Consider the following 54,719-nt stretch of genomic DNA (forward strand, 5'->3'; position numbering starts at 1 on the left):
AGCCCAGGTCCAGATAGACCTTCCGGTCCGCAGGACAGTAGAAGGGACCCACCGCGGAGCTGGCGGCCCCGCACGCGGTGTTCACCCGGTTCTCGAAGAACACGGTCGTCGCCGGGCTGTACTGGCCGCCGCGCCTGGCGAACTCCTGCTTCCAGAAGGCCTGGGTGCTCCGGGTGACCGCCAGCAGCCGGCAGTCCTCCCGCGTGTTCGCGTCCCGCCCCGACTTGCAGGCCTGCTGCACCTCGGTGAGCGACGAGGAGACCGGCGCCGGTTCCTGCTCCCCGGAGGAGAGCCCCAGCTGCTCCGGCCCCACCCCGAACAGCAGCCCGATGACCAGCGCGATGAGACCGACGATGCCGCCGCCGACGGTGGTCTTCCCGCCCGGGATCCGGCCGCCGCCGCCGCGCCTGTCCTCGACTTCGGAGCTGTCGAGTCTGGCGTCGTCGTCGAACTGCATCCCGCACCGCCCTCCACGTGTCGAACAGGTGCGGTCGCGTCTCCGCCCATGCGGCGAGTATCAACCCAATCATCCTGATCTGCGCCTCGGCCGCTCCGTGGGGCCACTGAGCCGGACGGGGGACACGGGGGAGCGGATCCCGCAGGTCGGACGGCCCGGCCCGCGCCCGGAAACCAGTTGCACAACCCCGGTAGAATGTCTCTCATGGCAAATCTCCTCGCGGATTAGCGGCGTCGAAGCTTCGCGTCCTGCCCCCCTTCCGCCGTCCCGACCCGCCCTGGAGTATTTCCGTGATCACCGCCACCGGTATCGAGCTGCGCGCCGGCGCCCGCGTCCTTATCGAGTCCGCCTCCTTCCGCGTCGCCAAGGGCGACCGCATCGGCCTGGTCGGCCGCAACGGAGCGGGCAAGACCACCCTCACCAAGTGCCTCGCGGGCGAGGGCCAGCCCGCCGCCGGCTCCATCGCCCGCTCGGGCGAGGTCGGCTACCTCCCGCAGGACCCGCGCACCGGCGACCTCGACGTACTGGCCCGCGACCGGATCCTGTCCGCGCGCGGCCTCGACGTGCTGATCAAGAAGATGCGCGCCAACGAGGAGCGCATCGCCACCGGCACCGGCGGCACCCGCGACAAGGCGATGAAGCAGTACGAGCGCCAGGAGACGGAGTTCCTGACCAAGGGCGGGTACGCCGCCGAGGCGGAAGCCGCGACCATCTCGGCCGCCCTGGGCCTGCCCGACCGGGTGCTCGGCCAGCCGCTGCACACCCTCTCCGGTGGCCAGCGCCGCCGCGTCGAGCTGGCCCGGATCCTCTTCTCGGACGCCGACACCCTGCTCCTCGACGAGCCCACCAACCACCTGGACGCCGACTCCATCGTCTGGCTGCGCGACTACCTGAAGACCTACCGCGGTGGCTTCATCGTCATCTCCCACGACGTCGACCTCGTCGAGACCGTCGTCAACAAGGTCTTCTACCTGGACGCCAACCGCTCCCAGATCGACGTCTACAACATGGGCTGGAAGCTCTACCAGCAGCAGCGCGAGGCCGACGAGAAGCGCCGCAAGCGCGAGCGCCAGAACGCCGAGAAGAAGGCCGCGGCCCTGAACTCGCAGGCCGACAAGATGCGCGCCAAGGCCACCAAGACCGTCGCCGCGCAGAACATGGCCAAGCGCGCCGACCGGCTGCTCGCCGGCCTGGAGGCCGTCCGCGTCAACGACAAGGTCGCCAAGCTGCGCTTCCCGGACCCGGCTCCCTGCGGCAAGACCCCGCTGACCGCCGAGGGCCTCTCGAAGTCGTACGGCTCCCTGGAGATCTTCACCGACGTCGACCTGGCCATCGACAAGGGCTCCCGCGTGGTCATCCTCGGCCTCAACGGCGCCGGCAAGACCACCCTGCTGCGCCTGCTCTCGGGCACCGAGAAGCCGGACACCGGCACGGTCGTGCCCGGCCACGGCCTCAAGCTCGGCTACTACGCCCAGGAGCACGAGACCCTGGACCCGGAGCGCACGGTCCTGGAGAACATGCGCTCCTCGGCCCCCGACCTGGACCTGGTCGCGGTGCGCAAGACCCTCGGCTCCTTCCTCTTCTCCGGGGACGACGTGGACAAGCCCGCCGGGGTGCTCTCCGGTGGCGAGAAGACCCGGCTGGCCCTGGCCACGCTGGTCGTCTCCTCGGCGAACGTGCTGCTCCTCGACGAGCCCACGAACAACCTCGACCCGGCCAGCCGCGAGGAGATCCTGGGCGCGCTGCGCACGTACAAGGGCGCGGTCATCCTCGTCACGCACGACGAGGGCGCCGTCGAGGCGCTGGAGCCGGAGCGGATCATTCTGCTCCCGGACGGGGTCGAGGACCTGTGGGGACCGGACTACCGGGACCTGGTGGCCCTCGCCTGATCGGGTTCCGGTTCCGGTTCCGCTTCTGATCCAGTTCCTTATGGATCATTCGGCTCACGGGTGATCCATCATCTGAGTGAGACGGTCTCGTACCGTTGCGCGTCGTGTCACGGCCCCGGTCGCACCCCTCAAGGTGCGCGACCGGGGCTGTTCGTTTTCCGCTTCCGCGCCCCTGACCTGGCGATTCCCGGCGGGGGCAGCGGAGTGTGACGGAAGTCATGCAGCGGAAGGGGAGATTCCGTTCTGCTCGTGCGTCCACCGGTCGGGAAATGCCGTCGTACCGACCTTGCTGAATGGGTGGCCAGGAAGCGTGGGAGGGGTGATCATGAGAAGTCCAGAGCGCACTTCCCACGAGGAGGCACGGGTGGCCGAGACTCTGAAGAAGGGCAGCCGGGTAACCGGCGCCGCGCGCGACAAGCTCGCGGCAGACCTGAAGAAGAAGTACGACTCCGGTGCGAGTATCCGGGCGCTGGCCGAAGAGACCGGCCGGTCCTACGGATTCGTCCATCGGATGCTCAGTGAGTCCGGGGTGTCGCTGCGTGGTCGCGGAGGCGCGACGCGCGGCAAGAAGGCCGCTACGGCCTGACCCCGGTCCCATCGGTTCCAACGTTCCAACGGCTTCAAGGTCCATCATGATCCGACGGTTCCTTCGGTGACCCCCGGTCGGCTTTCCGGTCGGCCGGGTGGTTACTGTGCAGTCACTTAGGCCGAGCTTGCGGCCGACTGCACACCGGAGGCACGAGAGATGGCTCTGCTCGACAAGGACGGCGTACGACTTACCGTCGACGACACGGTCGCCACGGTGACACTGACCAATCCGGCCAAGCGAAATGCCCAATCCCCCGCGCTCTGGCGGGCTTTGGCCGAGGCCGGGAGGCTGTTGCCGGGCACCGTCCGGGTCGTCGTGCTGCGCGGTGAGGGCAAGTCCTTCTCCGCAGGGCTCGACCGGCAGGCGTTCACCCCCGAAGGTTTCGAGGGCGAGCCGTCCTTCCTCGATCTGGCACGCGGTTCGGACGAACTGCTCGACTCCACGATCGCCGAGTACCAGGAGGCGTTCACCTGGTGGAGGCGTAACGACATCATCTCCGTTGCCGCCGTGCAGGGGCACGCGATCGGGGCCGGCTTCCAGCTCGCTCTCGCGTGCGACCTGCGCGTGGTCGCGGACGACGTGCAGTTCGCCATGCGCGAGACCAGCCTGGGCCTGGTCCCCGACCTGGCCGGCACCCAGCCCCTGACCTCCCTGGTCGGATACGCCCGCGCGCTGGAGATCTGCGCGACGGGCCGCTTCGTGCACGCCGAGGAGGCGGAGCGGGTCGGCCTCGCCAACCTCGTCGTCCCCGCGGACGAGCTCGACGCCGCCGTCCAGGACCTCACCACGGCCCTGCTGGCCCCGCCGCGGGACGCCGTGATCGAGACGAAGACGCTGCTGCGCTCCGCCCAGGCCCGCCCCTACGACGAGCAGCGCGCCGCCGAGCGTGCGGCCCAGGCCCGCCGCCTGCGCGACCTGGCCGGTCTCTCCGACTGAGGGCCGCCGCGACACCGGAGCCCCGGGGAAAGCCGGCCAGCCGACCGGCGTACTCCCGGGGCGCCCGCGCGTCCGGGCGCCTAACGTGGTGCGGAGTGAGTCCGTCACGCACGCGAAGGGACACGCGATGACCGAATCCGCATCAGTGACCTCCGGCAAGGGCAAGGAACCCGGGGACCGGGGACGAACGAGCATCGCCGACGGGGTGGTCGAGAAGATCGCCGGGCTGGCCGCCCGCGAAGTGGTCGGCGTGCACGCCATGGGCAGCGGCAGCGGCCTCTCCCGCACCTTCGGCGCCGTCCGCGACCGGGTGCCCGGTGGCGGCAAGGCCGGGGTCAGCCGAGGGGTCAAGGCAGAGGTCGGCGAGACCCAGACGGCCCTCGACCTGGAGATCGTCGTGGACTACGGCGTCTCGATCCGCGACGTGGCACGGGCGGTCCGGGAGAACGTCATCTCGGCGGTCGAGCGGATGACCGGCCTGGAGGTCGTCGAGGTCAACATCGCGGTGAGCGACGTCAAGCTGCCCGATGAGCCCGACGAGGAGCCGGAATCCCGTCTCCAGTAGCCGAGAGGAGTCCGCATGAGCATGGCGATCGCCGGACTGTTCGCCGGCATGGCCCTGGCGTTCGCCGGCTATTTCGGCGGTTTCGGGGCCTTCCTGCTGGTGGCCGCCCTCGGCGCCATCGGTTTCGTCGCCGGCCGGTTCCTCGACGGGGACCTGGAACCGGGTGACCTGTTCCGCCGCCGTGACGACCGGCGCGGGTGAGGCGCCGATGAGCAGCCCGCCGCGTTCCGCCCCGCCCCGGGTGGCCGCCGCCGAGCGCGGTGCCACCCGCATCGCCGATCGGGTCGTCGCGAAGATCGCGGCCCAGGCCGCCCGGGAGGCGCTCGCCACGAGCCCCGGCAAGCCCCCGCACGCCACCGTCACCGTGCACCACGACATCGCCCGGGTCCGGGTCAGCCTGGAGCTGGACTACCCGTCCGACCTGGCCGCCCAGTGCGCGGCCGTACGCCGTCAGGTGGCCCTCCGGGTCGAGGAGTGCGCGTCGATGTCGGTGCCCGAGGTGGACATCGACATCGAGCACCTGCACTCCGGCCACTCCCGGACCGCCCCCGGGCGGGCCCGGCGGCTGCGGTGACGGCCCGCGGCTCCGGCCGGGCCCGCCGGTTCCGCTCCGCCCGGCGGGTGCCCGCCGCGCTCACCGCCCTGGTCGTGCTCGGGGCGGCGGTCCTGTTCCTGTACGACCTGGCCGCCGTACGGGCCGACCGGCCCGGGATGAGCTGGCGCCGCGACCTCGCCGACCAGCTGGCGACGCACACCCCCGCGGACCCGTGGGTGCAGCTGATCGCAGGAGCCATGGTCCTGGTCGGGCTGGTGCTCCTGCTGCTGGCCCTGGCCCCCGGGTTGCGCGGGATCCTGCCGATGAGCACCCCGGACCAGCGGCCGGGCGTGAGGGCCGGGCTCGGCCGCAAGGCCGCCGCGCAGATCCTGCGGGACCGGGCCATGGAGGTGTCCGGAGTGCGGTCCGTCCGGGTCAAGGTGCGCCGGTCGCGCGTCGGGGTGCGGGCCACCTCGCACTTCCGCGAACTGGACGACGTACGGGCCGACCTCGACGCGGTGCTCGCCGTCGGCATCGAGGAACTGGGCCTCGCGCGCCCGCCGCAGCCGCGCGTACGGGTGAGGAGGTGACGCCATGCTCGCAACGGTGAACCGGATCCTGCTGGGGGTGGTCGGAGCGGTCCTGGTGGCGGCCGGCACCGTGGTGCTGACGGGCTGGTGGCCGCTGCACGGCCGGCACGCGCCACTGCTGAGCGCGCAGACCAGGAACCGGTACTGGCACGCCGACGGCTGGTGGTGGTGGGCGGTGCTCGCCGCCCTCGCGGTGGGCGTCCTGCTCGCGCTGTGGTGGCTGTTGTCCCAGCTCAGGCGCCCGCGACTCCAGGCGCTGGTGGTGGACACCGGGGACGGGGCCTTCGCGATGCTGCGCGGGCGCGCGCTGGAGGAGGCGGTGGCCGCGGAGGCCGGCGCCCTGGAAGGGGTCGCCGGCTGCCGGGTCGCCCTGCGCGGGCGGCGCGGGTCGCCCGCGCTGCGGGTCGCGCTGGAACTGGAACCCCACGCGGTGCCCGCCGACGCCCTGGCCGCCGTGGCCGGTCCGGTCCTGACCCATGCCCGGACCTCGGCGGGCCTCCCGGAACTCCCCGCGGAAGCCCGCCTCAAGGTCACGTCCCACCGGGCCCAGCGCGTGACCTAGCGGACGTCCTGCCGATCACGCGGGGCTCCCGGTGGGTCAGAAGCCGTGTCGGGAGCCGCCGTCGACCGGGAGCATGACACCCGTCAGGTACGACGCCGCCGGGGAGAGGAGGAAGGCCGCCGTGCGGCCGAACTCCTCCGGGGCGCCGTACCGGCGCAGCGGGATGCGGGACTCGTGCCCCGCCCGCGCGGCCTCCGCGTCACCGGACAGCGCGTCGAGCTCGCGCACGCGGTCGGTGTCGATGCGGGCCGGAAGCAGGCCGACCACCCGGATCCCGCGCGGGCCGAGCTCCAGCGAGAGGGACTTCGCGAAGCCGGCGAGGCCGGGGCGCAGGCCGTTGGAGATGGCCAGGCCGGGGATCGGCTCGTGGACCGAGCCCGACAGGACGAAGCCGATGACCCCGCCCTCGCCCAGCTCGGCGGCGGCCGCCCGGGCGAGGCGGACCGCGCCCAGGAAGACCGAATCGAAGGCCGCCTCCCACTGCGCGTCGGTGTTGTCCGCCGCGAAGCCCGGCGCCGGGCCGCCCACGCTGATGAGGATGCCGTCGAGGCGGCCGAAGCGCTCCCGCGCGGTCGCGACGAGCCGCGCGGCCGCCTCCGGGTCGGAGTTGTCGGCCGCCACGCCGGCCGCGTTCGGGCCGAGCTCGGCGGCGGCGTCGGCCGCCCGCTTCTCGTCCCGGCCGGTCAGGAGCACCTTCGCACCGTCGGCGACCAGTTCCCGGGCCGAGGCGAGGCCGAGGCCGCGCGTGGCCCCGGTGACGATGTAGACGCGGTCTTTCAGTCCAAGATCCATGCCGACACGCTACGCCGTCGCCGGCTCCTGCAGGGAGGCTTCCGCCCGGGCGGCCTCTTCCTCGCGCTCGCGCTTCTCCCGCCGAACGAGGACCACCCAGCCCACCGGAACCGCGCCGGCGAACAACCACCACTGGACGGCGTACGCCATGTGGGGGCCGATCGAGTCGTGGTCGGGGTCGGGGATGGTCTCCGGGGCGCCGTCCGCCGGAGCCGGATCCGTGAGCTCCAGGTACCCGCCGAGGACCGTCCGGCCCAGGTACTCCGCCTGCTGAGCACTGTTGATCAGCATCACCTGGCGGTCGGGCAGGCCCTTGCGGTCCTTGATGCCGCTCCCGCCGCTGGTCTCGTCGGCCTTCAGCCGGCCGGTGACCGTGACCTCGCCCGTGGGCGCGGCCGGCACCGGCGGGTACGCGCGGGGGTCGTCGCCGCCCGGCACCCAGCCCCGGTTGACCAGGACCACCCGGCCGTCGGAGAGGACCAGCGGGGTCAGGACGTGGAAGCCGACCTTGTCGTCGCTGTCGGTGCGCATCCGGACGACGACCTCGTGCGCGGAGTCGTACGTACCGGTCGCGGTGACCGTGCGCCAGAAGTCCGCGCGGGGGACCCGGTGTCCGGGGGAGGTGACTTCGGTCACGGGGACCGGCTTCGCCCGCAGGTTCGCTTCGATCAGCTGGTTCTGCGTGACCCGGTGCTCATGGCGGTGGTACTGCCAGAACCCCAGCTTGATCATCGCGGGGATGAGGGCGAGGGCCATCAGGGTGAGGAACACCCACTGCCGGGTCAGCACAAAGCGGTACACGCCCACGACGGTACCCGCAGCGCGGAGGACCCCGGCGGCCGGGTGGCCGTCCGGGGTCATGGCGTACGGGAAGGGGAGTCAGACGCGGTCGACGATGCCCACCTTCCCCTCCGCCCGGGCGCAGTGCGCCCCGCAGAACCACTGGCCCGCGACCTCGACGCCCTGGCCGATGATCGAGACCCGGCAGTGCTCACAGACGGGCGCCATGCGGTGGATGGCGCAGGAGAAGCAGTCGAAGACGTGCACGGCGCCCTGCGCGTGCACCTCGAAGGACATGCCGTAATCGTTTCCGCAGACCTCACAACGTGCCATGGGCCGAATGCTGCGCACGGGGAAGGAGCCGAACAAGATCCAGCGGGGTGAGTCGCCGCGCCTGCACCCGCCCGGCGCAACGGCCGGCCCTCCGGTTCAGGACTCGGCCGGGGCCACGTCCCGCAGCAACTGGGTGAAGGCGGCCTCGTCGACGACCGGCGTGCCGAAGCTCTTCGCCTTGACCGTCTTGGAGGTCGCCGAATCGGGGTCGTTGGTCACCAGGAGGCTGGTGAGCCGCGACACGCTCGTCGCGATGTGCAGGCCCGCCTCGACCGCACGGTCCTCCAACAGTTCCCGCTCCACCGAGGTGTCACCGGAGAAGGCGATCCGCATGCCCTGCTTCAGCGGCTTGCCGTCCTCGAAGCGCCCCGGATTGGGGTGCGGGCACGGCGGCCGCTTGCGCGAGGGCCGCCAGCTGCCGCCCCGGTAGGAGGCCTGGTACCCGACCCGAGGGGTGACGGCGGAGTCCGACCACTCCGTCAGCGGCCGGCATTCCAGCAGGGGCAGCCGTACGCCGCCCTGCGCGGCCGCGTGCAGCGACGGGCGGAACGCCTCCGCGAGCACCCGGGCGTCGTCGAGCGCGTGGTGGGCGCGCTGCTGGACCACGCCGAAGTGCGCGGCGAGCGACTCCAACTTGTGGTTGGGCAGCGGCAGGTCCAGTTCCTTCGACAGGGCGATGGTGCACAGCCGCTGACGGACCGGTGCGGTCACGGCGGCCCGCGCGTACTCCCGGGCGATCATCTGCCAGTCGAAGATCGCGTTGTGCGCGACCAGTACCCGGTCCGCGAGCCGGTCGGCGAACTCCTCGGCGATGTCCTCGAAGAGCGGGGCGTCGGCGAGCATCGCGCTCGTCAGCCCGTGGATCCACACCGGTCCCGGGTCCCGCCGCGGATTGACCAGCGTGTACCAGTGGTCCTCCACGTTGCCCTGGGCGTCGAGCCGGTAGACGGCGGCGGAGACTATCCGGTCGTCGCGCGCGAGCCCGGTGGTCTCCACGTCGACGACCGCGTACCCCTGTGGGTACGCGGTCGGCCACATCGTGTCTGCGGTCGTACGGTCGTCGAGCATGGTCACAGAGGATATCGGCCCCGACTGACACCCGTGGCCGCGCCGGCGCTTCCCGGCCGTCAACCCAGGGCGGCGACCAGGTCGCCCGCGGCGAGCTGTTCGAGGCCGCAGCCGTCAACCGGCCCCGGCAGCAGCCGGTATACGGAGCCGCTGGCGCCGGCGGGCGCGACCTCGCCGTCCACCAGTGCGAGGAACACCGACCGGCCCGAAGCGGCGGTGCCCGCGAGGGCGTCGACCTCCGTGGACGCCAGCACGTCGTCCGGATCGCGCAGGCCGACCACCCGGCCGGCGAAGGCCGCGGTGTCCTCGCCGGAACCCCGGCGGTAGGTCCACAGTTCGTCGGGGTCGCTAGGCCGGGGCGTACGGCGCAGCACGGCCACCTCGCGGCAGCGCGCGGCCGCGTGCCAGGCGGCCAGCTCCCACAGGGTGGTGCGGCCGGTCGAGAAGTACTGGAACAGGTCGCGGCCGATCCGGGCCAGGTCCTCCTGGTGCGCCCACACGCTGTGGTAGCCCTCGTCGTCGGGCAGGTGGACGTCGGTCCACAGGAAGCCGCGCCGCTCCAGGTCGACGAGGAGCGGCACGTGGATCCGGGAGTTGCCGACCAGGTCGTAGCGCTGGCGCACGGTCCGCGGGTCGTAGCGGGCGGTGCGGCCGGAGCGGGTGGGCAGGGCCATGAACCCGGCGAAGGCATCGGGCAGCAGCTCGAAGGGGATGTTGTTGTAGCTGAAGACGACCGGCATGGCGAAGCGCACACCGGAGTCGGCCAGGGCGTCCAGGTCGATGTCCACGTACTCGCTCGCCCCGTGCGGCGCCGGCGCCGAGACGAGGTCGCCGGAGTGGACGACGGCCCGCGCGCCGTACACGAGGTTCGTGAAGTCGCACAGGCCCGCGTAGTTCCAGTCGGCGTCGAACAGCACCACCGACAGGTCCAGGTCCACGCGCTTGCGCGCCGGCTCCATCCAGTGCAGGAACATGCGCAGCACCTCGCCGTCCGGCAGCGCCTGGAAGCTGCCCTTGGGTACGGTGACCAGGGCCTTGGCCGCCGCCCGCTCGGCGGAGGGGACGTGGAGGTGGGCGAGGCGGGAGTCGAGGACCGCCACGTCGCACGGATCGGCCGCGGCCAGCCGGCGCAGCACCTCGCCCTCGAACAGCTCGCACACCGAACGGGTCACCGCCTCGGTCAGCGGGGCCCGGTCGTCCGACACGGTGAAGGAGTGCGCGACCTGTCCGCGCGGGAAGAACACCCGTCGGGTTCCGGGGAGGTGGCGGATCCGCAGCCGTCCGAGCGCGGACAGCACCGGCCCGGGCCCGGCCTTCGGCAGCCGTCGCGCCAGTACCTCGGCGACCTGTGGCGGCAGGGCGTCGGCCGCGTACAGCCGCAGCAGGTGGTCCAGGCGGCGGACGAGCTCACCGGGCCGTTCGGCCAGTACGGCCAGGGCCCGGTCCGGATCCCCGCCGCGCAGGGCCTCCTCGGCGCGCCCCAGCCAGGTGGCCGCCCGGACGCGCGAGCCGTCGACCCGCACCGCGTGCGGGTGCGCGGCCGCGGTGGCGAGCAGTGCGGCGCCGAGGACGGTGCCGGTGGTGTCGGTGCCCCGGAGCACGGCGAAGGCGAGAGCGGCGCGCGGGTGGCGGGCGTACTGCTCGAAGGGGTGCAGGATCTCGGCGGCCCGCTTCCACAGGTCCGCGTGGCGCAGGACGTCCTCGACGAGCAGGGCGGGATCGAGGCCGTCCAGGACGGCCAGCAGGTCGCGCCGCAGCGGGCGCGGCAGGGAGCGCAGGCGCGGGGGCTCCAGGAGGTCGGCCTCGCCGCCGGACCACACGGCGAGCAGCCGCAGCACGTCGGTGGCGGTGGTGAGCCGCTCGGGCAGCAGGGTCCGTACGGCCTCCCGCGTACGGCGCTCGCGCAGCAGGGTGCCCAGCACCAGGGCCTTGGTCTCCCGCACCGGTACGGCGTCCGGGAGCCAGTCGAGGCCGGCCGGCACGTGGGCGAGGAGCACCCGGGCCTCTTCCCGGTCCTGCGGGGAGAGCGGGGTGCGGCGGGCGAGGAGCTTGCCGAGGGCGGTGACGGAGTCGGCCGCTCGGTCGGTGGCGAAGGCCAGCAGCCGCAGCGGGCCGCCTCCGGAGGGAACCTCCCCCGGGGGCGGGGACGGCCGGATGAAGGGATCGGCGGTGTCGACCCGGCGGTGGCAGATCGGGCAGCCGGTGTGGTCGGCGCCGTCCCAGCAGGTCCGGCAGACCAGGTGGGCGCAGGGGGCGACGGGGTGGACGCTGCCGACGGTCCCGCACAGCACGCACGGCTGGTCCGGCCACTGCAGGAGCAGGGTCATGACGCGGTCGATCCACAGCGCGTGGGTGTCGTCGGGCACCGAGGCCGGGAACGAGCGGAACAGCGGCATGTGGGTGCGGTCCGCCCCCAGCAGGATGTCGATGTCCCGGATCAGCTGCGCGCCGGCGGTGGCGAGTCCGGTGGGTCCGAGCCAGGCGAGCGCCGAACGCAGCGGGACCGTCAGGGCGTAGCCCCGGTCGAGCAGTTCGGCCTCCAGGGCCGTCAGGCCCTCGGTCGTCGACGGATCGCCCGGGCGCGGCCCGGCCTGGTCGACGTAGACGGTGTGCAGACGGCGCAACAGGACGGTCGACAGTTCGGGCAAAGGGGGGAGTCCTCCGGAACCGGAAAGGGGGAGTGGGCGGTGGCGGAGAGGGGACGCGCTACGGGTTTCTGAGGAAGTGAGAAGGAAGCACGTCGCGGAGCCGCCCCCGCGGCGCAGATACAACCACGGGCCCGGGAGCGCGCCAAGCGATTTATCGCGGCGGGGCCGCGCCGGCCGCCGGGTCCGGTGCGAGCAGGGCGTGCACCAGGGCCCGTACGGACAGCAGGAACAGCCGGTCCGGGTCCGCCGGGCGGGCCAGGGCGCGGGCGAGGGCCGGGTCGTGGGGAGCCGCGGCGGGGTCCCAGAGCTCGCTCTCGGCCGGGGACTGCGCGGGGGAACGTTCGCGGTTGCGCTCGACGAGCAGGTACCCGACGACCTGGAACTGCACGGCCCGGACCGCGTCCGCCGCCCGGGAGCCGCGCAGCCCGGCGGCGTGCACCTCGTGGACGAGTGCCTGCTGGGCGGGCAGGAACATCCGCTCGGTGAGCCCGCGTTCGTGGACCATCGCGATCAGGTGCGGACGGGTCCGCAGTTCGCGGCGCAGGATCCGGGCCACCGCCAGGATCCGGTCGGCGGGGGTGCGGCCGGTGGGCCGGATCGCCCCCACCTCCTCCACGGTCCGCTCGACGAGGGCGTCGAGCAGCGATTCGCGGTTGCCGACGTGCCAGTAGATGGACGTCACGGCGGTGCCCAGCTCGGCGGCGAGCCCCCGCATGGTGAGCGCGGCCGGACCGTGCTGCATGACCAGGGACGCGGCGGCGTCCAGCACCTCGTCACGGGTGAGCGTGGTTCTGGCCACGGCGTCCACCACCAATCTGTCGGATCGTCAATTCTCGTCCGTGCAGGGGTCTTTACCCTTCATCGGTGGCGGTGTAACTGTGTTACAGAACCGACTCCCCCCGAGCCGAGGGATGGTGCGAGACATGGCACGCGTACGGTACGGAGCGCGGACCGAGGCCGAGATCGCGGCGTCGCGCGAGAAGAGTTCCAAGCTCCCCGACATCTGGTCCACCGGCGTCGTGGCCGTCTGGGAGAGCGACCCCGACGTGGTCGCGGCGGTCCTGCCGCCGCCGCTCAAACCGGCCGACCGACCCCTGCTACGGGCCAACATCAGCAAGGTCGACCTGCCCGGCTACCCGCTCGGCGCCGGCTCGGTGGCCGTCGCCGCCCAGCACGGCGGGGTCGAGGGCTGGTACCCCCTGGTCATGCCGATGACCCTGGAGCGCGCCCTGACCGGCGGCCGCGAGGTCTTCGGCGAGCCGAAGAAGCTCGGCGAGGTCACCGTGGAGCGCGACGGCCTCGTCGTACGGGCCGCTCTCGCCCGGCACGGGATCGCCTTCGTCGAGGTGCGCGGGGCGGTGGACCGCCCGCTGCCGCTGCCCGAGCCCACCCAGAAGACCGACTTCTACTTCAAGTTCCTGCCCGCCGTCGACGGTTCGGGCTTCGACGTGGACCCGGTGCTCGTGCACTGCACGCGCAACGAGAAGGTCCGCAAGCTGGAGCACGTCACCGGGGACGTCGTGCTGCGCGAGTCGATGTTCGATCCGGTCGCCGACCTTCCCGTCCGCCGGATCGTGGAGATCACCATCGGCGAGAAGACCACCGACCAGAAGGGCCGGGTCGTCGAACGGGTCAGCGCCCAGGCCCTGCTCCCGTACGTCCACCAGCGCTACGACGACCCCATGCAGATCCTCGACGCACCCCCGGAGGGATCGTCAGGGGGGAGGGGCTGACATGCGACTCGAACCAGGACAGGTGGCCGTGGTCACCGGAGCCGCCAGCGGCATCGGCCTCGCCATGGCCCGCCGCTTCGCCGCCGAGGGACTGAAGGTGGTCCTCGCCGACGTCGAGGAGGGCGCCCTGCGCAAGGCCGCCGACGAACTCGTCGCGGACGGGGCCCGGGTGCTCGCCAGAGTGGTCGACGTCAGCGACCGCGAGTCCGTGATCGCGCTGGCCGACGCCGCCTACGAGGCCTTCGGCGCCGTGCACGTGGTCTGCAACAACGCGGGCGTCGGCTCCGGCGCCGAGGGCCGGATGTGGGAGCACGAGCCCAACGACTGGAAGTGGGCCTTCTCCGTGAACGTGTGGGGGGTCTTCCACGGCATCCAGGCCTTCGTCCCCCGCATGATCGCCGCCGGCGGCCCCGGCCACGTCGTCAACACCTCCTCCGGCGACGGCGGCATCGCCCCGCTGCCCACCGCGTCCGTGTACGCCGTCACCAAGGCGGCCGTGGTCACCATGACCGAGTCGCTCTACGCCCACCTCAAGGCGGAGGGCGCCCCCGTCGGGGCCTCCGTCCTCTTCCCCGGACCGCACATGCTGCGCACCGGGCTGTGGGAGTCGCACCGCAACCGGCCCGAGCGGTACGCGAAGGAACGCCCGCGCAAGGCTCCGTACCGCAGCCTCGACCAGTACGAGGCGGCGATGCGGAAGGCCGGCCACGAGGTGCGGTTCACCCCGGTCGAGGAGGTCGCCGAGCACGTCGTCGACGGCATCCGCGCCGACCGCTTCTGGATGCTTCCGGCCGGCGAGCACAGCGACCGGCAGATCCGCGCCCGGTCGCAGTCGATGCTCGACCGGACCAACCCCGGCTACCTGGAAAGCTTCATCCTCGACTGAGGGGCGTCTGTGGTGAGTGCGAACGAAGACCGGCCCGGGAACCCGACCGAGGACCGGACCGAAGACCCGTACCTGATCATCTCCTCCGACTGCCACGCGGGCCTGCCCACCGAGCAGTACCGGCCCTACCTGGACTCCCGCTTCCACCCCCAGTTCGACGAGTTCCTCGGCGAACGCGACGCCCGCCGGGCGGAGGCCACCCGCCTCGGCGTCCGCAACGAGGCCTTCGCCGAGAAGTGGTTCCACGACCACGCGGAAGGCCTCAAGGGCGGCTGGGACACCGGGCAGCGGCTGAAGGAACTCGACGGCGACGGCGTGGCCGCCGAGGTCGTCTTCCCCGACGCGGACGCCGTCGACAGCCAGACCGCCGCCCCCTTCGGCGTCGGCCTCGGCCTCTCCGGCGACCAGGACCCCGAGCTCGGCATGGCGGGCGCGCAGGCGCACAACCGCTGGCTCGCGGAGTTCGTCGGGCAGAACCCGGAGCGGCACTGCGGAGTCGCCCTGCTCCCCATCACGGGCGAGCCGGAGAAGGTCGTCGCCGAGATCCACCGGGCCAAGGCGTCCGGGCTGGGCGCGCTGATGATCCCCGCGATGTGGGTGGACAAGGCGCCCTACCACGACCGCCGCTACGACCCCGTATGGGCGGCCGCCGCCGAAGCGCAGATGCCGATCGTCACCCACTCCGGGTCCTCGCCGCGCCACGAGTACGGCGACCACCTGGGCATCTTCGTCTCCGAGGTCACCTGGTGGCCGGCCCGCCCGCTGTGGTTCCTGCTCTGGTCGGGGGTCTTCGAACGCCACCCCGGCCTGAAGTTCGGCGTCGCAGAGGCGGGCTGCTGGTGGCTGCCGAACCAGCTGTGGTTCATGGACCGGCTCTACCTCGGCGCGCACGGCGGCAAGAAGCTCTCGCCGTTCGAGGAGCTGAAGCGGCCGCCCAGCGAGTACCTGGACCGCCAGGTGTTCATCTGCGCGACGAACACCAAGCGCCGGGAGCTCGCGCAGCGGTACGAGATCGGCGTCGACAACATCCTGTGGGGCTCGGACTTCCCGCACCCCGAGGGCACCTGGCCGAACACCCGGGCCTGGCTGAAGAACACCTTCCACGACATCCCGGTCGCCGAGACCCGCCGGATGCTCGGGCTCGCGGCGGCCGACGTCTTCGGCTTCGATACCGCGAAGCTGGCCCCGATCGCCCGCCGGATCGGCCCCACCCCGGCGGAACTGGGCCAGTCCCCGGACCAGGCGGCGGTGGAGGCCTCCTGGGCCCGCTCCCGCGAGGTGGGCCGCCACTGGCTCACCGACCACGACTTCCCGGTCCTGGGGGTGAACCCGTGACGTCCGAGGACCGCTACACGGTGATCTCGGCGGACTGCCACGCGGGCGCCGACCTGCTCGACTACAAGCCGTACCTGGCCAAGCGCCACCACGAGGACTTCGACGCCTGGGCCGCCACGTACGCGAACCCGTACGAGGACCTCCTCGCGGACACCGCCGACCGCAACTGGAACTCGGCGCGCCGCCTCGCCGAACTCGAAGCGGACGGCATCGTCGCGGAAGTCCTCTTCCCGAACACCATCCCGCCGTTCTTCCCCAAGGCCTCCCTGATGGCCCAGCCCCCGACGGCCGCCGAGTACGAGCTGCGCTGGGCGGGGCTGCAGGCCCACAACCGCTGGCTGGCGGACTTCTGCGCGGACGCGCCGGGGCGGCGGGCGGGGGTGGCGCAGATCCTGCTGAACGACGTCGACGCGGCGGTGCAGGAGATCCGCCGCACGAAGGCGGCCGGCCTGACGGGCGGCATCCTGCTGCCGGGCGTCCCGCCCGGCTCCACCGTCCCCGAGCTGTACTCCGCCGCCTACGACCCCATCTGGGCGGTGTGCGACGAGCTGCACGTCCCCGTCAACCACCACGGCGGCTCGGCCTCACCGCCGCTCGGCGACGAACCGGCGGCCCGGGCCGTCTTCATGGTGGAGACGACCTGGTTCTCGCACCGCGCGCTGTGGCACCTCGTCTTCGGCGGGGCCTTCCGCCGCCACCCGGGCCTCAAGCTGGTCCTGACGGAGCAGGGCTCCGGGTGGATCCCCGGCGTGCTGGAGATGCTGGACTACTACCACGGCCGCCTGGTCGCGGCTTCGGCCACGGCCGAGTCCAAGTTCGGGGCGGGCCTCGCGGAGTCGATGGGCCGGGGCCCGAGCGAGGTCTGGCGGGACAACTGTTTCGTGGGAGCGAGCTTCATGCGCCCCCACGAGGTCCCGCTGCGGGAGCGGATCGGCCTCGACAAGATCATGTGGGGCAGCGACTACCCCCACGACGAGGGCACCACCCCCTTCTCCCGCGAAGGCCTCCGCATCGCCTACGCGAGCCTCCCGCGCGAGGAGGTCGCCGCGATGGTCGGCGGCAACGCGGCCCGCGTGTACGGCTTCGACCTCGCCCTGCTGGACGCGGTCGCCGCCAAGCACGGCCCCCTGGTCTCGGAGATCGCGCAGCCCCTGACGGAGATCCCGCCGGGGGCCACCAGCCCGGCGTTCGCCCGGGGCGCCTCGGTCCGCGTCTGGTGACATCCCCGTGCCGGGGCGGCTCAACACGTAGGTGAGCCGCTCCGGTGAGATCCACTCGATGCCGGTGACCAGCGTCCTCCCGAATACGTCGAGAGATGCATATGGCTGGCATCGTCGTTGAACTCGGCCAGCGGGTGACTTCACCTCGCCGAAGTATCTGCGGCGGCCGGAGAAGAAGCTGAAGAAGCGGCAGCGGGAGCTGTCGCGCAAGGCGAAAGGATCGAAGAACCGGGACAAGGCCCGTGTACGGGTCGCCCGGGCACACGCGAAGGTCGCGGACAGTCGTCGTAACTTCCACCACCAGTGGTCCCATAAGCTGACGAGCGAGAACCAAGCCGTCTTCACGGAGACCCTCAACGTGCGTGGACTGGCCCGGACCCGGCTGGCCAAAAGTGTCCACGACGCCGGCTGGGCACAGTTCGTGATGTTCTGCGAGTACAAGGCGATCCGGCGCGGGCGGTCATTCGCGAAGGTGGACCGGGCGTTTCCCAGCTCGCAGGTATGTTCCGCCTGCGGGCGCAGGGACGGGCCCAAGCCGCTCCACGTCCGTACCTGGACCTGCCCGAACTGTGACACCCGGCACGACCGGGACTGGAACGCCGGACGCAACGTCCGCGATGAGGGCCGTCGCATTCTCGCGATGTCAGAACCACCCACCCCCGGACCGGGGGCCTCACGCCGGTAACGGCGCGAGTAAACACCTGCGGAGCGCATGTAAGACCCGGCGGAAGCCAGGCAGCGCGCACAACCCCGACACCCGTCGGGAGGAACCAGGAAACACCGTGGTCCCCGGCTGCTCACGCGAGCCGAGGAGGAACGGAGAATCCCAGTGTGCAGCACTGGGAGGCGAGGTCAACCGTAAGAGAACCGTCTCCAAGCCCCTCATGCCCCGCCCTCCCCTTGGTTCGGACATCCTCTCGTGAACCGCCGGTAACACCGATGGATACCGATCGGTAACAACCCCTAGCGGCACCCCCGAGAGCGCCTCTATCGTGCGGGACATGCCGAACCTGCCCGATGTCGTGCTGTGGTCCATACCTGCCTTCGTGCTGCTCACCGTCATCGAGGTGGTGAGCTACCGGCTCCATCCCGACGAGGACGCCGCCGGCTACGACACCAAGGACGCCGCCACGAGCATCACCATGGGGCTCGGCAGCATCGGCTTCGACCTGCTCTGGAAGATCCCGGTCGTCGCCGTCTTCACCGCGGTCTACGAACTGACCCCGCTGCGCGTGCCGTTCCTGTGGTGGACCGCCCTGCTGATGCTGCTCGCCCAGGACTTCCTCTACTACTGGCAGCACCGCCTCCACCACGTCATCCGCATCCTGTGGGCCTGCCACGTGGTCCACCACAGCAGCCGGCGGTTCAACCTCACCACCGCCCTGCGCCAGCCCTGGACCAGCGCGACCACCTGGTGGTTCTACCTGCCGATGGTGGCCCTCGGGGTGCACCCGGCGGCGATCCCCTTCTGCTACGGGATCAACCTGCTCTACCAGTTCTGGGTCCACACCGAGCGCATCGGAAAGCTGCCGCGGCCCTACGAGTACGTCTTCAACACCCCCTCCCACCACCGGGTCCACCACGCCTCGCAGGGCGGCTACCTGGACCGCAACTTCGGCGGCATCCTGATCGTCTGGGACCGGATGTTCGGGTCCTGGGTGGGGGAGACGGACAAGCCCGTCTACGGGCTCACCAAGAACATCGGCACCTACAACCCCCTGCGCGTGGCCACCCACGAGTACGCGGCCATCGCCCGGGACGTGCGCGCCGCCGGGAGTTGGCGCCAGCGGGCCGGACACGTCTTCCGCGGCCCCGGCTGGCAGCCCGCACCCGCACCCGCGCCTGCGTCTGCGTCAGCACCCGCTCCGGCCACCGGTACCGCCGCCGACCAGGCCACCCCCGCCGCCCCGGCCGTACAGGAGACCACCGCGTGAGCACCGCCGCGTCCCCGGGCCGACCCGCCCCCGCCTGGGCGGCGGACCGGGCGCCCGCCGGCCCCGGGCCGCGCATCGGCCGCATCGCCCTCCTGGCCTTCGCCGTGGCCGCCGCCGTCGACCTCGGCTCGCTGCTCGCCGGTTGGCACCTCGGGCACGTCATCGCCAAGCCGCTGCTGATGCCGCTGCTCGTGACCCACATGGCCACCCGCGGCGCACCCCGGCTACTGCTCGCCGCCCTGCTGTTCGGCTGGGGCGGCGACCTGGCCCTGCTCTTCGACGCCGAGCCCGCCTTCCTCGTCGGCATGGGCTCCTTCGCCGTCGGGCACGTCTGCTACCTCGTCCTCTTCGGCAAGCGACCCGCGAACGCGCTGCTCGGGGGCGCGTACGCGCTCGCCCTCCTCGGCACCGTCGCCCTGCTGTGGTCCGATCTGCCGCCCGACCTGCGGATCCCCGTGGCCGGCTACAGCCTGCTGCTCACCGCCATGGCCTTCCGCTCCAGCACCCTCGGCCTGCGGGCCGGGATCGGCGGCGGGCTGTTCCTGCTCTCCGACACCCTCATCGCCACCGGCGTCGCCGCATGGCCCCAGCTGCCCCGCCCGGACTTCTGGATCATGGCCACGTACCTGGCCGCCCAGTACCTGCTGGCCACTGGCACGACCTCCCGGGAAGCAGGCGTACGGTAGGACGGTTCCACAGTCGTACAAGACTGAACGATTTCGAACCGGAGGACTGCACCACCATGCGCGCCACCGTCATCCACGCCCCGCACGACATACGCGTGGAGGAGGTGCCCGACGCTGCGATCCAGCGACCCGAGGACGCCGTCGTCCGCGTCCTGCGTGCCTGTATCTGCGGCAGCGACCTGTGGGCCTACCGCGGCGAGGCCGCGCGTCAGCCCGGCCAGCGCATCGGCCACGAGTTCCTGGGCATCGTCGAGGAGACCGGCTCCGCCGTGTCCGGCCTGCGGGCCGGCGACCTCGTCGTCGCGCCCTTCATGTGGTCGGACGGCACCTGTGAGTACTGCTCCGAGGGCCTCTACACCTCGTGCGAGCACGGCGGTTTCTGGGGCTCGGTCGGCCACGACGGAGGCCAGGGCGAGGCCGTCCGCGTCCCGCACGCCGACGGCACCCTGGTGAAGCTGCCCGCCGAGGCCGTTTCCGACGACCACCTGCTGACCGGGCTGCTCGCGCTGTCCGACGTCATGGGCACCGGCCACCACGCCGCGCTGGGCGCGGGCGTGCGCGAGGGCTCCACGGTCGCCGTCGTCGGCGACGGCGCGGTCGGCCTGTGCGGCGTCCTCGCCGCCAAGCGCCTGGGCGCCGAGCGGATCATCGCCCTGGGCCGCCACACCGTACGTACGGACATCGCCAAGCTCTTCGGGGCCACCGACGTCGTCGCCGAGCGCGGCGAGGCCGCCGAGGCGGCCGTGCGCGAGCTCCTCGGCGGCCGGGGCGCGCACGCGGTCATCGAGGCCGTCGGCACCGAGCAGTCGATGCGCACCGCCGTGAACATCACCCGCGACGGCGGGGCCATCGGCTACGTCGGCGTCCCGCACGGCAGCGGCACCGGCCTCGACCTCGGTGTCATGTTCGACCGCAACATCACCCTGCGCGGCGGTGTGGCCCCGGTCCGCGCGTACATCCCGGAGCTGCTGGAGGACGTGCTCAGCGGTGCGATCGACCCGGCGCCCGTCTTCGACCGGGCCGTGTCCCTGGACGAGGTCCCGGACGGCTACCGGGCGATGGACGACCGCAGCGCGCTCAAGGTGATGATCAAGTCCTGACCTGCCGGACGGACGGACGGACGGGAGGACGGGCCGGGCGGGTGATCCCCGCCCGGCCCGTCCGCCCCGCCCCGACGGGTGTTACTTCACGGCCTTGAGCGCGTCGATCACGCCGTAGCCGTAGTAGCCCGTCTGGCCCCACTTGCTCGTGCAGGTGGTGGCGTCGATCAGGGTGCCCGCGGCGTCGTATATCTGCGTCGGGCAGGCCGCCTTCGTGGACTGGGCCTTCAGCATCGCCTGGAGCTGCGAGGGCGTGGCCGACGGGTGGGCGCTCTTGAGGAGCGCCGCGACGCCCGCGACGTGCGGTGCGGCCATCGAGGTGCCCTGCTTGTAGCCGTAGCCCCCGCCCGGGACGGTCGACAGCACGCGTCCGTTGGCGTCCGGGGTGTCCGGGACCTGCCACTTGTCGCCGCCGGGGGCGGCGACGTCCACGACCCCGAGGCCGTAGCTGGAGTAGTACGAACGCAGGCCCTTGTCGCCGGTCGCGGAGACGGTGACCACGCCCGGCAGCTGCGTGGGCAGGTCCAGGCAGACCTTCGGGTCGATGGTGCGCGGCACCGGGGTGGTGTCGTTCGGGCTGGTCGTGTCCTCCAGGGAGGGCGCGGCCAGGTCCTGGTTGGAGTTGCCGGCCGAGGCGATGTGGAGCGTGCCCTTGCGCTCGGCGTACTTGGTGGCCCGTCCGATGGCCTCCACCAGCGCCTTCTGGTCGTCGTCGGACTTGCAGTTGAAGAGCCACGGGTCGACGTAGTAGCTGTTGTTGGTCACCTCGATCCCCTTCTCGGCGGCGAACATGAAGCCGCAGACGACCGCCTCGGTGTAGAAGAGGCTGGTCCCGGGCTCGCTCACCTTGATCGCGGCGATCTTCACGCCCGGCGCGACACCGCTGATGCCGATGCCGTTGCGCGCGGCTCCGATGGTGCCGGCCACGTGCGTGCCGTGGTCGCTGCCGTCGGGGTACGGGCGCCAGGCGCCCTCGGTGGTGTCGGCGACGCCGCCCACGCAGTTGGCCGACTGGCCCTTGGAGAAGTTCGGGGCGAGATCGGGGTGGGTGTCGTCGACTCCCGTGTCGATGATGCCCACGGTGACGTTCCGGCTGCCATCGTTGATCTTGTGAGCCTTGTCGGCCTTGATCGTCCGCAGGTCCCACTGGTTGGGCTCCAGCGGCTCCTGACCCTCCTGGGCCGCTGCCGCCGCCTTGGCGGCGTCCGCCGCGCCCAACTGCTGGGTCGCTCCCTCCTCGGTGGTCCGCGCCGCCGACATCGGGGCCGTCCGGGTGGCGCCGACCGACACGAACAGGCCGCGCTGGGCGCGCAACTGCTTGGCGAAGTCCGGGTTCTGGGAGTGTGCGACCACGACCCCGATCTGCTCGTAGGCCGTCACCACCGTTCCGCCGGCCCGCTCGACGGCCTTCTTCGCCGCCTTCACCGTGGCGTACGCGTTCAGGTTGGCCACGTACGACAGCTTGGGGCCGGAGGCATCGGCCTTCGAGGCCGTCGCCGTGTCGGCCGTATTGCCCAGCGGGGCGGCCGAGGCCGAGATCGCGGGCAGGAAGGCGAGCGAGGCGGTGAGCGCCAGGCCGACGGGTACGGCGAGAGCACGGCTGCGCTTCTTGGGCGCACGCGACCCCAGCTGATCCATGGGTTCTCCAGGTCATCTTCGAAAAAGCCGCCCGGACGCGGTCGCGTCGGACGGGTTCATGACAAGCGAACCTAGCGTCGCCGTTCCCCTCTCCGCCATCAGTTCGAGAAATCAGTTCCCCAAGAATCAACCGGTGTTGAACCGTCCCGACGCGCCGTCCGTGCCGTTGACAGGGGGGCTCGGCACCACCGTCCCCCCACACGGAGGTTGTTTTGTCCGTCGTCCCCACCGCACCCGCGTCACAAGGAGATCCCCCCGTGACCACCGAAGCAGCGCCGCCGCCCGGCAGCGCGGGAACGCCCACGGCGGCCCCCACGGCAGCTGATTACGCGAGCGTCCAGCAGAGCGCGGAGTTCGCCGAACTGCGCAGCTCCTACCGCTCCTTCGCCTTCCCGCTCACCGTGGCCTTCATCGCCTGGTACCTGCTCTACGTCCTGCTGTCCAACTACGCGGGCGGCTTCATGGGGACCAAGCTCTTCGGCAACATCAACGTCGCCCTCGTGCTCGGCCTCGCCCAGTTCGCGACGACCTTCCTGATCGCGTGGCTCTACGCACGGCACGCCGCCGCGAAGCTCGACCCCAAGGCCGAGGCCATCAAGGCGCGGATGGAGGCCGCCGAATGAGCGGCTCGCACCACCTGACGACGCTCGCCGCGGGAGCCTCCGAGCACCGCCCGCTGATCATCACCTTGTTCGGGCTGTTCGTCGTCGCCACCCTGATCATCACCGTCTGGGCCGGCCGCCAGACCCGGGGCGCCGCCGACTTCTACGCGGGCGGCCGCCAGTTCACCGGTTTCCAGAACGGCCTCGCCATCTCCGGCGACTACATGTCCGCCGCGTCCTTCCTCGGCATCGCCGGAGCCATCGCCCTCTTCGGCTACGACGGCTTCCTCTACTCGATCGGCTTCCTCGTCGCCTGGCTGGTCGCCCTGCTGCTCGTCGCCGAGCCGCTGCGCAACTCCGGCCGCTACACGATGGGCGACGTCCTCGCGTACCGGATGCGCCAGCGGCCCGTCCGCACCGCCGCCGGCACCTCCACCATCGTGGTTTCGATCTTCTACCTGCTCGCCCAGATGGCCGGCGCCGGCGTGCTCGTCTCGCTGCTCCTGGGCATCACCAGCGACGGCGGCAAGGTGGCCGTCGTCGCGCTGGTCGGCGTACTGATGATCGTCTACGTGACCATCGGCGGAATGAAGGGCACCACCTGGGTCCAGATGATCAAGGCGGTGCTGCTGATCGCGGGCGCCCTGCTGATCACCTTCCTGGTGCTGCTGAAGTTCAACTTCAACATCTCCGACCTGCTGGGCAAGGCCGCCGAGAACAGCGGACAGGGGGTGAAGTTCCTCGAACCCGGTCTCAAGTACGGCAAGGACTCGACCTCGAAGCTGGACTTCCTCTCGCTGGGCCTCGCCCTCGTCCTCGGCACCGCAGGGCTTCCGCACATCCTGATCCGCTTCTACACCGTCCCCACCGCCAAGGCCGCCCGCAAGTCCGTGAACTGGGCCATCGGCATCATCGGCGCGTTCTACCTGATGACCATCGCCCTCGGCTTCGGGGCCGCGGCCCTGCTGAAGAGGGCCGACATCCTGGCCTCTAACAAGGCCGGCAACACCGCCGCACCCCTGCTCGCCCAGGCCGTCGGCGGCGGCCCCGACTCCACCGGTGGCGCCATCCTGCTCGCCGTGATCTCCGCGGTCGCCTTCGCCACCATCCTGGCCGTCGTCGCGGGCCTCACCCTCGCCTCCTCCTCGTCCTTCGCGCACGACCTGTACGTGAACGTGATCCGCAAGGGCAAGGCCACCGAGAAGGAGGAGATGCGCGCGGCCCGCTGGTCCACCGTCGTCATCGGAGCCGTCGCCATCGGCCTCGGCGCACTGGCCCGCGACCTGAACGTGGCCGGCCTGGTCGCGCTCGCCTTCGCGGTCGCCGCCTCCGCGAACCTGCCGACGATCCTCTACAGCCTCTTCTGGAAGCGCTTCACCACCCAGGGCGCCCTCTGGTCCATCTACGGCGGACTGATCTCGGCGGTCGGCCTGGTGCTGTTCTCCCCGGTGGTGTCCGGAAAGCCCACCTCCATGTTCAAGGACGCGGACTTCTTCTGGTTCCCGCTGGAGAACCCGGGGATCATCTCGATCCCCCTCGGCTTCCTGCTGGGCTGGCTGGGAACCGTCCTCTCCAAGGAGAAGGCAGACCCCCAGAAGTTCGCCGAGCTGGAGGTGCGCTCCCTCACCGGAACAGGGGCGCACTGACATCGTCCGAACACCCAGCGTGGCCGCGTCGTAGATCCCTACGACGCGGCCACGTCACGTCTCGTTCATTCGGGCACCACTGGATGACACGGGCGTCACGTAGTCTCGAAATAGAACGCGTGAAGTAGATCCGATGTCCGCGCGTACCTCTACTTCCGGACAGGGGAGGGGGCCCACAGTGCTTCTCGATACCTACGGCCGCGTGGCCACTGACCTGCGCGTCTCGCTGACGGACCGGTGCAATCTGCGCTGCACCTACTGCATGCCCGAAGAGGGGCTGCAGTGGCTCGGCAAGTCGGACCTGCTCAGTGACGACGAGATCGTCCGGTTGATCCGCATCGCGGTCACACAGCTGGGGATCACCGAGGTCCGGTTCACCGGCGGCGAGCCGCTGCTGCGGCCCGGCCTGGTCGGCATCGTCGAGCAGTGCGCCGGCCTGGAGCCCCGCCCCAAGATGTCCCTGACCACCAACGGTATCGGCCTGAAGCGCACCGCGCAGGCCCTGAAGGCCGCAGGCCTGGACCGGGTGAACGTTTCGCTGGACACCCTGCGGCCCGACGTCTTCAAGACCCTCACCCGCCGCGACCGGCACAAGGACGTCATCGAGGGCATGGCCGCGGCCCGCGAGGCCGGCCTCACCCCCGTCAAGGTCAACGCCGTACTCATGCCCGGCCTCAATGACGACGAGGCCCCCGACCTGCTGGCCTGGGCCGTGGAGAACGCGTACGAGCTCCGCTTCATCGAGCAGATGCCGCTGGACGCCCAGCACGGCTGGAAGCGCGACGGCATGATCACCGCCGGGGACATCCTGGAGTCCCTGCGCACCCGCTTCACGCTCACCGAGGAAGGCGCCGCCGAGCGCGGCTCCGCCCCGGCCGAGCGCTGGGTGGTCGACGGGGGCCCGGCCACCGTCGGTGTCATCGCCTCGGTCACCCGCCCGTTCTGCGGCGCCTGCGACCGTACGCGGCTCACGGCCGACGGCCAGGTGCGTACGTGTCTGTTCGCGACCGAGGAGTCCGACCTGCGGGCGGCCCTGCGCTCGGGCGCCCCGGACGAGGAGATCGCTCGGCTGTGGAAGGTCGCGATGTGGGGCAAGAAGGCCGGTTCCGGTCTCGACGACCCGTCCTTCCTGCAGCCCGACCGCCCGATGTCCGCGATCGGCGGCTGACCCGGGTCCCCGGACCGGGGTCCCGGACCAGGGCAGGTCGGTCAGGTGAGGTCGGGCCGGGTCAGCGCGGGCGTTCCGAGGCCTCCGGCTGAACCCACTCGTCCAGCTTCACGACGTCCTTGAGGAAACCGCGGACCCCCAGGAACTGGGAGAGGTGTTCGCGGTGCTCCTCGCACGCCAGCCAGGTCTTGCGCCGTTCCGGCGTGTGCAGCGTCGGATTGTTCCACGCCAGGACCCACACGGCCGCGTCGCGACAGCCCTTGGCGGAGCAGGTGGGGTTCTCGTCGGAGCCGGAGGCGTTGGAGGAAGTCACAGGCCCACATTAGAACGGAATGGCGACGCCGAGCAGCCACGGGGGGAGCTGCCCGGCGTCGGTCCGTCGCTCCGACGGGGGATGCGGAGCGCGTGAGCAGTATGTCACGCAGGACCCGCTGGAGTGCACTGGAACTTCACGATTGATCTGAGCTTTTCTTGAGGTTTCCCGCGTCCAGCGCCGGTCGCACGGGGGCCGGAACGAAGTGCGAGGGCAGCGAGGGCGTCGATTCGCGCCCGGCGTTGGCGATGACCACGGCCACGTACGGGAGCAGGGCTCCGGCCACGAGCGTCACGATGGCCACCGGGCGCTGCACGTTCCACAACAGCACGGTCGCGATGACCGACAGGGTCCTGATCGCCATGGAGATCACGTATCGCCGCTGGCGACCCCGCACGTCCTCGGCGAGACCCATCCGCGCGCCCGTGATCCGGAAGACCTCGGCCCCGTTCCGCTTCTGCCGCTTCGTCCGCTCCACGCTCCACCACCCGATCGCCCTCCGGGCACTCGCTCGCGGCCCGGTCCCTCCCACGGTACGCCCGCCCCCGGGCCGGGAGGTGAGCGGGCCCCCGTACGACACCGTCCGAAATGCGCCGTACGCCGGATGGGCCGACACTGGGCGCACGTGCGCACAACGCGCCGGGAGGAGGCTCGACATGGGTTGGTTGTGGGCGATCATCGTCGGTTTCGTGCTGGGGCTGATAGCCAAGGCCATCCTGCCGGGCAAGCAGCACCAGCCCCTGTGGCTGACCACCCTCTTCGGCATCGTCGGTGCCGTCCTCGGCAATGCGGTGGCCACGTGGATCGGTGTGGGCGAGACCGCGGGCATCGACTGGACCCGGCACCTGCTGCAGATCGCCGGAGCGGTCCTCGTGGTCGCGCTCGGCGAGATGATGTACGGAGCGATCAAGGGCAAGCGGCAGACGACGTGACCCGTCGCGGGTCATGACGAAGGGGCCGGCCGGACCAAGTGGTCCGAACCGGCCCCTCCGCGGTGCTCTGCCGTGCTCACCGCTCACTCGCGCCCTGCGGCGCGCCGGACGCGTCAGGCGCCGGTGACCTCCACCGCGGCCAGGTTCTTCTTGCCGCGGCGCAGCACCAGCCAGCGCCCGTGGAGCAGGTCCTCCTTGGCGGGGACCGCGTCCTCGGCGGTGACCTTCGCGTTGTTCACGTAGGCGCCGCCCTCCTTCACGGTCCGGCGGCCAGCCGACTTGCTCGCGACCAGGCCGGTCTCCGCGAGCAGGTCCACCACGAGGCCGGGCTCCGCCACCTGGGCGTGCGGTAGCTCGGACAGGGCCGCGGCCAGCGTGGCCTCGTCCAGCTCCGCCAGATCGCCCTGACCGAACAGTGCCTTCGACGCGGCGATCACGGCGGCGCACTGCTCGGCCCCGTGCACGAGCGTGGTCAGCTCCTCGGCCAGCGCCCGCTGGGCGGCGCGCGCCTGCGGCCGCTCGGCGGTCTGCGCCTCCAGCTCCTCCAGTTCCTCGCGGGACTTGAAGGACAGGATCCGCATGTAGGTGGAGATGTCCCGGTCGTCCACGTTCAGCCAGAACTGGTAGAACGCGTACGGCGTGGTCATCTCCGGGTCGAGCCACACGGCGCCGCTCTCGGACTTGCCGAACTTGGTGCCGTCCGCCTTGACCATCAGCGGGGTCGCCAGCGCGTGCACGACCGCGCCCGGCTCGACCCGGTGGATCAGGTCGAGTCCGGCCGTCAGGTTGCCCCACTGGTCGGAGCCGCCCTGCTGGAGCACGCAGCCGTAGCGCCGGTACAGCTCCAGGAAGTCCATGCCCTGGAGCAGCTGGTAGCTGAACTCGGTGTAGCTGATGCCCTGGTCGGAGTCCAGCCGCTTGGCGACCGAGTCCTTCGTCAGCATCTTGTTGACGCGGAAGTGCTTGCCGATGTCCCGCAGGAACTCGATGGCGGACATGCCCGCCGTCCAGTCCAGGTTGTTCACCATGAGCGCCGCGTTCTCGCCCTCGAAGGACAGGAACGGTTCGATCTGGGTGCGCAGCCGGGTCACCCAGTTCGCCACGGTCTCCGGGTCGTTCAGGGTCCGCTCGGCCGTCGGTCGCGGGTCGCCGATCTGCCCCGTGGCCCCGCCGACCAGCGCCAGCGGCCGGTTGCCGGCCTGCTGGAGCCGGCGCACGGTGAGCACCTGGACCAGGTGCCCCACGTGCAGCGAGGCCGCGGTCGGGTCGAAGCCGCAATAGAAGGTGACCGGACCGTCCGCGAAGGCCTTGCGCAGCGCTTCTTCGTCGGTGGACTGGGCGAAGAGCCCGCGCCACTTCAGTTCGTCGACGATGTCAGTCACGGTCGTGACTCTCCTTGAGAGATGGAGTGAGTAGGGGCGTGGATGAGGGGTCTACCCGCACATTCTAGGTGGTCAGACGCCCTTGCTCACCGAACTCATGTTGAAGTCCGGGATGCGCAGCGCCGGCATCGCGGCACGGGTGAACCAGTCGCTCCACTCGCGCGGCAGGGTCTTCTCGGTCCGGCCGGCCTCCGAGGCCCGCGACAGCAGGTCCACGGGTGACTCGTTGAACCGGAAGTTGTTGACCTCGCCGACCACCTGTCCGTTCTCCACCAGGTAGACGCCGTCCCGGGTCAGGCCCGTGAGCAGCAGCGTCGCCGGGTCCACCTCGCGGATGTACCAGAGGCAGGTCAGCAGCAGACCCCGTTCGGTGGCCGCGACCATCTCCTCCAGCGACTTCTCGCCGCCCGCGTCCATGATCAGGTTCCCGAAGCCGGGGGAGAGCTGCATCCCGGTCAGGCCCGCCGTGTGCCGGGTGGTGCTCAGCCGGTTCAGGTGACCGTCCGCGATCCACTCGGTCGCCGGGACCGGCAGGCCGTTGTCGAACACCGAGGCGTCGTCGCCGGAGCTGTGCGCGATCACGAACGGTGCGGACTCCAGGCCGGGCGCGTTCGGGTCGCTGCGCAGGGAGAGCGGCAGCCCGGACAGCTTCTCGCCGAGCCGGGTGCCGCCACCGGGCTTGGAGAAGACCGTACGGCCCTCCACCGCGTCCCGGGCCGCCGCCGACCACATCTGGTAGATCATCAGGTCGGCCACGGCGGTCGGCGGCAGCAGCGTCTCGTACCGGCCCGCGGGCAGGTCGATCTTCCGCTCCGCCCAGCCGAGGCGCACGGCGAGCTCCGCGTCCAGCACGGTCGGGTCCACGTCCTTGAAGTCCCGGGTGGAGCGGCCCGCCCAGGCGGAGCGCTGCCGGTCCGGGGACTTCGCGTTGAGCTCCAGGGTGCCGTTCGGCTGGTCGTGGCGCAGCCGCAGGCCCGTCGAGGTGCCGACGTACGTGGAGACCAGCTCGTGGTGCGCGAAGCCGTATAGTTCCCGACCGCCCTCGCGGGCCCGGGCGAAGGCCTCGCCGAGGGCCGGGGCGAAGTCCGCGAAGACCGCCGAGCTCGTCTCGGCCGGGGCGTCGGTGAAGTCCGGCGAGGCCGGGATCCCGGTGACCAGCTGCTGGGCGTCCTCGGCCGGGCCCGCCCCGCGGGCGGCCGCCTCGGCGGCCCGGACCAGCGGTTCCAGGTCGTCCGCGGTCACGGCGGAGCGCGAGACGACCCCCGAGGCCGTGCCCTCCTTGCCGTCGACCGTGGCGATGACCGTCAGGGTCCGGCCGCGGGTCACGCCGTTCGTCGTCAGGGCGTTGCCCGCCCAGCGCAGATTGGCGCTCGACCCCTCGTCCGCGATGACGACGCAGCCGTCGGCGGTGGACAGCTCCAGGGCCCGCTCGACGACCTCGTGGGGCTTGGTGATGCGAATCGACGAGCTCATCGCCCGGCCTCCTGCGTGGTGTTCAAGATGTTCACGTCGCGGAACAGCGCGGACGGGCAGCCGTGCGAGACCGCCGCCACCTGGCCCGGCTGGGCCTTGCCGCAGTTGAAGGCGCCGCCCAGGACGTAGGTCTGCGGGCCGCCGACCTTCTCCATCGAGCCCCAGAAATCGGTGGTGGTGGCCTGGTACGCGACGTCGCGCAGCTGCCCCGCCAGCTTGCCGTTCTCGATCCGGAAGAACCGCTGCCCGGTGAACTGGAAGTTGTAGCGCTGCATGTCGATCGACCACGAGCGGTCGCCGACCACGTAGATCCCGCGCTCCACCCCGCCGATCAGGTCCTCGGTCGAGAGACCGCCCGGATCCGGCTGGAGGGAGACGTTCGCCATCCGCTGGACGGGCACGTGCCCGGGGGAGTCGGCGAAGGCGCAGCCGTTGGAGCGCCCGAGCCCGGTCAGCTTCGCGATCCGCCGGTCCAGCTGGTAGCCGACCAGGGTGCCGTCCTTGACCAGGTCCCAGCTCTGCGCCTGGACGCCCTCGTCGTCGAAGCCGACGGTGGCCAGACCGTGCTCGGCGGTGCGGTCACCCGTCACGTTCATGATCGGGGAGCCGTACTTGAGCTTGCCGAGCTGGTCGAAGGTGGCGAAGGAGGTCCCCGCGTACGCCGCCTCGTAGCCCAGCGCCCGGTCCAGCTCGGTGGCGTGCCCGATGGACTCGTGGATGGTGAGCCACAGGTTGGACGGGTCGACCACCAGGTCGTACCGGCCGGCCTCGACGCTCGGCGCCCGCATCTTCTCGGCGAGCAGGCCGGGGATCTGCTCCAGCTCGGAGTTCCAGTCCCAGCCGGTGCCGGTGAGGTACTCCCAGCCGCGGCCGGCGGGCGGGGCGATGGTGCGCATCGAGTCGAACTCGCCGGTCGCGGCGTTCACGGCGACCGCGGTGAGCTGCGGGTGGATCCGGACCCGCTGCTGCGTGGTCGAGGTGCCCGCGGTGTCGGCGTAGAACTTGTTCTCGTGGACGGCGAGCAGCGAGGCGTCCACGTGGGCCACCCCGTCGGCCGCCAGCAGGCGCGAGCTCCAGTCGGCCAGCAGCGCGGCCTTCTCGGCGTCCGGCACCTCGAAGGGGTTCACGTCGTACGCGGAGATCCACGTCCGGTCGGCGTGCACCGGCTCGTCGGCGAGCTCCACCCGTTCGTCCGAACCTGCGGCCTTGATCACCTGGGCGGACAGCTTCGCCATGGCCACGGCCTGCGAGGCCACCTTGGCGGCGGCGTCCATGGTCAGGTCCACACCGGAGGCGAATCCCCAGCTGCCCCCGTGCACGACCCGGACCGCGTACCCGAGATCGGTGGTGTCGGAGCCGCCGGAGGGCTTGGCGTCCCGCAGGCGCCAGGAGGCGCTGCGGATCCGCTCCAGCCGGAAGTCGGCATGCTCGGCGCCCAGCGCGCGGGCCCGGGCGAGCGCCGCGTCGGCGAGCGCCCGCAGGGGCAGCGCGGTGAAGGCCGCGTCGATGGAATGGGGCACGGAAGTCCTCCCGTGGTCGGGGCCGGTCGCCCCGATCATGTCGCGATCGGGGCCTTCGTGCCTACATCTTTCTGTAGGGATTCGACAGAGCCGGTCGCAAGGCCCTGTCGGGGGTCGATTCTCCGTACGAGCGGTGCGACCTATAGGTTTTTGGTATTCAGACCGCTAGCGAAAGGGTGATCCGTTGAGCCGCTCGGTTCTCGTCACCGGAGGAAACCGGGGCATCGGCCTCGCCATCGCCCAAGCCTTCGCGGAGGCCGGCGACAAGGTCGCGATCACGTACCGGTCGGGTGAGCCGCCGGAGGCGCTCACCTCCCTCGGTGTCCTGGCGGTGCGGTGCGACATCACCGACTCCGAGCAGGTGGAGCAGGCCTACAAGGAGATCGAGGACGCGCACGGCGCGGTCGAGGTGCTCGTGGCCAATGCCGGCATCACCAAGGACACGCTGCTGATGCGCATGTCCGAGGAGGACTTCACGTCCGTCCTCGACACCAACCTCACCGGCACGTTCCGGGTGGTCAAGCGCGCGAACCGGGGCATGCTCCGGGCCAAGAAGGGCCGCGTCGTCCTGATCTCCTCGGTCGTCGGGCTCCTGGGCTCGGCCGGCCAGGCCAACTACGCCGCCTCCAAGGCCGCGCTGGTGGGCTTCGCCCGTTCCCTCGCCCGCGAGCTGGGTTCCCGCAACATCACCTTCAACGTCGTCGCCCCCGGTTTCGTGGACACCGACATGACGAAGGTGCTCACCGACGAGCAGCGCGCGGGCATCGTGGGCCAGGTGCCGCTCGGCCGTTACGCGCAGCCCGAGGAGATCGCGGCAGCCGTTCGCTTCCTGGCGTCCGACGACGCCGCGTACATCACCGGAGCCGTCATTCCCGTTGACGGCGGATTGGGCATGGGTCACTGATCACCATGAGCGGAATTCTCGAGGGCAAGCGCATCCTCATCACGGGTGTGCTGATGGAGTCGTCCATCGCCTTCCACACGGCCCGGCTGGCTCAGGAGCAGGGCGCCGAGGTCATCCTCACCGCGTGGCCGCGTCCGTCGCTGACCGAGCGCATCGCGAAGAAGCTGCCGAAGCCGGTCAAGGTGATCGAGCTCGACGTCACCAACGACGAGCACCTGGCCCGCCTGGAGGGCCTCGTCCGCGACGAGCTCGGCGGCCTCGACGGCGTCGTCCACTCCATCGGCTTCGCGCCGCAGGACGCCCTCGGCGGCAACTTCCTGAACACGCCGTTCGAGTCGGTGGCCACCGCCATGCACGTTTCGGCGTTCTCGCTGAAGTCGCTGGCCATGGCCTGCAAGCCGCTCTTCCCGGCGGAGGGCGCGGCCATCGTCGGCCTCACCTTCGACGCGCAGTTCGCCTGGCCGCAGTACGACTGGATGGGCCCGGCCAAGGCCGCCCTGGAAGCCACCAGCCGTTACCTCGCCCGCGACCTGGGCAAGGAGAACATCCGCTGCAACCTGGTCTCGGCCGGACCGATCGGCTCCATGGCCGCGAAGTCCATCCCGGGGTTCGGCGAGCTGGCCGAGGTCTGGAACTCCCGTTCCATGCTGGAGTGGGACATGAGCGACCCGGAGCCGACCGGCAAGGGCGTCGTGGCCCTGCTGTCGGACTGGTTCCCGAAGACCACCGGCGAGATCGTCCACGTGGACGGCGGCCTGCACGCGATGGGTGCCTGATCCTCGATCGGCCCTCCCACGTCCGTACGGCGACGGCCGCGCTTCCCTTCCGGGAGGCGCGGCCGTCGCCGTTCGCGCACTCCGCGGGGGGTGTGCTCGATCGGATGTTCACTAGCCGACCGGATCTTCCCGAGTCGAAAACCGGGACGAATGCCTGCAAACTGACCAAGCCGAGATCTTCTCGGCTCCTGCGGGGAGGAGGTAGGAGTGCGCGAGAGGCCGAGCCGAGCCGTATCCGTGCTGGTCACGACAGTGATCCTGACCGGACTCCTGGTCCCCGGAGCCGCCGCGCAGCCCGTGGGGGAGGAGCCCGTACCCGGGCCCGAGGTGGTGGCCCCCGCCGTCGTGGAGCTCGCCGACATCCCCGCCGAACCCCCCGCGCAGCCCGCACGGCCCGCCGGGGGCGAGCTCTTCGGCGCCGACTGCGACACCGTGATCCACGGCTCGCAGGTGTCGGCGTACTGCCACAACGCCTACCCGGAGACCGACCTCGTGCGGCTGCACGTCGAGTGCGACCGCTGGTGGGACGTGGACGGCGACGGCGTCGCCGTGGCCGTCGGCCCGGCCGGCCGGACCGAGCTCGTCGGCCGCTGCTGGAAAGAGGTCCGCTCGGCCTGGGTCAGCCACCGGCGCCCGTGAGCGGGCTGTCCTCCGTGTTCTCGCCCTGCATGTCCTCCGCGTTCTTGCCGAGGCAGGCGAAGGGGTAGCCCGCGGCCTCCGAGGCCGCCGCGTCCCCGTCGCCCCGCCGGATCGCCTCGATCAGTCGGGCGTGGTCCAGGTGGGCGGAAGGGTGCAGTTCGGTCCCCACGTCCGCCCGCAGCCAGTCGGCCACCAGGTCGCCGAGGTCCGCGTACAGCTCGATCAGCACGTCGTTGTGCGAGGCGGTCACCACCGCCATGTGCAGACTCACGTCCGCCGCCACGAAGACCTCCGCGTCGCCGCCCGCCCAGGCCTCCTCGCGGCGCGCCAGCAGGGCGTCCAGCTGTACGAGGTCCCGCTCGGTGCGCCGCTCCGCCGCCAGCCGGGCCGCCGAGGACTCCAGCGTCGAACGCAGCTCGGCGATGTGCCGCGGCTCGGCCCCGGCGAAGCGGCGGTGCATCACGCCGGCCAGCTCGCTGGTGGCGATGACGTACGTCCCCGAGCCCTGCCGGATGTCGAGGAGGCCGTTGTGCGCCAGCGCCCGCACGGCCTCGCGCACCGTGTTGCGGGCGACGCCGAGCAGCTCGACGAGCTCCGGCTCGGTCGGGATGCGGGCGCCGACCGGCCACTCGCCGGAGGTGATCTGGTTCCGCAGCTGGGCGATCACCTGATCGACGAGCGCGGAGCGCCGGGGCGAGGTCAGCGGCATGGGTTCCTCTCGGGGGCGGCTTCAAGCGCGACTGGACAACCAATCATCCCATGATTCTATGATGGTTGAATGCCCGACGAAGAACTCCGGACCATGAACCGCCCGCCGGTCGTGCGCACCGCCCCTGACCAGCACCTCCCCGCCCCCGACCAGGCCGCCCCGACCTGGCTCGGCCCGGTGCTCATCGTCGGAATCGTGCTGGCCGCCCTCAACCTGCGGCCCGCCATCACCAGCCTCGGCGCCCTCTTCGAGGAGACCCGCACGGGTCTGGGCATGAGCGGCACCGTCGCCGGACTGATCACCTCCGTCCCCGCCCTCTGCTTCGCCGTCTTCGGCGTCACCGCGCCCCGGCTCTCCCGCCGCTTCGGCCCGGCCGCCGTCGTCTGCGCCGGCATGGCCGCGGTCGCCACCGGCCTGCTCATCCGCCCGTTCGCGACCGGCGCCGTCGGCTTCCTCGCCGCCAGCGCCCTGTCGCTGGCCGGCATAGCCCTCACCAACGTGCTGCTCCCGGTGATCGTCAAGCGCTACTTCCCGGACAGGGTCGGCACCATGACCGGCCTGTACTCCATGTCCCTGGCCGCCGGCACCTCGCTCGCCGCCGCCGCGACCGTCCCGCTTACCGACGCCCTCGGCGGCAGCTGGCGCACCGGCCTGCTGATCTGGGCCGTGCTCGCCCTGTTCGCCGTACTGCCCTGGCTGCCCGTCGCCCGTGCCACCCGGCGCGCCGACCGAGCCGGGGCCACCGCCGGGCCCGTCGGCTCCGGGGCCGGCCCGCGCGTCGTCCGCAGCCGCACGGCCTGGGCCCTGGCCTGCTACTTCGGCCTCCAAGCCACCGGTGCTTACATCACCATGGGCTGGCTCCCGCAGATCTTCCGCGACGCCGGGGTCTCCGCCTCCACGGCCGGCGTGCTCCTCGCCGTCACCATGGTCATGGGCGTCCCCCTCGCCTTCGTCATCCCCGGCCTCGCCGCCCGGATGAAGAACCAGGGCGCCATCGCCGTCACCCTCGGCGCCTTCGGCCTCACCGGCTACCTCGGCCTCTACTTCGCCCCCGCCGCCGGAGCCTGGGCCTGGGCGCTCCTGCTCGGCATCTCCAACTGCGCCTTCCCCCTCGTCATCACCCTCATCGGGCTGCGCGCCAAGTCACCGGCCGGCGTGGTCAAGCTCTCCGCCTTCGCCCAGAGCACCGGCTACCTCATCTCCATCCCCGGCCCCCTCCTCATCGGCGCCCTCTACCAGCACAGCGGAGGCTGGGACCTGCCGCTCGCCCTGATGGCCGGACTGCTCGTACCGCAGATCGCGCTGGGCGTCCTCGCCGGACGGGACCGCACGATCGAGGACGAATGCGGCATGGGAGACTGACCGACATGACGCCCGTACTTGAACCGAACCCGCAGAACGGCCGCAAGAAGCTCGGCCTCGTGCTCGGCGCGTTCCTCGCCGTCACCGTGATCATCTCGGTCATCGCCACGATCGCCTCCCCGTGAGCCCGTCCCCCCAGGGGGGAGGGTGGGGCTAACCCCACTACCCCTAGGGGGTCAGGCTCAGGGTGAAGTGGGGTGTGCCCCCGATGGGAACCAGCACCCCGGATCCATAGATTCGTAGGCAGCGAGTCAGTCCGGTCCACACCCACGGAGGCGGCCATGTCGGCCCCCATGCAGATCAGCCCCCTTCCGCCGGGCCCCACCCGCCCCCGGGCCCGCGCCACTGCCGCGAGCACCCGGCTGCACTGGTGGGCACTGGCCCTGCCCGCCCTCGCCTTCGGGCTCCTGCTGCTGCTCCTCGCCGGATCCGGCGAGGCCCACGCGGCCACCGGCGAGGTCTCGGGCCTCGTCCAGATCGCCGAGCAGCTGCTGCGCGCCGTCGCCTGACCTCCCGCGCGCCCCTCACCCGGGCGTGAGCCCCCCCAACGCCCTGCGCCCCGTGCCCCGTTTCATGCGAAGCTGGGAGTCATGAGCGCCGACACACCCCGCAGGATCGCCCTCCTCCGGCACGCCAAGGCCGACTGGCCCGAGGTGTCCGACCACGATCGTCCGCTCGCGGAACGAGGCCGCAAGGACGCGCCGGCCGTCGGTCTGAAGCTCGCCGAAACCGGCATCGTCTTCGACCTGGCCCTGTGCTCCACCGCCGCCCGCACCCGCGAGACCTGGAAGCTCGCCGTCCAGGAGATGCCGCACCGGCCGAAGACCCACTACGAGGAGCGGCTCTACGACGCCTCGCTGGGCGAGCTCATCGCCCTGCTCAACGAGACCTCCGACGAGGTCTCCGACCTCCTCGTCATCGGGCACAACCCCGGCATGCACGCCCTCGCCGACGCCCTCTCGGGACGCGCGGAGGGCGAAACCCTGGCGCGCATGACCCGTACGGGCTTCCCGACCGCGGCCCTCGCCGTGGTCTCCTTCACCGGATCGTGGAAGTCCGTGGAACACGGCGTCGGCACCCTGCTCGACTACTGGACCCCCAAGGGCCTCTGACCGGCGGCCCCAGGACGGCGAGGCCCCGGCAACCGCATCGGCTGCCGGGGCCCGTTCGCGTGCGTCGGGGTCAGGCCAGGTCGGCGGCCTCGATCTCCTCACGGGTGATCCCGAGCAGGTACAGCACCGCGTCGAGGAAGGGCACGTTCACCGCGGTGTGCGCGGCCTCGCGGACCACCGGCTTGGCGTTGAAGGCCACGCCCAGCCCGGCCGCGTTCAGCATGTCCAGGTCGTTGGCGCCATCGCCGATGGCCACCGTCTGGGACAGCGGTACGTCGGCCTCCGCTGCGAAGCGGCGCAGCAGCCGGGCCTTGCCCGCCCGGTCCACGATCTCGCCGGTGACCTTGCCCGTCAGCTTCCCGTCGACGATCTCGAGGGTGTTGGCGGAGGCGAAGTCCAGCCCCAGCCGCTCCCGCAGATCGTCCGTCACCTGGGTGAAGCCGCCGGAGACCACGCCCACCTGGTAGCCGAGCCGCTTGAGCGTGCGGATCAGGGTCCGCGCGCCCGGGGTCAGCTGCACCTCGGCGCGGACCTTGTCCACGACGGACGCGTCCAGCCCCGCGAGCAGCGCCACCCGGGCGTGCAGCGACTGCTCGAAGTCCAGCTCACCGCGCATGGCCCGCTCGGTGACCTCGGCGACCTCGGCCTCGCACCCGGCGTGCGCCGCGAACAGCTCGATGACCTCGTCCTGGATGAGGGTCGAGTCCACGTCCATGACGACCAGGCGCTGGGCCCGGCGGTGCAATCCGGCCGAGACCACGGCCACGTCCACGCCGATGTGCGCGGAGGCGGTGGCCAGGGCGGTGCGCAGCGGCTCCGTCTCGACACCGGAGACGGCGAATTCCACCGCCGTCACCGGGTACTTGGCGAGTCGGAAGATTCGGTCGATGTTTCCGCCGGTCGCGGTGATCCGGGAGGCGATCGCGGCCGTGGACTCGGCGGTGAGCGGGTGCCCGAGCACGGTGACGTGCGAGCGGCCGCTGCCGCGCGGCCTGTTGTCACCGGTACCGGAGAGGATCTCGGCCTGCATCTTGAGGGATTCGGCCCAGCTGTGGACGGTGGCCCGCAGGTCGCCCTCGGCTCCGCCGGCGGGCTTGGTGACGAGGGCGCACAGGACGATGCGGCCACGGGTGACGACCTGCTCGATGTCGACGACGTCGACGGAGTAGGCGGCGAGGGTGTCGAACAGCCCGGCGGTGATCCCGGGACGGTCCTTGCCGAAGATCTTGACGAGGAGGGTGGGGACGTCGGAGGTCTGCGATGCGCTCATGGTGCCCTCACCGTATCTTCCCGACCCGGACCCCAGGACCCCCGTCCCACGTCTTGAACGGTCGTGCCCCCGTGGCCGGCGAGGAATTCGGTCCCGCCGGCGATCGAGGTGCGGCGGTCCGGGGCGGAGCCCCGGGGAACGGTGGAAGGGCGGGTGGGGGGCGGCTCCGCGCAGCAGCCCCGGCCCACCTCACCGCGGCGGCCCGGGTGGCCTCGGCGGCCTCGGCGGTCCCGGCGGCTTCGGCGGGGGCGGGGCTCCCGGCGGCGGCGGGGGAGTGAAGGGCTCCCGGCGGGGCGGTTTCGGCGGCCCGGGTGACCAGGGCGGGACGCCGGTCACGGTCACGTCCCAGGAGCCGTCCACCTCCCCGCCCGCTCCGGGCCGCGGACCGCGCGCGGGCCCGCCGTACGGTACGGCCCCGGGGTACGCGGCCGTCGGTGCCCCGGGGTCGGGCCACCCCGGCGCGGGCCCCGGCGCACCGGCCCGACCCGGCAGGGCCGCCCGGCGCCGACGGGTCAGCAGTGCACCCGCCGCACCGGCCACCGCCCCCCAGAGCGCGCCCAGCAGCAGCGCGTACGGCACGTCCCCCCGCAGCTCCACCCCCGCGTCCACCGCGTCCACACCCAGCACCGCGAGGGACGTGTCCGCGGAGAACCCGGTCAGCCGCACCAGCACCGCCAGGGCCACCCCGGTGGCGGCCGACAGCCGCGCCGCGCACCCCAGGATCCCGCGCCCCGGCGTCCGTACGGCCGCCAGCACGCCCGCGTAGAGCAGCAACAGGGCCGCCCCCGCGACCAGCAGCCAGACCCGCTCGTCGTACTCCCCGAGGCGGGCCACCGTCACCGGCTCCCGTGCGGACACCGCCAGCAGGTCGTCCAACGGATCGGGCAGCAGCCGGGCCGGAGCCCCCGTGACCCGGCCGCGCACCGGTACGAACAGCCCCAGCAGCACCCCCAGCCAGCTCCCGTTCGGCGCCGCCAGCAGCGCTCCGCCCAGCACCCGCCGCGGCTGGTCGTCGCCCAGCGCCGCCCACACGGCCGCGGCCCATCCGGCCGCCACCGCGACCAACGCCATCGCCACCACCGCCGAGACGGCCGGGCGCAGCCGGGCCAGCGCGACCGGCCCGCGCCGCGAGACCAGCAGCGCGAGCGCCAGTACGGCGAGCACCCACATCCCCGCGCCCAGCAGGGTCGGCCCGAGCTCCACCGAGAACCCCACCCGGGTCCGGGTCTCGATCAGGTCCCCGATGCGGTCCGGGAGCAGCCCGCCGATGTCCCCGATCCCCGGGATCTCGACCTTCGCGGGGGTCTTCGGCAGCGGCAGCGTCCCGTCGAGGGTGACCACGTCGTGCCCGGCCCACGCCAGAGCGCCCGCCGTCGCGACGGACAGCGCCCCGAGGACCCCCACCCTGGCCGCCGTTTCCCCGTGCCCCGCCCCGACCCGGAGGGAACGCAGGAACAACGACGCCAGGACCAGCGCCCCGGCCAACGACACCCCCAAGGGCATGCCGTCCAGGGAGGTTTCGGCGCCCGCTCCGGTGACTCCGAAGACCGAGACGTCACCCGAGGGGGTCACGGTTCCACCGACCGCGAGGACCACCGTGGCCGCCGTCATCGGGCCGAGCGAGACCCCCGAGGCGTCGGCGCCCAGCAGGTGCAGCCCGAGTCCGGCCACCCCCGCCATCACGATCAGGGACCAGCCCACGGTGGCGACGGCGGACAACAGCACGTCCCCCCAATGAATGCGGCGCATGCGGTGAACCCCCGATGCCTACCGAGCGGTACGCGACGGGACCACCGGGCGAGAAGTCCCGTATCTCACTCTCCGGGTGACTTTCGCCCCCGTCAACGGGCAGGCGTAGACGCCCCGACAAGGCCCGGATTCCACATACGGCTGTAGGCCTGAAATAGTTCCCCCGGATGTTCGCCATCCCTAGACTCCCTGACGTCATGGGGGATTCTCGGGGGACTTAAGTGGGGCTGGAGTGCCGGAACTCGTACTGGAATTGAATGGAAGGACCTGGACGCTCGATCCGTCCAGGTCGTACTCGCTGGGGCGTGACCCCCAGGGAGACGTGGTGATCGACGATGCCCGGGTGTCGTGGCGGCACGCCACCATCACCTGGAACGGCCGGGGTTGGGGCATCGAGGACCACGGCAGCACCAACGGCACCTACGTGCACGGGGCCAGGGTCCAGCAGACCGAGCTCGTGCCCGGCACGCCGGTCCACCTGGGCAACGCGACGGACGGCCCGCGGCTGAATCTGAGCGCCGCCGCCGCGCCGCAGCCGGCCGTGGCCCAGCAGGCCCCGGCACAGGCGTACGCCCAGCCGCAGGCCCCGGCCTACCAGGCCCCGCAGCAGCAGCCCCAGCACCAGGCCTGGGAACAGCAGCAGCACGCACAGCAGCAGCACGCTCAGCAGCCGCAGGCCCACCTCCCGCACCAGCAGGGCGCTGCCGCTCCCCGCCCGGCGCAGGGCGGGGCCCCGGCCTACGGAGACCGCAGCCCGACGACGTTCCACCAGCTCTCGCTGGGCCACGTCATGCGGATCGGCCGTGCGCTGGAGAACGAGCTGGTGGTCTCCGACCTCCAGGTCTCCCGCCACCACGCCGAGTTCCGCTCGATGCCCGGCGGCCGCTTCGAGATCCACGACCTCGGCAGCCACAACGGCACCTACGTCAACGGTCAGCCGCTGGCGAAGTCGGGCACCGCCCTGCTGGGCCCGAACGACATCGTCGGCGTCGGCCACTCGACGTTCCGGATCGTCGGTGACCGCCTCGAGGAGTTCGTCGACACCGGCGAGGTCTCCTTCTCGGCCCGCCACCTCACGGTCACGGTCGACGGCGGCAAGCAGATCCTCAAGGACGTCACCTTCGGCGTCCCCGAGAAGTCGCTGATCGGCGTCATCGGCCCCTCCGGCTCCGGCAAGTCGACGCTGCTCAAGGCGCTGACCGGCTACCGCCCGGCCAACGAGGGCGATGTCCTCTACGACAACCGCAACCTGTACAAGCAGTTCGCGGAGCTCCGCCAGCGCATCGGCCTGGTGCCGCAGGACGACATCCTGCACAAGGAGCTGAGGGTCCGCACCGCCCTGAAGTACGCGGCCAAGCTCCGCTTCCCGGGCGACACCGCCGAGTCCGAGCGCGCCGCCCGCATCGACGAGGTGCTGCGCGAGCTCAAGCTCGACATCCACAAGGACAAGAAGATCACCGCGCTCTCGGGCGGTCAGCGCAAGCGCGTGTCCGTGGCCCTGGAGCTGCTCACCAAGCCGTCGCTGATCTTCCTGGACGAGCCGACCTCGGGCCTCGACCCGGGCATGGACCGCGACGTCATGCAGCTGCTGCGCGGCCTCGCCGACGACGGCCGCACGGTCCTCGTCGTCACCCACTCGGTCGCCGAGCTGGCCATCTGCGACAAGCTGCTGGTCATGGCCCCGGGCGGTTCGGTCGCGTACTTCGGTCCGCCGGACGAGGCGCTGAACTTCTTCGGCTACACCACGTGGGCGGACGTGTTCTCGGCCTTCGAGAACTACCGCGACTACGACTGGGCCGGCCGCTGGAAGGGCTCCCAGCACTACCAGCTGTACGCCGCCGACATCGACGCGGTCGCCCCGCAGTCCGTCGCGATGCCTCCGGCCCAGATGCGCCCGACCAAGCCGCAGGGCTGGGGCTCGCAGCTGTGGACGCTGATCCGCCGCTACGTCTCGGTGATCGCCTCGGACGTGGGCTTCTTGGCCCTGATGGTGCTCCTGCCCGCCGTCCTCGGCGTGGTCTCCACGGTGATCCCCGCGAAGTTCGGCCTCGCACCGCCCGTCGCGCCGTCCCGCTTCAACGGCGACGCCGGCACGATCATGCTGATCCTCGCGGTCGGCATGTGCTTCTCGGGCGCCGCCAACTCGGTCCGTGAGCTGATCAAGGAACGGGTCATCTACGAGCGAGAACGCGCGACCGGCCTGTACCGGTCCGCGTACCTCATGTCGAAGGTGATCGTCCTCGGTGTCATCACGGCCATCCAGGGCGTGATCATCTGTGCGATCGGCTTCTTCCCGCGCGACCTGCCCGCCGAGGGCCTGATCATGCCGCCGGCCGTCGAGATCTGCCTGTCGGTCATCGCGCTCGGCTTCACCTCGATGATGTTCGGCCTGGTGATCTCCTCGCTGGTGAAGACCGCCGAGAAGACCATGCCGCTGCTGGTCATGTTCGCGATCGTCCAGGTCGTCTTCACCGGCATCCTCTTCCAGGTCTACGACTCCCCGGGCCTGGAGCAGTTCGCCTGGCTGATGCCGTCCCGCTGGGCCATCGCCGCAGCCGGCACCACGCTGAACCTCGGCAAGCTCATGCCGCCGTGGGACGCGGAGAACCCGACCAACACCGACCCGCTCTGGGACGCCACGATCGGCCAGTGGAGCCTGAACATCACCATCCTGCTGCTCATCGGCATCGCCTGCGGCTTCGCGGTGCAGCGCCTGCTGCGCCGCCACGAGCCCGAGGTCATGCGCGCGGGCAAGTAGGACGCGGGCGGGACGACCGCACGCACGTATCGCGCACGCACGTGCGCGCGTACGGCAAAACGCCTCAGGGCGGCATCCGGAAGTCCGGGTGCCGCCCTGAGGCGCATGGGGCTTGGGTGCGTCGAGGCCTAGTAGGCGCTGTTGACGTTGTCCATGGAGCCGTAGCGGTCGGCCGCGTAGTTGCAGGCGGCGACGATGTTGGCGACCGGGTCGTACTGGTCGAACTTGGTGCCCTTGACGTGGTACGCCTTGAAGGTCGGGTAGATGACCTGGAGCAGACCCTTGCTGGGGATGCCGTTCTGGGCGTTGATGTCCCAGTTGTTGATCGCCATCGGGTTACCGCTGGACTCGCGCATGACGTTCTTGTGGATGCCGGCGTAGGTGCCCGGAATGCCTTCCTTCTTCATGATGAAGAGGGCTTCCTTGATCCAGCCGTCGAGGTTGTTCGCGAAGACCGGGGTGCGGGCGGCGGAGCGGCTCGCGGCAGTCTTCGCCTCGCGCGCCTTCTTCGCGGCGGCCTCGGCCTTGGCCTTCGCGTCGGCGTCGGCCTTGATCTTGGCCGCGGCCTTCGCGTTCGCCTGGGAGATGACCTGCTGGGCGGAGAGGTTTCCGTGCAGCGCCTTCGTCTGCGCGCCGTTGACGGCCTGGGTCCAGGCGACGGGGGCGGCGTTGATGGTCTCGGCCTCGGCGGCGTCGGCCGGAACGAGGGAGAAGGCGACGGCGGCGGCGCTCAGCGTGGCGACACCGGCGATGGACAGCTTGTGTGCCTTCGTCAGACGACTGTGACCGGGGGTGCGGGAAGCAGACATGGCGGGGCAACCTCTTCGAATAGCGGGAGTCGCAGGAAGGCGCTTTGTGGATCCGGGGATCCGCGGTGCTGTGCGACGGGAGCAATTCTTAGCGGCGGCAAAATCCTGTGGCAAAGGTGTGACGTACGAAGCCGCTTAGTGGATCACGCACGGACGCCGAGGCCCGATTTCGGGCCTCGGCGCTAGGCGGGACAGCACTGACAGGGTCTTTATTCGTCCACTAGGCGGCTTCGTAAGTGATGTGGGTCCTATGTGCGGGGTCACATGGGGGAGGCGGCCGTTTTACCGTGCGTTGCTGTCGCAATGCATATGGTCACGGTTCTCATCCTTGAGTAGCAGATGGACGTCCCCGAACTCGTGCCAGAGGCAGAGACGGGCCAGTGCCTCGGCATACCCGAGCCGTACGGCGGCCCGCCCCGCGACCGCCTCCAGCATCAGCAGATGGGACGCCTCGGGCTCGTGCAGCCCGGTCAGCAGCCCGTCCACCACCCGCACCCCGCGCTCCGGAGTCACCACCAGATCGGTCCACCCCGCGGCCGGGCGCACCCGCCCCGATGCGTCCGCGGCCGATTCCAGGGCCCGTACCGCCGTGGTCCCCACCGCGATGACCCTCCCTCCGGCGGCCCTGGCGGCGTTCACCAGACCCGCCGTCGTGGCGGACACCCCGTACCGCTCCGGGTACGGGGGCTCGTGCGCCTCCTGCGAGGCCACCCCCGTGTGCAGGACCAGCGGGGCGAACTGCACCCCCCGGCTCACCAGCCGCGCCACCAGCTCCGCCGTGAAGGGCCGGCCCGCGCTCGGCATCTCCGCCGAGCCCGCCCCGTCGGCGGCCGGCACCGCGAACACCGTCTGATAGGCCGAGATCGGCTGGTCCCGCTCCGTGTACGCGTACCGGATCGGCCGCCCGTACGTCCGCAGCAGCGCCGGCACCCCGCCGGGCGCGGGGGAGGGGCGCGCCCACCACAGCCGGTCCGCGCCCGCCGTCAGGGGCTCCTCCAGGGTGAGGCGGTGCCCGCCCGGCAGCTCCAGCACCGCACCGGCCGGCCCCCCGGCGCGCGGTCGGGTCGTCCCGCCGCCGGCCGGGGTGCGCAGCTCCACCGCCCAGAGGTCGCCCCGGGGCCCCGTTCCGGGGTATCCCCCGTCGCCCCGGGTCGAGAAGTGCACCACCAGGTCTTCGCCGCCCAGCCGGGCGTCCACGGCGGCCGCCAGCGTGGTCGAGGTGTTCACCACCAGTACGTCCCCCGCCCGCAGCAGCCCCGGCAGCTCCCGGAAGGCGTGCAGCGACACCTGCTCGCTGCCCCGGGACACCAGGAGCCGCACGGCGTCCCGCCCCAGCCCCGGCCCCCGCTGCTCGGCCGGGATCCGTGCCAACAATTGCGGCGGTATGTCCCTTATGTATAGACCTGCCTCCCGCAGGGCCCGAGACCGGCTCACCGCCCACCCCCCGTGCCCGCCCCCGCACCCGCCTCCGTGCCCGCTCCCACGCCCGCTCCCGGGCCCGCCTCCGCCAGCTCCCGCGCCGTGTACCGCCCGCTCGGCAGCTCCCGCTCCACCAGCCGCAGCAGCGCCGGAGCCACCTCCTCCGGCGCCGGTAGCCCCGCCAGGTCCTCGTCCGGCTCGGCCGCCGCCATCATCCGCGTCCGCATCGACCCCGGATCGGCCCACCACACCCGCAGCTCCGGCTCCTCCACCGCAAGCACGGCCGACATCAGGTCCCCCGCCGCCTTGGTCGCCCCGTACGCCCCCCACGTCGCGTACGCCACCACCGCCGCGTCCGAGCTGATGTTCAGCACCGCCCCGGCCCGCGCCGCCCGCAACAGCGGCAGCCCCTCCTGGACCAGCCCCAGCGGCCCCACCACATTGACCTCGAAGGCCTCCCGCAGCCCGTCCAGCGCGTGCTCCGCCAGCGGCACCAACGGCTCGGCCCCGAGCACCCCCGCGTTGTTCACCAGCAGATCCAGCCCGCCCAGCTCCCGCGCCGCAGCCACCAGCGCCGCCCGGTGCGCCGCCGAGGACACGTCCCCCGCCACCGCCACCACCCGCGCCCCGGCCGCCCGGGCGGGCCCGGCCGCGGTCTCCTCCAGCGCCGCCGCACCCCGTGCGCTCAGCACCAGGTCCCAGCCCCGCGCCGCCAGCTCCCCGGCCAACGCCCGGCCCAGCCCCCTGGACGCCCCCGTCACGATCGCCACCGACATGACAGCACCCTCGCCTTCCGTCCCGATCAGCAGATGCCCCCAACCTAGGAACGGCCCACCCTCCGCCGCGTCGGCCACGAGCCCCACCCCCGCAGGTCCCTTGGACCTACGTCCACGGCCCGATCCCGCAGGTCACAGCCGCGGGTACGGTGAGCCCATGACCGGTAGCCCCCCGCACGGCGGGCCCCCCAGCGGCCTGGCCGCCGTGAGCACCGCACTGCTCGCCATGAGCCGCCGCCTGGAGGTCCGCGACGTCCTGCGCACGATCGTCGTGTCCGCCCGCGAACTCCTGGACGCCGAGTACGCGGCCCTGGGCGTCCCGGACGACCACGGCGGCTTCGCCCAGTTCGTCGTGGACGGCATCAGCGCGGAGCAGTGGCGGCGCATCGGCCCGCTGCCCCGCCAGCACGGCATCCTCGCCGCGATGCTCCACGAGGGAGGCCCCGAGCGCCTGGCCGACGTGCGCAAGGACCCGCGCTTCGAGGGCTGGCCGGCCGCCCACCCGGAGATGTCCGACTTCCTCGGCATGCCCGTGCGCGACGGCGATGAGACCCTCGGAGCCCTCTTCCTGGCGAACAAGCGCGGCCCCCGCGGGTTCACCGACGAGGACCAGGAACTCCTCTCCCTCCTCGCCCAGCACGCGGCGATCGCCCTGACCAACGCCCACCTCTACGAGCGCAGCCGCGAGCTCACCATCGCCGAGGAGCGCTCCCGGCTCGCCCACGAGCTGCACGACGCCGTCAGCCAGAAGCTCTTCTCGCTCCGCCTCACCGCCCAAGCCGCCGCCACCCTGGTCGACCGGGACCCGGCCCGGGCCAAGGACGAGCTCCAGCAGGTGGCGGCCCTGGCGGCGGAGGCCGCCGACGAGCTGCGCGCCGCCGTGACCGAGCTGCGCCCGGCCGCCCTGGACGAGGACGGACTGGTCGCCACCCTCCGTACGCACGTCCACGTGCTCGACCGCGCCCACACCGCGCACGTCACCTTCACCTGTGACGGCGTACGGGCCCTGCCGGCGCCCCAGGAGGAAGCGCTGCTCCGCGTCGCCCAGGAGGCCCTGCACAACGCCCTGCGCCACTCGGACGGCGACCGCGTCGAGGTCACCCTGGCCCGGACGCCCGCCGGGGGCGCGGTCCTCAAGGTCCTCGACACCGGCAAGGGCTTCGACCCCCGGACCGTCCGCAGGGCCGGCCGGCACCTGGGCCTGGTCTCCATGCGGGACCGCGCGAGCGGCGTCGGCGGCCGGCTCACCGTGCACTCGGAGCCCGGTCGGGGCACCACGATCGAGATGGAGGTCCCCGGTGGCTGACAGCACCGGCCGGAGCGGCAGCGGCATTCGAGTACTGCTGGTCGACGACCACCAGGTGGTCCGGCGGGGCCTGCGGACCTTCCTGGAGGTCCAGGAGGACATCGAGGTGGTCGGCGAGGCCTCCGACGGCGAAGAGGGCATCGCCCGCGCCGAGGAGCTGGGGCCCGACGTGATCCTGATGGACATCAAGATGCCGGGCACCGACGGCATCGAGGCGCTGCGCAGGTTGCGCGAGCTGGCGAACCCGGCCCGCGTGCTGATCGTCACCAGCTTCACCGAGCAGCGGACCGTGGTCCCCGCCCTGCGGGCCGGCGCGGCCGGATACGTCTACAAGGACATCGACCCGGAGGCGCTGGCCGGAGCCATCCGCTCCGTCCACGCTGGCCACGTGCTCCTCCAGCCCGAGGTGGCCCTCGCCCTGCTCTCCCAGGAGGAGCAGGGTTCCCCGGCGGGCCGGCCCGGCTCGCTGACCGACCGCGAACGCGAGGTCCTGGGCCTGATCGCCGACGGCCGCTCCAACCGCGAGATCGCCCGGGCCCTGGTCCTCTCCGAGAAGACGGTCAAGACCCACGTCTCGAACATCCTGATGAAGTTGGACCTTTCCGATCGGACCCAGGCCGCATTGTGGGCGGTCAGACACGGGATCGCCGAGTGATCAGAGGTAAATCGGATCGTCTCGCTCCGGACTGAGATTCATACGGTCGGGTGTATGTAGCCCGCATGGCGTATCCCGATCGCGGGCCGGCCGTTCTCCAAGGCGTGTCGCGACGGCTGGTCGCGGCAGACGTACTGGAGGACGAGAACGTGAAGAACTTCAAGAAGGCCGCAGCCGTCACCATGATCGCGGGCGGCCTCCTCGCCGCCGGCGCCGGTGTCTCCTCGGCGCACGGCGGTGCGTCGGCGGAGGGCGAGGCCCTGAACTCGCCCGGCGTGGCCTCCGGGAACCAGGTCCAGGTCCCCGTGCACGTCCCCGTGAACGTGGTCGGCAACACCGTCAACGTGATCGGCCTGCTCAACCCCGCCTTCGGCAACACCGGCGTCAACGCCTGACCCGCCCCACCCCGGCCCCGCTTCCCCCCTCTCCCTGGGAAGCGGGGTTTCCCCCTGCCCGGCTCCCTCTCAGCCCCGGCCGGCCCTCACTCAGCCCCGCCGGCGTTTGGGGCGCGGGGTGTGGGGCGGAGCCCCACGAAGCCCGGCGCAGCCGGTGCCGCCCGCGCAGCGCAGGGTCACCCCCGCTCGCGCGCCTCAACGGCCGAGTTGTACGCCGCCACGAGCGCCCGCCGAGCGACCCGCTCGACCGGCCGCAGCGCCTCCGCCCGCGCCGCCATCTCCGAGGCGGCCACCGCGCCCCCGTGCCCGTTCTCGTGCGCGAGCGACACCATCAGGTCCACCCGCTGCGCCAGCGCCAGCACCCGCACCGCCCGCGCCGGATACCCCGGCGCCAGCGCCTCCCGTCCGGCCTCCGCCCGCGCCCGGTACGCCGACAGCGCGGCCTCCGCGACCGGCCCGGACCCCGCCACGTCCAGCCGGGTCAGCACCTCGGTCGCCTCGCGCAGCGCCTCCGCCAGCTCCCGCTCCGCCTCGCTCAGCGAGGGCACGTCGGCCGGCGGAGCCTCTCGTACCGGCAGTACGTGCCAGGTCACCGATACGTGGAGGTCCCCGGCCGGCCCGACCTCGGACACCTCCGGCACCAGACCCAGCGCCGCCCCCACCGCGACGACGGCCTCCTCCGCCTCCAGCGCCCGCGCATTGAACTCCGGCGGCCCGCTCAGCCCCAGCGGATGCCCCGGCGCCGGCAGCGCCACCCGCAGCCCCGTCACCCCCAGGGCCCGCAGCCGGCCGAGCGCCAAGGTGAGACCGACGGGGCCCGTCTCGCCCGGCAGCCCCTCCACCCGGTGCACGGCGTCCTCGCCCACGATCGACAACACGGCCTCGTCGGGCGAGACCAGACCGGCCAGCAGTGCGTTCCCCCAGGCGGCCAAGCGCCCTGAACGTGGTTCGAAAAGCATCCCCCTACTTTACGGATCGGCCCCGGCACCGGGCCCCGGCCCCGGAGCCCTCTCCGAGTGGCGTAGGTTTTCCCCTGGGGCTGCGTCTACCGGCGCACAGAGAACCGTGACTGCAAGGGGTGACAACACGCTCATGAGCGATGTTCTGGAGCTGGTGGACGTATCCGTGGTCCGCGAGGGCCGGGCTCTGGTGGACCAGGTCTCCTGGTCGGTGAAGGAGGGCGAGCGCTGGGTGATCCTCGGCCCCAACGGCGCCGGCAAGACCACACTGCTGAACCTCGCCTCCAGCTACCTCTTCCCCACCAAGGGCACCGCCACCATCCTCGGCAGCACCCTCGGCAAGGTGGACGTCTTCGAGCTGCGCCCCCGCATCGGTGTCGCCGGCATCGCGATGGCCGACAAGCTGCCCAAGCGGCAGACCGTCCTGCAGACCGTCCTCACCGCCGCCTACGGCATGACGGCGACCTGGCAGGAGGAGTACGAGGACGTCGACGAGCAGCGCGCCCGCGCCTTCCTCGACCGCCTCGGCATGACCGAGTACCTCGACCGCAAGTTCGGCACCCTCTCCGAGGGCGAGCGCAAGCGCACGCTGATCGCCCGTGCCCTGATGACCGACCCCGAGCTGCTGCTCCTCGACGAGCCCGCCGCCGGTCTGGACCTCGGCGGTCGCGAGGACCTCGTACGCCGCCTCGGCCGCCTGGCCCGCGACCCGCTCGCCCCGTCGATGGTCATGGTCACGCACCACGTCGAGGAGATCGCCCCCGGCTTCACCCACGTCCTGATGATCCGTCAGGGCAAGGTCGTCACCGCGGGCCCGATCGACCTCGAACTGACCTCCCGCAACCTCTCCCTCTGCTTCGGCCTCCCGCTGGTCGTCGAGCGCAACGGGACCGACCGCTGGACCGCACAGGGCCTTCCGCTCGGCTGAGGGGGCGTCTAGGTCCGCCCCTTACGCCTCTTGCGGGTCCCCGCACCCTGTCCCGACCGCGCCCACCGGACCTACCATGACCATGTGGACATCGACGCGTGGGTGTGGTGGCTCATCGGCGCGGTCGGACTGGGCATCCCCCTCGTCCTGACCGCCATGCCGGAGTTCGGCATGTTCGCCGTCGGCGCGGTCGCGGCCGCCGTCACGGCTGCCGTCGGCGGGGGAGTGGTGGCACAGGTCCTGGTCTTCGTGATCGTGTCGGTCGCGCTCATCGCCGTCGTCCGACCCATCGCCAACCGGCACCGTACCCAGCGCCCGCAACACCGCAGCGGCATCGACGCGTTGAGGGGCAGATCCGCCGTCGTCCTGGAACGGGTCGACGGCAGCGGCGGCCGCATCAAGCTCGCCGGCGAGGTCTGGTCCGCGCGCACCCTCGACGCGGACACCAGCTTCGAACCCGGACAGTCCGTCGACGTGGTGGAGATCGACGGAGCGACCGCCGTCGTCATGTGACAACCAGCCTGCTCGCGGCCCCAAGGTCTGCGAGACTCCGATCAACGGGGCAGCACAGACAGCCGGAAGGGCACGGGGAACCGCATGCAACCGATCATCATCGTCCTGATCATTCTGGTGGTTCTGGTCTTCATCGCACTGGTCAAGACGATCCAGGTGATCCCGCAGGCCAGCGCCGCCATCGTCGAGCGGTTCGGCCGCTACACCCGCACCCTCAACGCGGGCCTCAACATCGTCGTCCCGTTCATCGACTCGATCCGCAACCGGATCGACCTCCGCGAACAGGTCGTTCCGTTCCCGCCGCAGCCCGTCATCACCCAGGACAACCTGGTCGTCAACATCGACACCGTCATCTACTACCAGGTGACCGACGCCCGGGCCGCGACCTACGAAGTGGCCAGCTACATCCAGGCCATCGAGCAGCTCACCGTCACCACGCTCCGCAACATCATCGGTGGCATGGACCTGGAGCGGACCCTCACCTCCCGCGAGGAGATCAACGCGGCCCTGCGCGGCGTCCTCGACGAGGCCACCGGCAAGTGGGGCATCCGCGTCAACCGCGTCGAGCTCAAGGCCATCGAGCCGCCGACCTCCATCCAGGACTCGATGGAGAAGCAGATGCGCGCCGACCGCGACAAGCGCGCCGCGATCCTCCAGGCCGAAGGTGTCCGGCAGTCCGAGATCCTGCGCGCCGAGGGTGAGAAGCAGTCCTCCATCCTGCGCGCCGAAGGTGACGCCAAGGCCGCCGCGCTGCGCGCCGAGGGCGAGGCCCAGGCCATCCGTACGGTCTTCGAGTCCATCCACGCCGGCGACGCCGACCAGAAGCTCCTCGCCTACCAGTACCTCCAGATGCTCCCGAAGATCGCCGAAGGAGACGCCAACAAGCTCTGGATCGTGCCGAGCGAGATCGGCGACGCCCTCAAGGGCCTCTCCGGCGCCATGGGCAACTTCGGCCCCATGGGCGGCGGTACGGGCTTCAACCCGGGCGGCACCGGCAAGGACGGCGGCGGCATCCCGGCCGCGCGGGACAAGGACGGCGCGGACCGCCGGGAACAGCCCCCCATCGACTGACACGGGCCACCCCTTCCTGCATGATCAGTGAGGCCCCTCGACCTTCATGGCGGGGAGGCGACTCACTCATGCAAAGGGGATGGCACCGTCCATGTCCATCTGGGAATCACTCGCTGTCTTCGCCGCCGGCATCGGCGCGGGCACGATCAACACCATCGTCGGCTCCGGCACCCTGATCACCTTCCCGGTGCTGCTCGCCACCGGACTGCCCCCGGTCACCGCCAACGTGTCCAACACCCTCGGCCTGGTGCCCGGTTCGATCAGCGGGGCCATCGGCTACCGCAAGGAGCTCCAGGGCCAGCGCTCCCGCATCCTGCGGCTCGGCTCCGTGTCCCTCATCGGCGGACTCGCGGGCGCGCTCCTGCTCCTCACCCTGCCGTCCGAGTCCTTCGACACGATCGTGCCCGTTCTGATCGCCCTGGCGCTGGTCCTCGTCGTCCTCCAGCCCCGGCTCGCCGCCGCGCTGCGCCGACGCCAGGAAGCCGCCGGAGGCGACACCGGCCACCCCGACGGCGGACCGGCGCTGCTCGGCGGCATGCTGCTCTCCAGCGCGTACGGAGGCTACTTCGGCGCCGCCCAGGGCGTGCTCTACCTCGGCCTGATGGGCCTGCTGCTCCGCGAGGACCTGCAACGCATCAACGCCGTCAAGAACGTCATCGCCGCTCTGGTGAACGGCATCGCGGCCGTCGTCTTCCTCTTCGTCGCCGAGTTCGACTGGACGGCCGTCGTCCTCATCGCCGTCGGCTCCACGATCGGAGGTCAGATCGGCGCCAAGGTCGGCCGGCGCCTCTCGCCGACCGTCCTGCGTGCGGTCATCGTGACGGTCGGCATCCTCGCCATCGTCCAACTGCTCGTCAGCTGAGCGACGTAGAAGAACTACGCCGCCCAGCGCGACCGCCTCCACCGAACGCGGGAGATCCGCTCAGGCGGAACGCTCCAGCCACTCCGGGAGCGCCTCCCGCCCGGTCACCCCCAGGGCCAGCAGCATCGCATCCGCCGGCGACGGCACGTAGGGCTTCCGGAGGAGCGGCATCCCCGCCTCCTCCGGAGTCCGCGCCGCCTTGCGGTGGTTGTCCTCGGCACAGGACGCCACCGTGTTCAGCCAGGTGTCGCCACCCCCCTGGGCCCGCGGCAGCACGTGGTCCACGGTCGTCGCGCGCTTCCCGCAGTACGCGCAACGGTGCTGGTCCCGGACCAGCACCCCCCTCCGCGACCAGGGAGCATGTCTTCGGAACGGCACCCGGACATACCTGCAGAGCCTGATCACCCGGGGCATCGGAAGATCCATGGTGGCCGCGCGCACACGCAGCTCGGGGTGCGACTGTTCGACGACGGCCTTGTCCTGGAGCACCAGAACCACAGCACGATTCAGAGTCACTGTCGACAGCGGCTCGAAGCTCGCATTCAGCACCAGCGTGTCCCGCATCTCGCCCACCTCCCGTGTGCAGGCCCGCGACCACCCTGGCGGCAGGGCCCGCAACCACTCTGGCCGCGCGCGCCACGCGGGACAACGCAATAAAAATGCCCGGTCCTGGCCTTCTTTAGACCAGGACCGGGCGAACGCTCGGGAAACGATCAGCGCGCGGCGGGCGCTTCGTACTCCGCGACGAGCTGCGCACGCCCCAGGGCGTGGAACCGCAGATGGAATCCGACGACCGCCGGCGACGAGTCCTCGTCCGGGCCGAGCTGCTCCCGGTCCACCGCGTACACGGTGAACACGTAGCGGTGCCGCTCCCCGCGCGGCGGGGCCGCACCGCCGAAGTCCCTCGTGCCGTAGTCGTTCCGCGCGTGCACGGCCCCCTCCGGCAGGCCCGCGAAATCCCCGGTGCCCGCCCCGGCCGGCAGCTCCGTCACCGAAACGGGCAGGTCGAAGAGGACCCAGTGCCAGAACCCGCTGCCCGTGGGCGCGTCCGGGTCGAAGCAGGTCACGGCGAAGCTCTTCGTCCCCTCGGGAAAGCCCTCCCAGCGAAGGTGCGGCGAGACGTTCTTCCCCGTGAGGACCTGGGCGGCGTGCAGGTCGGCTCCATGGGAGACGTCCTCGCTCGTCAAGGTGAAGGACGCGACCTCGGGGTGGAAGTCGTGCGGAAGGTGCGCCCTGCTCTGCTCTGGCACTACTGAACCTCCGGAAGGGGGAGACATCGGACCGCGCCCGCCGTGTACGGACGCGGTCCCGAGCCTAGAACCAGTTGCGCTGCGAACCGACCGACGCGATCCACTGGTTCAGGTACGCCGCCCAGTCCGTGCCCTGGTACGACTGCAGACCCACCTGGAAGCAGCGGTAGGTGTCGCTGCCCTCGGTGAACAGACCGGGCTTCTTGTCCATCTCCAGCACGACGTCCATCTCCCGGCCGTCCGAGATGAAGGTGAGCTCGACCTGGTGCAGCCCGCGGTACTGCGACGGCGGCAGGAACTCGATCTCCTGGTAGAAGGGCAGCGACTGACGCGTCCCACGGATGTGCCCGCGCTCCATGTCCGCGCTGCGGAACGTGAAGCCGAGCTGCCGGAAGGCATCGAGGATCGCCTGCTGCGCCGGCACCGGGTGCACGTTGATCGCGTCGAGGTCGCCCGCGTCCACCGCGCGCGCGATCTCCAGCTCGGTGCTGACCCCGATGTTCATCCCGTGCAGGTGCTGGCCCCCGAAGTGGGTGATCGGCGTCTCCCACGGGATCTCCAGCCCGAACGGCACCACGTGCAGGGCACCCGGCTGCACCTGGAACGCACCGCCGAGGCGCTGCTTGGTGAAGACGATGTCCTGCTTGTACTCCTGGTCGCCGCCCTCCACCTCGACCCGCGCCTGCAGGCCCACGGACAGCCCCTCGATCTGCTGCTCCACGGAACCGCCCTGGATGCGGACCTCGCCCTGGACGATCCCGCCCGGCACGACGTTCGGCTCGGTGATGATCGTGTCCACCGAAGCACCGCCGGCACCCAGCGCCGCGAACAGCTTCTTGAACCCCATGCTCTGACTCCCCTTGAAGGATCTGGCGACTACGCCGCGACTACCCCGTACCAACGCGGAACCTTAGGCCCCGGTTCCACGGGGACGCGTTCCACTACGCTCGACCGGATGAGCGCGCGCCCTGACCGTACGCCCCTGCCCAGGTCTTTCTTCGACCGCCCGGTCCTCACCGTGGCCCCGGACCTCCTCGGCCGCACCCTCGTCCGCCGCACCACGGAGGGCCCCCTCGAACTGCGCATCACGGAGGTCGAGGCGTACGAAGGGGAGAGCGACCCCGGCTCCCACGCCTACCGCGGCCGCACCGCCCGCAACGCATCGATGTTCGGTCCACCGGGACA

58 protein-coding genes and 1 pseudogene (2 of these 59 only partly in view) are annotated in these 54,719 nt (G+C 71.6%); 36 read left to right on the forward strand and 23 right to left on the reverse strand.

All coding sequences use genetic code 11. The features are described 5' to 3' along the window. On the reverse strand, nt 1-457 hold the 5' portion of the coding sequence (ypfJ, locus tag OG386_RS32190; RefSeq protein WP_328791006.1) for a KPN_02809 family neutral zinc metallopeptidase. Its footprint begins 440 nt before the window's first position; the window shows 457 of its 897 coding nt (coding positions 1-457); it begins with the start codon at nt 455-457; its stop codon lies off the left edge, out of view. A 290-nt stretch (nt 458-747) separates the two neighbouring features. Here ypfJ and OG386_RS32195 point away from each other — a divergent pair, with 290 nt between their 5' ends. From OG386_RS32195 to amaP, 8 genes are all read left to right on the forward strand, one after another. Further along, entirely contained in the window at nt 748-2,346 is a 1,599-nt protein-coding gene (locus OG386_RS32195) for an ABC-F family ATP-binding cassette domain-containing protein (protein ID WP_030010788.1), read from the forward strand. A gap of 364 nt (nt 2,347-2,710) precedes the next feature. Then, nucleotides 2,711-2,932 (forward strand): helix-turn-helix domain-containing protein, encoded by a 222-nt coding sequence (locus OG386_RS32200; RefSeq protein WP_030010789.1) that lies wholly within the window; start codon nt 2,711-2,713, stop codon nt 2,930-2,932. A gap of 159 nt (nt 2,933-3,091) precedes the next feature. Next, a complete protein-coding gene (locus OG386_RS32205) occupies nt 3,092-3,871 on the forward strand; it encodes an enoyl-CoA hydratase/isomerase family protein (RefSeq protein ID WP_328791007.1) in 780 nt (259 codons plus the stop codon). Nucleotides 3,872-3,998: 127 nt separating this feature from the next. Then, nucleotides 3,999-4,436, forward strand: a complete 438-nt coding sequence (locus OG386_RS32210; protein ID WP_327386135.1) for an Asp23/Gls24 family envelope stress response protein — start codon at nt 3,999-4,001, stop codon at nt 4,434-4,436. A 15-nt stretch (nt 4,437-4,451) separates the two neighbouring features. After that, nucleotides 4,452-4,637, forward strand: a complete 186-nt coding sequence (locus OG386_RS32215) for a hypothetical protein (RefSeq protein ID WP_030010792.1) — start codon at nt 4,452-4,454, stop codon at nt 4,635-4,637. 7 nt (nt 4,638-4,644) lie between these two features. Then, nucleotides 4,645-5,010, forward strand: coding sequence for a hypothetical protein (locus OG386_RS32220; protein ID WP_328791008.1), 366 nt, complete (start codon nt 4,645-4,647; stop codon nt 5,008-5,010). Beyond that, on the forward strand, nt 4,911-5,561 hold the full coding sequence (locus OG386_RS32225; protein WP_443053234.1) for a DUF6286 domain-containing protein: 651 nt from the start codon (nt 4,911-4,913) through the stop codon (nt 5,559-5,561). The genes OG386_RS32220 and OG386_RS32225 overlap by 100 nt, the downstream gene beginning before the upstream one ends. 4 nt (nt 5,562-5,565) lie before the next feature. Then, entirely contained in the window at nt 5,566-6,123 is a 558-nt protein-coding gene (amaP, locus tag OG386_RS32230; RefSeq protein WP_328791010.1) for an alkaline shock response membrane anchor protein AmaP, read from the forward strand. A gap of 36 nt (nt 6,124-6,159) precedes the next feature. Here the strand turns inward: amaP and OG386_RS32235 are convergent, their stop codons facing one another. The 6 genes from OG386_RS32235 to OG386_RS32260 form a co-directional block, all read right to left on the reverse strand. Further along, on the reverse strand, nt 6,160-6,915 hold the full coding sequence (locus tag OG386_RS32235; protein WP_328791011.1) for an SDR family oxidoreductase: 756 nt from the start codon (nt 6,913-6,915) through the stop codon (nt 6,160-6,162). Nucleotides 6,916-6,924: 9 nt separating this feature from the next. Next, nucleotides 6,925-7,716 (reverse strand): SURF1 family cytochrome oxidase biogenesis protein, encoded by a 792-nt coding sequence (locus OG386_RS32240; RefSeq protein WP_328791012.1) that lies wholly within the window; start codon nt 7,714-7,716, stop codon nt 6,925-6,927. Nucleotides 7,717-7,794: 78 nt separating this feature from the next. Then, nucleotides 7,795-8,028 (reverse strand): hypothetical protein, encoded by a 234-nt coding sequence (locus OG386_RS32245; protein WP_030009585.1) that lies wholly within the window; start codon nt 8,026-8,028, stop codon nt 7,795-7,797. A gap of 96 nt (nt 8,029-8,124) precedes the next feature. Further along, nucleotides 8,125-9,102 (reverse strand): DEDDh family exonuclease, encoded by a 978-nt coding sequence (locus tag OG386_RS32250; RefSeq protein WP_328791013.1) that lies wholly within the window; start codon nt 9,100-9,102, stop codon nt 8,125-8,127. Between the two features lie 53 nt (nt 9,103-9,155). Further along, nucleotides 9,156-11,744 (reverse strand): MXAN_6230/SCO0854 family RING domain-containing protein, encoded by a 2,589-nt coding sequence (locus OG386_RS32255; protein WP_328791014.1) that lies wholly within the window; start codon nt 11,742-11,744, stop codon nt 9,156-9,158. 151 nt (nt 11,745-11,895) lie between these two features. Further along, on the reverse strand, nt 11,896-12,543 hold the full coding sequence (locus OG386_RS32260; RefSeq protein ID WP_328791015.1) for a TetR/AcrR family transcriptional regulator: 648 nt from the start codon (nt 12,541-12,543) through the stop codon (nt 11,896-11,898). Nucleotides 12,544-12,667: 124 nt separating this feature from the next. On the opposite strand from OG386_RS32260, the gene OG386_RS32265 reads away from it, so the two are divergent. The 8 genes and pseudogenes from OG386_RS32265 to OG386_RS32300 all read left to right on the forward strand — a co-directional run bounded on the left by OG386_RS32265 (nt 12,668) and on the right by OG386_RS32300 (nt 20,638). Next, nucleotides 12,668-13,477, forward strand: a complete 810-nt coding sequence (locus OG386_RS32265) for an acetoacetate decarboxylase family protein (RefSeq protein ID WP_328791016.1) — start codon at nt 12,668-12,670, stop codon at nt 13,475-13,477. A 1-nt stretch (nt 13,478) separates the two neighbouring features. After that, complete coding sequence (locus OG386_RS32270; RefSeq protein WP_328791017.1) at nt 13,479-14,363, forward strand: SDR family NAD(P)-dependent oxidoreductase; 885 nt, start codon at nt 13,479-13,481, stop codon at nt 14,361-14,363. Nucleotides 14,364-14,375: 12 nt separating this feature from the next. Further along, complete coding sequence (locus tag OG386_RS32275; protein WP_328791018.1) at nt 14,376-15,698, forward strand: amidohydrolase family protein; 1,323 nt, start codon at nt 14,376-14,378, stop codon at nt 15,696-15,698. Next, nucleotides 15,695-16,918 (forward strand): amidohydrolase family protein, encoded by a 1,224-nt coding sequence (locus OG386_RS32280; RefSeq protein WP_328791019.1) that lies wholly within the window; start codon nt 15,695-15,697, stop codon nt 16,916-16,918. Before OG386_RS32275 ends, OG386_RS32280 begins: the two co-directional genes overlap by 4 nt. A 145-nt stretch (nt 16,919-17,063) precedes the next feature. Then, nucleotides 17,064-17,603, forward strand: a pseudogene (locus tag OG386_RS32285) (RNA-guided endonuclease TnpB family protein); the annotation flags it as partial. A gap of 316 nt (nt 17,604-17,919) precedes the next feature. Further along, entirely contained in the window at nt 17,920-18,852 is a 933-nt protein-coding gene (locus tag OG386_RS32290) for a sterol desaturase family protein (RefSeq protein WP_328791020.1), read from the forward strand. Next, nucleotides 18,849-19,538, forward strand: a complete 690-nt coding sequence (locus tag OG386_RS32295) for a lysoplasmalogenase (protein ID WP_443053235.1) — start codon at nt 18,849-18,851, stop codon at nt 19,536-19,538. The genes OG386_RS32290 and OG386_RS32295 overlap by 4 nt, the downstream gene beginning before the upstream one ends. 56 nt (nt 19,539-19,594) lie before the next feature. Further along, nucleotides 19,595-20,638, forward strand: coding sequence for a zinc-dependent alcohol dehydrogenase family protein (locus OG386_RS32300; protein WP_328791021.1), 1,044 nt, complete (start codon nt 19,595-19,597; stop codon nt 20,636-20,638). Nucleotides 20,639-20,719: 81 nt separating this feature from the next. Here OG386_RS32300 and OG386_RS32305 read toward each other — a convergent pair whose 3' ends face one another. Continuing rightward, the gene (locus OG386_RS32305; RefSeq protein WP_328791022.1) at nt 20,720-22,276 is read right to left on the reverse strand and encodes a S8 family serine peptidase; all 1,557 of its coding nucleotides are present in this window, start codon (nt 22,274-22,276) and stop codon (nt 20,720-20,722) included. Between the two features lie 257 nt (nt 22,277-22,533). Here OG386_RS32305 and OG386_RS32310 point away from each other — a divergent pair, with 257 nt between their 5' ends. The 3 genes from OG386_RS32310 (at nt 22,534) to moaA (ending at nt 25,692) form a co-directional block, all read left to right on the forward strand. Further along, nucleotides 22,534-22,899, forward strand: a complete 366-nt coding sequence (locus OG386_RS32310; protein ID WP_030010462.1) for a DUF485 domain-containing protein — start codon at nt 22,534-22,536, stop codon at nt 22,897-22,899. Further along, nucleotides 22,896-24,524, forward strand: a complete 1,629-nt coding sequence (locus tag OG386_RS32315; protein ID WP_327386154.1) for a solute symporter family protein — start codon at nt 22,896-22,898, stop codon at nt 24,522-24,524. The genes OG386_RS32310 and OG386_RS32315 overlap by 4 nt, the downstream gene beginning before the upstream one ends. A gap of 178 nt (nt 24,525-24,702) precedes the next feature. Then, nucleotides 24,703-25,692 carry a GTP 3',8-cyclase MoaA gene (gene moaA, locus OG386_RS32320; protein WP_328791023.1) on the forward strand — a complete coding sequence of 330 codons (990 nt, stop codon included), beginning with the start codon at nt 24,703-24,705 and terminating at the stop codon, nt 25,690-25,692. A 61-nt stretch (nt 25,693-25,753) separates the two neighbouring features. Here the strand turns inward: moaA and OG386_RS32325 are convergent, their stop codons facing one another. Both OG386_RS32325 and OG386_RS32330 read right to left on the reverse strand, forming a co-directional pair. Then, entirely contained in the window at nt 25,754-26,005 is a 252-nt protein-coding gene (locus OG386_RS32325) for a hypothetical protein (RefSeq protein ID WP_328791024.1), read from the reverse strand. Nucleotides 26,006-26,141: 136 nt separating this feature from the next. Then, entirely contained in the window at nt 26,142-26,420 is a 279-nt protein-coding gene (locus OG386_RS32330) for a DUF3099 domain-containing protein (RefSeq protein ID WP_051779274.1), read from the reverse strand. 241 nt (nt 26,421-26,661) lie between these two features. Between OG386_RS32330 and OG386_RS32335 the strand changes: the two genes are divergently transcribed. Continuing rightward, complete coding sequence (locus OG386_RS32335; RefSeq protein WP_328791025.1) at nt 26,662-26,937, forward strand: GlsB/YeaQ/YmgE family stress response membrane protein; 276 nt, start codon at nt 26,662-26,664, stop codon at nt 26,935-26,937. 113 nt (nt 26,938-27,050) lie between these two features. On the opposite strand, the gene tyrS is transcribed toward OG386_RS32335, so the two are convergent. From tyrS to OG386_RS32350, 3 genes are all read right to left on the reverse strand, one after another. Beyond that, a complete protein-coding gene (gene tyrS / locus OG386_RS32340; protein WP_328791026.1) occupies nt 27,051-28,319 on the reverse strand; it encodes a tyrosine--tRNA ligase in 1,269 nt (422 codons plus the stop codon). Nucleotides 28,320-28,391: 72 nt separating this feature from the next. After that, nucleotides 28,392-29,792: a metallopeptidase TldD-related protein gene (locus OG386_RS32345; RefSeq protein ID WP_328791027.1), complete on the reverse strand. Its 1,401-nt coding sequence runs from the start codon at nt 29,790-29,792 to the stop codon at nt 28,392-28,394. Beyond that, entirely contained in the window at nt 29,789-31,312 is a 1,524-nt protein-coding gene (locus OG386_RS32350; RefSeq protein WP_328791028.1) for a TldD/PmbA family protein, read from the reverse strand. Before OG386_RS32350 ends, OG386_RS32345 begins: the two co-directional genes overlap by 4 nt. Before the next feature lie 184 nt (nt 31,313-31,496). Between OG386_RS32350 and fabG the strand changes: the two genes are divergently transcribed. From fabG to OG386_RS32365, 3 genes are all read left to right on the forward strand, one after another. Continuing rightward, on the forward strand, nt 31,497-32,216 hold the full coding sequence (gene fabG / locus OG386_RS32355) for a 3-oxoacyl-[acyl-carrier-protein] reductase (RefSeq protein WP_030016879.1): 720 nt from the start codon (nt 31,497-31,499) through the stop codon (nt 32,214-32,216). Between the two features lie 5 nt (nt 32,217-32,221). Further along, nucleotides 32,222-32,992, forward strand: a complete 771-nt coding sequence (gene fabI, locus OG386_RS32360; protein ID WP_189735778.1) for an enoyl-ACP reductase FabI — start codon at nt 32,222-32,224, stop codon at nt 32,990-32,992. A gap of 207 nt (nt 32,993-33,199) precedes the next feature. Continuing rightward, nucleotides 33,200-33,631, forward strand: coding sequence for a hypothetical protein (locus OG386_RS32365; protein ID WP_328791029.1), 432 nt, complete (start codon nt 33,200-33,202; stop codon nt 33,629-33,631). Here OG386_RS32365 and OG386_RS32370 read toward each other — a convergent pair. Continuing rightward, a complete protein-coding gene (locus tag OG386_RS32370; protein WP_328791030.1) occupies nt 33,612-34,340 on the reverse strand; it encodes a FadR/GntR family transcriptional regulator in 729 nt (242 codons plus the stop codon). The two genes, OG386_RS32365 and OG386_RS32370, sit on opposite strands and share 20 nt — an antisense overlap. Before the next feature lie 69 nt (nt 34,341-34,409). Here OG386_RS32370 and OG386_RS32375 point away from each other — a divergent pair, with 69 nt between their 5' ends. The 4 genes from OG386_RS32375 to OG386_RS32390 all read left to right on the forward strand — a co-directional run bounded on the left by OG386_RS32375 (nt 34,410) and on the right by OG386_RS32390 (nt 36,814). Beyond that, complete coding sequence (locus tag OG386_RS32375; RefSeq protein ID WP_328791031.1) at nt 34,410-35,702, forward strand: CynX/NimT family MFS transporter; 1,293 nt, start codon at nt 34,410-34,412, stop codon at nt 35,700-35,702. 5 nt (nt 35,703-35,707) lie between these two features. Continuing rightward, nucleotides 35,708-35,827, forward strand: a complete 120-nt coding sequence (locus OG386_RS32380) for an SGM_5486 family transporter-associated protein (protein WP_266598082.1) — start codon at nt 35,708-35,710, stop codon at nt 35,825-35,827. Nucleotides 35,828-35,983: 156 nt separating this feature from the next. Then, a complete protein-coding gene (locus OG386_RS32385; RefSeq protein WP_328791032.1) occupies nt 35,984-36,211 on the forward strand; it encodes a hypothetical protein in 228 nt (75 codons plus the stop codon). A gap of 81 nt (nt 36,212-36,292) precedes the next feature. Further along, complete coding sequence (locus tag OG386_RS32390; protein WP_030386470.1) at nt 36,293-36,814, forward strand: SixA phosphatase family protein; 522 nt, start codon at nt 36,293-36,295, stop codon at nt 36,812-36,814. A gap of 70 nt (nt 36,815-36,884) precedes the next feature. Here OG386_RS32390 and serB read toward each other — a convergent pair whose 3' ends face one another. Together serB and OG386_RS32400 are read right to left on the reverse strand one after the other, a co-directional pair. After that, nucleotides 36,885-38,084 (reverse strand): phosphoserine phosphatase SerB, encoded by a 1,200-nt coding sequence (gene serB / locus OG386_RS32395; protein ID WP_327386166.1) that lies wholly within the window; start codon nt 38,082-38,084, stop codon nt 36,885-36,887. A gap of 189 nt (nt 38,085-38,273) precedes the next feature. Next, nucleotides 38,274-39,833, reverse strand: coding sequence for a streptophobe family protein (locus OG386_RS32400; protein ID WP_328791033.1), 1,560 nt, complete (start codon nt 39,831-39,833; stop codon nt 38,274-38,276). A gap of 232 nt (nt 39,834-40,065) precedes the next feature. On the opposite strand from OG386_RS32400, the gene OG386_RS32405 reads away from it, so the two are divergent. After that, entirely contained in the window at nt 40,066-42,591 is a 2,526-nt protein-coding gene (locus OG386_RS32405) for an FHA domain-containing protein (protein ID WP_443053236.1), read from the forward strand. Between the two features lie 128 nt (nt 42,592-42,719). On the opposite strand, the gene OG386_RS32410 is transcribed toward OG386_RS32405, so the two are convergent. From OG386_RS32410 to OG386_RS32420, 3 genes are all read right to left on the reverse strand, one after another. After that, nucleotides 42,720-43,400 (reverse strand): transglycosylase SLT domain-containing protein, encoded by a 681-nt coding sequence (locus tag OG386_RS32410; protein WP_328791034.1) that lies wholly within the window; start codon nt 43,398-43,400, stop codon nt 42,720-42,722. Between the two features lie 282 nt (nt 43,401-43,682). Next, nucleotides 43,683-44,774, reverse strand: coding sequence for an S-adenosylmethionine:tRNA ribosyltransferase-isomerase (locus OG386_RS32415; RefSeq protein ID WP_443053237.1), 1,092 nt, complete (start codon nt 44,772-44,774; stop codon nt 43,683-43,685). 56 nt (nt 44,775-44,830) lie between these two features. Beyond that, nucleotides 44,831-45,595: an SDR family NAD(P)-dependent oxidoreductase gene (locus OG386_RS32420; RefSeq protein WP_328791036.1), complete on the reverse strand. Its 765-nt coding sequence runs from the start codon at nt 45,593-45,595 to the stop codon at nt 44,831-44,833. A 157-nt stretch (nt 45,596-45,752) separates the two neighbouring features. On the opposite strand from OG386_RS32420, the gene OG386_RS32425 reads away from it, so the two are divergent. The 3 genes from OG386_RS32425 (at nt 45,753) to OG386_RS32435 (ending at nt 47,951) form a co-directional block, all read left to right on the forward strand. Beyond that, entirely contained in the window at nt 45,753-46,901 is a 1,149-nt protein-coding gene (locus OG386_RS32425; RefSeq protein ID WP_328791037.1) for a GAF domain-containing sensor histidine kinase, read from the forward strand. Beyond that, a complete protein-coding gene (locus tag OG386_RS32430; RefSeq protein WP_328791038.1) occupies nt 46,894-47,556 on the forward strand; it encodes a response regulator transcription factor in 663 nt (220 codons plus the stop codon). The genes OG386_RS32425 and OG386_RS32430 overlap by 8 nt, the downstream gene beginning before the upstream one ends. 149 nt (nt 47,557-47,705) lie before the next feature. After that, nucleotides 47,706-47,951: a chaplin gene (locus OG386_RS32435; protein WP_323185303.1), complete on the forward strand. Its 246-nt coding sequence runs from the start codon at nt 47,706-47,708 to the stop codon at nt 47,949-47,951. A gap of 176 nt (nt 47,952-48,127) precedes the next feature. On the opposite strand, the gene OG386_RS32440 is transcribed toward OG386_RS32435, so the two are convergent. After that, complete coding sequence (locus OG386_RS32440; protein ID WP_328791039.1) at nt 48,128-48,910, reverse strand: hypothetical protein; 783 nt, start codon at nt 48,908-48,910, stop codon at nt 48,128-48,130. 133 nt (nt 48,911-49,043) lie between these two features. Between OG386_RS32440 and OG386_RS32445 the strand changes: the two genes are divergently transcribed. The 4 genes from OG386_RS32445 (at nt 49,044) to OG386_RS32460 (ending at nt 52,284) form a co-directional block, all read left to right on the forward strand. Beyond that, on the forward strand, nt 49,044-49,838 hold the full coding sequence (locus tag OG386_RS32445) for an ABC transporter ATP-binding protein (RefSeq protein WP_030010491.1): 795 nt from the start codon (nt 49,044-49,046) through the stop codon (nt 49,836-49,838). 84 nt (nt 49,839-49,922) lie between these two features. Continuing rightward, entirely contained in the window at nt 49,923-50,351 is a 429-nt protein-coding gene (locus OG386_RS32450) for an NfeD family protein (RefSeq protein ID WP_301372001.1), read from the forward strand. Nucleotides 50,352-50,435: 84 nt separating this feature from the next. Further along, a complete protein-coding gene (locus OG386_RS32455; RefSeq protein WP_327386172.1) occupies nt 50,436-51,422 on the forward strand; it encodes an SPFH domain-containing protein in 987 nt (328 codons plus the stop codon). A 91-nt stretch (nt 51,423-51,513) separates the two neighbouring features. Next, complete coding sequence (locus OG386_RS32460; RefSeq protein WP_327386173.1) at nt 51,514-52,284, forward strand: sulfite exporter TauE/SafE family protein; 771 nt, start codon at nt 51,514-51,516, stop codon at nt 52,282-52,284. Nucleotides 52,285-52,344: 60 nt separating this feature from the next. Here OG386_RS32460 and OG386_RS32465 read toward each other — a convergent pair whose 3' ends face one another. From OG386_RS32465 to OG386_RS32475, 3 genes are all read right to left on the reverse strand, one after another. Next, complete coding sequence (locus OG386_RS32465; protein ID WP_328791040.1) at nt 52,345-52,848, reverse strand: HNH endonuclease; 504 nt, start codon at nt 52,846-52,848, stop codon at nt 52,345-52,347. Between the two features lie 149 nt (nt 52,849-52,997). Next, nucleotides 52,998-53,534, reverse strand: coding sequence for a YbhB/YbcL family Raf kinase inhibitor-like protein (locus OG386_RS32470; protein ID WP_328791041.1), 537 nt, complete (start codon nt 53,532-53,534; stop codon nt 52,998-53,000). A 64-nt stretch (nt 53,535-53,598) separates the two neighbouring features. After that, complete coding sequence (locus tag OG386_RS32475; RefSeq protein WP_189735742.1) at nt 53,599-54,381, reverse strand: sporulation protein; 783 nt, start codon at nt 54,379-54,381, stop codon at nt 53,599-53,601. Between the two features lie 108 nt (nt 54,382-54,489). Here OG386_RS32475 and OG386_RS32480 point away from each other — a divergent pair, with 108 nt between their 5' ends. Next, on the forward strand, nt 54,490-54,719 hold the 5' end (the start) of the coding sequence (locus OG386_RS32480) for a DNA-3-methyladenine glycosylase (RefSeq protein WP_328791042.1). 412 nt of this gene lie beyond the right edge of the window; 230 of the gene's 642 nt are visible here — the first part of the coding sequence; it begins with the start codon at nt 54,490-54,492; its stop codon lies off the right edge, out of view.

This window comes from Streptomyces sp. NBC_00273, assembly GCF_036178145.1.
Taxonomy (GTDB): Bacteria; Actinomycetota; Actinomycetes; order Streptomycetales; family Streptomycetaceae; genus Streptomyces.

Bases quoted from the DNA above. Each gene is read 5' to 3' on its own strand.
- OG386_RS32205 (WP_328791007.1), top strand. From the start codon at position 3,092: ATGGCTCTGCTCGACAAGGACGGCGTACGACTTACCGTCGACGACACG.
- OG386_RS32210 (WP_327386135.1), top strand. From the start codon at position 3,999: ATGACCGAATCCGCATCAGTGACCTCCGGCAAGGGCAAGGAACCCGGG.
- OG386_RS32215 (WP_030010792.1), top strand. From the start codon at position 4,452: ATGAGCATGGCGATCGCCGGACTGTTCGCCGGCATGGCCCTGGCGTTC.
- OG386_RS32220 (WP_328791008.1), top strand. From the start codon at position 4,645: ATGAGCAGCCCGCCGCGTTCCGCCCCGCCCCGGGTGGCCGCCGCCGAG.
- amaP (WP_328791010.1), top strand. From the start codon at position 5,566: ATGCTCGCAACGGTGAACCGGATCCTGCTGGGGGTGGTCGGAGCGGTC.
- OG386_RS32235 (WP_328791011.1), bottom strand. From the start codon at position 6,915: ATGGATCTTGGACTGAAAGACCGCGTCTACATCGTCACCGGGGCCACG.
- OG386_RS32245 (WP_030009585.1), bottom strand. From the start codon at position 8,028: ATGGCACGTTGTGAGGTCTGCGGAAACGATTACGGCATGTCCTTCGAG.
- OG386_RS32265 (WP_328791016.1), top strand. From the start codon at position 12,668: ATGGCACGCGTACGGTACGGAGCGCGGACCGAGGCCGAGATCGCGGCG.
- OG386_RS32270 (WP_328791017.1), top strand. From the start codon at position 13,479: ATGCGACTCGAACCAGGACAGGTGGCCGTGGTCACCGGAGCCGCCAGC.
- OG386_RS32290 (WP_328791020.1), top strand. From the start codon at position 17,920: ATGCCGAACCTGCCCGATGTCGTGCTGTGGTCCATACCTGCCTTCGTG.
- OG386_RS32300 (WP_328791021.1), top strand. From the start codon at position 19,595: ATGCGCGCCACCGTCATCCACGCCCCGCACGACATACGCGTGGAGGAG.
- OG386_RS32305 (WP_328791022.1), bottom strand. From the start codon at position 22,276: ATGGATCAGCTGGGGTCGCGTGCGCCCAAGAAGCGCAGCCGTGCTCTC.
- OG386_RS32315 (WP_327386154.1), top strand. From the start codon at position 22,896: ATGAGCGGCTCGCACCACCTGACGACGCTCGCCGCGGGAGCCTCCGAG.
- OG386_RS32330 (WP_051779274.1), bottom strand. From the start codon at position 26,420: ATGGGTCTCGCCGAGGACGTGCGGGGTCGCCAGCGGCGATACGTGATC.
- OG386_RS32335 (WP_328791025.1), top strand. From the start codon at position 26,662: ATGGGTTGGTTGTGGGCGATCATCGTCGGTTTCGTGCTGGGGCTGATA.
- OG386_RS32345 (WP_328791027.1), bottom strand. From the start codon at position 29,792: ATGAGCTCGTCGATTCGCATCACCAAGCCCCACGAGGTCGTCGAGCGG.
- fabI (WP_189735778.1), top strand. From the start codon at position 32,222: ATGAGCGGAATTCTCGAGGGCAAGCGCATCCTCATCACGGGTGTGCTG.
- OG386_RS32370 (WP_328791030.1), bottom strand. From the start codon at position 34,340: ATGCCGCTGACCTCGCCCCGGCGCTCCGCGCTCGTCGATCAGGTGATC.
- OG386_RS32375 (WP_328791031.1), top strand. From the start codon at position 34,410: ATGCCCGACGAAGAACTCCGGACCATGAACCGCCCGCCGGTCGTGCGC.
- OG386_RS32380 (WP_266598082.1), top strand. From the start codon at position 35,708: ATGACGCCCGTACTTGAACCGAACCCGCAGAACGGCCGCAAGAAGCTC.
- OG386_RS32385 (WP_328791032.1), top strand. From the start codon at position 35,984: ATGTCGGCCCCCATGCAGATCAGCCCCCTTCCGCCGGGCCCCACCCGC.
- OG386_RS32390 (WP_030386470.1), top strand. From the start codon at position 36,293: ATGAGCGCCGACACACCCCGCAGGATCGCCCTCCTCCGGCACGCCAAG.
- serB (WP_327386166.1), bottom strand. From the start codon at position 38,084: ATGAGCGCATCGCAGACCTCCGACGTCCCCACCCTCCTCGTCAAGATC.
- OG386_RS32400 (WP_328791033.1), bottom strand. From the start codon at position 39,833: ATGCGCCGCATTCATTGGGGGGACGTGCTGTTGTCCGCCGTCGCCACC.
- OG386_RS32410 (WP_328791034.1), bottom strand. From the start codon at position 43,400: ATGTCTGCTTCCCGCACCCCCGGTCACAGTCGTCTGACGAAGGCACAC.
- OG386_RS32420 (WP_328791036.1), bottom strand. From the start codon at position 45,595: ATGTCGGTGGCGATCGTGACGGGGGCGTCCAGGGGGCTGGGCCGGGCG.
- OG386_RS32425 (WP_328791037.1), top strand. From the start codon at position 45,753: ATGACCGGTAGCCCCCCGCACGGCGGGCCCCCCAGCGGCCTGGCCGCC.
- OG386_RS32440 (WP_328791039.1), bottom strand. From the start codon at position 48,910: ATGCTTTTCGAACCACGTTCAGGGCGCTTGGCCGCCTGGGGGAACGCA.
- OG386_RS32445 (WP_030010491.1), top strand. From the start codon at position 49,044: ATGAGCGATGTTCTGGAGCTGGTGGACGTATCCGTGGTCCGCGAGGGC.
- OG386_RS32455 (WP_327386172.1), top strand. From the start codon at position 50,436: ATGCAACCGATCATCATCGTCCTGATCATTCTGGTGGTTCTGGTCTTC.
- OG386_RS32460 (WP_327386173.1), top strand. From the start codon at position 51,514: ATGTCCATCTGGGAATCACTCGCTGTCTTCGCCGCCGGCATCGGCGCG.
- OG386_RS32465 (WP_328791040.1), bottom strand. From the start codon at position 52,848: ATGCGGGACACGCTGGTGCTGAATGCGAGCTTCGAGCCGCTGTCGACA.
- OG386_RS32475 (WP_189735742.1), bottom strand. From the start codon at position 54,381: ATGGGGTTCAAGAAGCTGTTCGCGGCGCTGGGTGCCGGCGGTGCTTCG.